We start from the raw sequence: 57,671 nt of genomic DNA on the forward strand, positions 1-57,671 counted from the left end.
CGAGCACCCGGACGCTGAGGTCCTGCTGTCCCAGCCCGGCCTGGGCACGGTCCTCGCTGCCCGGGTGCTCGCCGAGTTCGGGGACGACCCGAAGCGCTACACCGACGCCAAAGCCCGCCGCAACTACGCCGGCACCAGCCCGATCACCCGCGCGTCAGGCCGCAAGACCGTGGTCATGGCCCGCTACGCCCGCAACAACCGGCTCGCCGACGCCCTGCACCAGCAGGCCTTCTGCGCCCTGAACGCCTCGCCCGGCGCCCGTGCCTACTACGACACCGTCCGCGGACGCGGCAAGTCCCACCACGCCGCCCTCCGCCAGCTCGGCAACCGCCTGGTCGGCATCCTCCATGGCTGCCTCAAGACCCATACCCCCTACGACGAGGCAACCGCCTGGCCGCGGAACGTCACGCTCGCACCCGCCGCTTGACATCCAAAAACATGGGATGTCTGACCTGATGCCGCGTCCTGCTTGGCCCCGCGTGTCGCGCCTGCGCGGGAGCACCGCCGGGCGACTCGCGTCAGGGCGCCTACCCCGCCCCCGTGAGCAGCGGGGCCTCCGCGACCAGCGCGTCGGGTGAGCTGTCCTGTCAGCGGATCGGCAGCGTCAGGGAGGGTCCGGGGGAGGCCATGCCGCGGCGCCGTCCTGACGATCCGGTGCCGGCACCGGTGCTGGTGCCCGTGTCCGCGGCGCGGGGCGTGGGGACGGCGACAGGTAGCGGGCCGGTGGCCAGGCCGGCGTAGCGGGTCTCCTTGCGGACCTGGTAGACCCAGCTCTTGCTGACGGTGACGCCCCACCGCGCGAGCAGGGCCACGGCGGCCGTGGCCGAGCCGCCGGACTCGTCGAGGGCGCGGATGATCGCCGCGCGCTTCACCGACGGGTCCGTCGCGTCGAGGCCGGTCAGTGGCGCTGGTCCGGTCCGGGCGTCGAGTCTTCCGGGCGCTGGCTGGCGTATGGCGGGCGCCGCGGCCCTGAGCTCGCCGGGGCCGGGGAGGGAACGGACGGGGCGGGCTGGTCACCTGCCGCCGGGTCGTCCGGGCCGGCGGACGAGCCCGACGTCCCGGCGTCTGCTGTCGAGGTCGGCGGTGGCGATGCCTGCGTCGCCCCCGGCGCTGGCATCGGGGGCGACGCAGGTGCCGGCGTCGGCGGTTGCGCGGGTCGCGGACCCGTGGCCTCGGGTGGTGCCGCCGCGGAGAGGGCGGGCGTCGCTGGCGGGTCTGCCGGCGCCTGGGCAGGCGGGGGCGCGAGCCGCCGGTCGGGATGGATCTGGCGCATGAGCAGCTCGTACGAGCCGAGCAGGGCCAGCGGCGGCCAGCCGGCGATGACGCGGGCGCTCATGGTGGGATCCGCGTGCAGCACGTTCGCGGCCAGGGAGGCACAGGCCCCGGCGGCCAGCAGGCCGGCCGAAAGCCAGGATCGGCGCCGCCCCGCGCGCCGGTCACCGAGCATGGCCATGGACGCCGCCACGATCAGGCCGTCCACGCTGAACGGCAGGACGGTCGCCGTCATGGGGTCCTCGCCGTACTGCAGGGCGACACCGCGCATGTGCCGGTAGGAGACGAAGGCCGCGACCGTGGCGACCGTGGCCACCGCGACGACCGTCGTGATCCGGATCGCCCGTTCGGACCGCGCGCCCACCCGCGGAGGTTCCGTCGTCGCCTGTTCGTCCACCACACCGATCACCCAGTCTCCGGGCCCGGTCCCGGCGGTCTGGATCGTCCGTGCCGGGAACTTCTTGGGGCAAACCATGGCATGAAGTGTGGATTTTGCGAAATCCGGGTCCGTTCGCTCGACACTCTGGTGCCAGCCGCAGTGGCCCGGCGGTGTTGCGGCCGTGTTGCGGCGGTTGTTTCGCGGGGTGCGGTGCGCGACGCGAAGAGCGTCCAGCACCCAAATACGGGATGAATCCTGATTCGGCCGTAGTCTTCTTGTCTACGGGGCATAAGGGTGCACGGGATGTCCGGAGGGCGTAGGCTGCCCGTCCTCCGTGAGGCCGGCGCGCGACCGGGGAGCGAGGATGCCGTGAAGGTCGTGACGATCGCCAGCTACAAGGGCGGTGTCGGCAAGACCACGTTGACCGCGAACCTCGGAGCGGCCATCGCCCGCCTCGGCCGGCGGGTCCTGCTCGTCGACCTGGACCCGCAGACGAACCTGACCTTCAACTTCTACGGCGCCGACCAGTGGCGGGAGGATCTCGCCGACCGGCGCAGGACGGTCAAGGCCTGGTTCGAGTCCTGGCGGCCGGGTACACCGCCGCCGCCGCTGGCCGGGTACGTCACGAGCCCACCCGTCGCCCAGGCGGTGGTGGCCGAGGGCGGGGGCACCCTGGACCTGCTCGCCTCCCATCTCGCGCTCGGCGACATCGAGATGGCGCTCGTCGGCCATCTCGGCGGGGCGCAGGCGCACCGGTCCACCCGCTACTACTTCGAGGTGTACCAGCAGCTCGCGGCGGGGCTCGCCGCGCTGTCCCCGACGGACTACGACCTCGTCCTCATCGACTGCCCGTCGCATTTCGGGGTCATCACCCGGGCCGCGGTGGCCGCCTGCGACTACCTGCTCATCCCGTCACGGCCGGACAACCAGTCGACGCTGGGCGTCGAGCACCTGATGGCGCGGCTGGGGCGCTTCGTCTGGGAGTACAACCGGGTCGCGGAGCTGCAGTCCGGCATCCACCAGGCGGTGAAGCCGCTCGAGCCGCGGCTGCTGGGCGTCGTCCTGACGATGGTGCAGTACTACCGGGGCACGCCGACGAGCTTCCTGCGCCCGCACATCGAACGGGCCGAGGGGCTGGGGATCCCGATCTTCTCGTCGATGCTGCGGGTGAACAACCGCGGGTTCGCCGGCGGCGCGGGAACCCCGCTGCCGGCGGTGCTCTCCCCGGATCTCACCCCGGAGCTGGCCCGCGAGCTGCTCGACCTGGTCGAGGAGTTCCTGCTGCGGATGGGCGCGGCCGGCCGGGGCGCCGCCCGGGTGTGCGACGACGCCGTGCCCGTGACGTCCGGCTGGAAGCGGTGACCGCGCCCGGCGCGGTGTGACGCGTACGCGTCACACCGGCCGTGGCGTGGTCGGGTGGTGCGGTTACCTCGGCTACTTCCTGATCCACAGCCGGTCGGGCAGCAGCGAGCCGAGACCGTACTGGGTGACGCCGCCGACGTCCTCGGCGGCCATCAGGCCCGGGTTGGCCCGGACGGTGAACACGCCCGGCACGAGCGCGATCAGCCGCTGCTGGAACGTCTCGTAGGCGGCCTTGCGGGTGGCCGTGTCGGTGGCGGTGCGGCCCGTCGCGAGCGCCTCGTCGAGCTGCGGGTCGTCGACGCCGGGGAAGTTGCCGCGGGAGTCGCTGCGGAAGGCGGTCCACACCCGCGGGTCCGGGTCGACGAAGCTCGAGGACCACACGAGCATGTCGAAGTCGCCGGCCATGCCCAACTTGGTGGCCTCCGGGAAGTCGACCACGCGGATGTTGACCTTGACGTTCTTGTAGGCGCTGAGCTGCGCCTGGATGTTCTCCGCGGTGTCCTTCATCTCGGACGTGGTGTAGGCGGTGAAGGTGAACTCGACCGGCTTGCCCTCGGCGGCCAGCTCGTCGAACAGCCGTTGCGCGGTCGCCTTGTCGGTCCTGCGCAGTGGGGCGTCGACATAGAGCGGGGAGGAGTCGGAGAAGAGGGTGTCGACGGTCTTCCCGGCGCCGTTGTAGACGGCGAGGTTGAGGGTGTCCATGTCGATCGCGGCGGCGATCGCCTGCCGGGCGCGCAGGTCGTCGAACGGCGCCTTGCGCATGTTCATCGCCAGGAACAGCCCGCCGTTGAGCGGGGTGACGTCCGTGGTGTAGCCCGCGTCGGCGGCCTTGTCGAGGCTGTCCGCGTTCGTCTCGATGACCACGTCGGCCCCGCCGCTGACGAGAGTGTTGTAGCGCTGGCTCGCGTCGTTCGAGGTGCGGACGGTGATGGTGTCGAGGTAGGGCCGCGGCGCGTCGTGGTAGCGGGTGTTGCGGGTGAGCTCGATGCGGTCCTGGCGGGTCCAGCTCTTCAGAGTGTACGGACCGGCCCCGACGGGGTTCCTGTCGAAGGAGTCCTTGCCCTTCGCCAGCGCGGCCGGCGAGGCGATCCAGTTCATGGACGTCGTGAGCATCGCCCGCGGGAAGCTCGGCGTCGGCGCCTTCATCTTCACCGTGAGGGTGGTGGCGTCCACGACCTCGATGGCGGCGACCAGGGAGGCCTCGGACAGGTACGGCGAGGCGTTGGCCGGGTCGCGGTGGCGATCCCAGTTGACCTTGACGGCCTCGGCGTCGAGCGGGGTGCCGTCGGAGAAGAGCAGGCCGGGCCGCAGCTTCAGGGTGAACGTGGCACCCTGGTCGGTCGTGTCGAACGACTCGGCCATCGTGTAGCTGAGCTCGTCGGTCTTCTCGTCGTTGACCATCAGGGTGCCGTACAGGGCGTTACCGACGAACCCGCTGATCTGCCAGGCGTTCGTCATGGTCACCGGGTCCATCGAGCTCGGCTCCCGGATCTGCAGGACCTGCGCCGTGCCGCCCTGCACCGGCGCACCGGTGGGCCCGCTGGCCGTCGGACCCGCGCTGGTGTCGTCGCCACCCCCACAGGCGGCACCCAGGGTGAGCGCCGCGCAACAGGCGATGGCGGTGGTCAGTAATCGTGCCCGCCGAGCCATGAGTCGTCCCCTTGTCCGTGTCGCGGCAGCCCGCGGGTCCGGGCGTGCGCCTGCGTCCGAACAGGCGCAGGCAGGCGCGGACCGGCGCGCCGCCATCTGGTCGAGTTCCCGCAGCCGTCGGTCGACGCCCAGGCGTCCACCGGCCCGCCCGAGCAGCGCCGGTAGGCGCGTTCTCTCATGGTGAGACAGCTGTCTTTCACAGGAAGATAGCGAGCTTCTCGCCACGTTGTCGGTCGTTTGCGTAACTCTGGCCTGGTGTTTTCGCCCGATTACCGGGCTGGCGCGCGGTCGGCGCGCAGTCACGGAACGGGTCGGCACCGTCGCGGCCGCGGGCGCCACGGTGGGCCCCTGCGTGGGCCTGGAGCCACCACGTTGCATACTGACGGCGATGAGCCAGTCATCGGTTCCCAGACGCCACCTGCCGACCAGCCCCTTCAAAGCACCCGTCATCGTGCCGACTCCGGAGTTCGCCGAGGGAGACCGGGTCGTCCACGACGCCTTCGGGCTTGGCCGGGTCACCCGGGTCGAGGGCACCCACGCCGTCCTGGTGGATTTCGGGTCAAGTCAGAAACGCATCGCGAGTCCGTTCGAGGGCATGTCACACCTCTGAGTCTCGGAGGCCCGCTGCGCGCGCAGCCCGCCTCCGAGACACGCGGCCTGGAGGTTTACTCAGGCTGGTCCGGCTGCGCCGCCGGTGCGCCCAGGTGCTCCGCCGCCGCGGCCCGCGCCAGCTCCAGCACGACCTTCGGCGCCAGCCCCCGGGCGGCGGCGACCGCGAGCACGTCCTCGTGCTCGACCGAGGCGTTGACGACCTCGCCGCGCGACGAGGCGACCTTCACCCGGACCTGCCCACCGGCGACGGGCACCCGCAGCTCCCGGCGGGCCAGCGCCGTCTTCGTGACGACGTACTCACGGACCCCGATCGAGGACGTGTGGCGGAACAGCACGTCGCGCACGCGGTCGGTGTCGGCGGGGGCACACAGCGCGCAGACGGTGTGCGCCGGCCGACCCTTCTTCATCAGGATCGGCGTGAGCCAGGCGTCCAGGGCCCCACCCGCGAGCAGCGCCGCCAGCGTCGACGGCCACAGCCGCGGATCCAGATCGTCGACGTTCGCCTCCAGCACGACGTTCTCGCCGTGGCGGGCACCGTGTGCCACCGCCGCGCCAGCCAGGTTCTCCTGACCGACGACGAGGCGGGTCACGTTCGGGTGCTCGGTGAGATCCCGCCGGCCCGCGCCGAGCCCGACCGCGGTCGTGCGCATCAGCGGCATGGCACCGAAGCTCTCCGCGAGGGTGACGGCGAGCGCGACGCCGGTCGGTGTCGCGAGCTCCACGTCGACCGGACCGCCCGCCGCGGGCGCCCCGCTCGCCCGCAGCAGCTCCAGCACGGCCGGCCCCGGCAGCGGGATCGCCCCGTGCGTGGCGTGGACCCGCCCGCCCCCCAGCGAGATCGGGCTGCACACCAGCCGCCCGACACCCAGCGCGTGCAGCCCGACGACGGCGCAGACGACGTCGGCGATGCTGTCGAGCGCACCGACCTCGTGGAAGTGGACCTGCTCGATCGGCCGGCCGTGCACCGCCGCCTCGGCGGCACCCAGGGTGCGGAACACGTCCGCGGCACGCCCGCGCACCCCCGGGGCGAGCGTGGACGACTCCAGCAGTCCCAGAATGTCGCGCAGTCGCCGGGCCGGCTGGTCCGGCGCGCAGCGCACCAGCACCTGGGTCGCCCGCAGCCCGCGGCGCGTAACGGTCCGCGCGGCCAGCTCCACGTCGTCGGCCAGGCCCAGCGCGGCCACGGCGGCGCGCAGGACGTCCAGGGGAGCCCCGGCGTCCACGCAGGCGCCGAGGAGCATGTCCCCGCTGATGCCGCCGGTCGCGTCGAGCCAGCCGACGTTGTCCGCAGAAGTCGTCTCGCCCGCCATGTCCCCATCATCGTGGGCCGCGGCCGGCGGCCGGCGTGCCACCCGCCCGAGCACGTCCCGGTCGGGTCCGGTTCCGGTCAGATGTCGTCCCAGGGCACCGCGGCGTACACCTGGGCCAGTGTGGCGACCGCCGCCGGCGCGGCCGGGAACGTCGTCGTGTCGATCCGCCCCACGGGCGCGAGGCCGCGCCCGTTCGCCACGAAGGCGGCCTGGAAGCGGCCGAGGTCCGCCAGCGGCACCGGTTCCCGCCGGGAGCCCGGCAGCCGCTCGTCGAGCAGCGTCATCGTGACGCCGGTCAGCATCGGGGCCTGCGGCCAGATCACCGTGGCCGGCCCGGCCGTGTCGGCAGCGGTGTCACCGGACGGGTCCCCGGGCACGTCGCCGGTCGTCAGGAAGCCGATGTTGGCGACGGTGGTCTCGCACACCAGCCCGTCCGCGGTGACGAGCAGCGCGTCGTCGAACCCGCGGCGGCGGGCGAGCCGGGCGCTGTGCAGCTGCCCGAAGGTCCCGACATGCTTGAGGTGCGGGAACGGCCGCGGAGAGCACAGGGAGCTCAGCCGCAGCGGGGTGACGGCGGGTTCCGCCGGTGCGCTGACCGAGACCATGACACGGACCGCCCCGGTCGCGTCCGGGAAGACCACCACCCGTACGGTCGCGTCACCGCGGTGCGCCGGACCATGCGTTGCGGTTGCGGTTGCGGTCGTTCCCGGTGTCGGCGTCGTGGCGAGGGCGTGTCGGATCCGGTCGCGCAGCAGGTCCGGGTCCAGGCCGGTTCCGTAGAGCTCCTGGTTCGCCTGGTCCAGGCGGCGAAGGTGCAGCGCGAGGCCGCGGACCCGGCCGGCCCGGACCTGCATGGTCGTGACATGCCCGTCGTTGGTCAGCGCCAGCCGGCGCAGGTCGGCCGGGCCGGCCGGGCGGGCATCGACCTCGACATGCGGCGACGGCGTCTCCACGGCGTCCACCGTAGTGCCGCATCCGCGCCGCGGTGACTGTTTCCGGGTCGGCTGGTCCGGCACATGTGGAGGCCCGATTCGTCCGCCCCGCCGCTGGGCCCGTGATGTTCGCGGGGGAGGATGTTGTTCCGCCAGCGGCGAATTCCGGTAGCGCGTACGGTGTCGTCGCGACGACGATCTCCCGCCACCCTGGCCGGGCGCGGGCGACGACTGCGGGCCGTGAACGAATGGGGGTCTTCGGTGACGTCCGAGACAAGGCACGTTGAGGCGGCGGGCCGGCCCTGGTCGCGCGGCGGGCTGGGCCGGGCGGCCACAGCGGAGACCTCCGCGGTCAGCCTGCTGGACACCCTGAGCGAGGTCGTGTTCCGGACCGACGTGGACGGCCGCTGGACCTACCTGAACCGGGCCTGGACGACGCTGACCGGCTACGAGGTCGGCCCGAGCCTGGGCGCCCGCTTCCTCGACTACGTCCACCCCGACGAGGTGGAGTACGCGGCCACGGTGTTCGCCGACATGGCGCGGGCCGGCACGGACCAGTGTGTGCACGAGGCGCGCTGCCGGACCCGCCACGGTGGCTACCTGCGGGTCCGGATCCGCGCGAGCGTGCTGCGCGGGCCTGCCGGGGAGGTCGTCGGCAACTCGGGGACGATCGTCGACGTCTCCGGGTCGCGCTCGCACGCCCAGGTCGTCGGCGAGCAGGCCACCCTGCTGGAGTCGGTCGGCACCGGGAGCGCCTTCGAGGACCTGCCGACCGGTGTCGCCGTCTACGACCGTGAGCTGCGGGTGCGCCGCTCCTCGATCGCCGTCGACCGGATGGTCGGCGCCGCGCTGCGGGTCGGTGAGCCGCTGGATCGGCTCGTCGAGCGGGTCCGGCCGGCCGACTGGCGCTCGCGGTCCCTCGGCGGTGAATGGGGCCTGGTCCCGGTCGCGCTGCGGACGGGCCGCAGTCAGCTCGGGGACCTGGAGCTCGACGTCGAGGGCGGGTCGGCCCGCTCGGTGCGGGCGACCGTCATCCCGTTCCAACAGGGCGGCGAGGAACTGGCGGCGCTGGTGCTGTCCGACATCACCGACCTGCGCCGCGCCGAGCGGCAGCAGGCCGGGCTCGCCCGGCTCGGCCAGCGGGCACTGGCCGGCGTCGACCTGCCGACCCTGCTGGCAGAGGCGGTCGAGCTGGTCGCCGGGGCACTCGAGGTGGCCGTCTGCGAGGTGATCCAGCGGGACGTGGACGGCCGTGAGCTGGACCGTGAGGTGGACGGCGGGCCCGAACCGGGGCCGGACCGGGACCCTGCCGGCCGGCGGGACGCGACGCCCGCCGACCCCGGGGCGCTCCTGACCGACCTGTCGGCGGCAACCGCGGCGCTGACCGACCCGTCGGCGCCGACGGCACCCACGGCGCTCGGTGTCGGCCCGATCTATCTCACCGGGCCGCTCGCGATCGAGGCGCGGTCGCTGGTCCATCTCGCGTTCGACGTCGACGAGCCGGTGGTGGCGAACAACCTGGACGCCTGCCCGCACCTGCGCAGCGGCTGGTCGGACGCGGGCGGCGCGCAGGCCGCGCTGGCGTCCCGGGTGGGCAGCGCCGGTTCCCCGTACGGGGTGCTCGCCGTGGCCAGCCTGCTGCCGCGCCGGTTCACCGGCGACGAGGCGCGCTTCGTCCAGGCGGTCGCGAACACCCTCGGCGCGGCCATCGACCGGGAACGCTCCGAGCGTCGCGCCCGGGCGCGCTACGAGGCGGCCCAGCGGGGCCGGGCGTGGCTCACGGCCAGCGCCGAGATCACCGCCGGTGCCATGGTGGCCGGCCAGTCGCAGCAGGCGCGCATGTTGCTGGCGTCGCTGGCGCGGGCGGTCACCTCCGCGGACGTCGGTGCGGTCGCGCTGCCCGACGAGGCCGGCAACCTGGTCGCCACCGAGGTGGACTCCGCCGGCCATCGGCATTCCGACCCTGAGACCCTGCACAGCCTCGCGCTGGCGCTGGAGGCGGCCGAGAGCCGGTCCGAGTTCCTCGCCGGTCGTCCGGTCCTCGTCGACGGCCTGGACGATTCCGATGCCTGGAGTGGCCCGATCGCCCTGGCGCCGCTCGCGGAGGCGGCGGCCTCGTCGGATCTGGCGGCGGAGCCGGGGAGCGAGCGGGACGCCGGCTCGGTCCACGGTGGGGTGGACGAGGCGGGCGACCTGCTGGTGGCGGTGCCGATCCCGCCGATTCCGCCGGGGCCGCGGCTGCGCGACGCACTGGTTGTCCCGCTGACCGCCGCCGGCCAGCAGCTGGGTGCGCTGGTGCTGGGCAACGCTCCGGACGGCGTTCCTTTCGCCGCCGACGATCCGGAGCTCGTGGGGGCGTTCGCGAACGACGCCGCGATGGCGATCCACCTGGCCGAGGCGCAGCGCGAGCGGGCCCGGTTCGCGGTGTTCGAGGACCGTGAGCGCATCGCCCGTGACCTGCACGACCTCGTCATCCAGCGGCTTTTCGCCATCGGACTGCACCTGCAGTCGCTCACCCGGGCCGTCGGTGACGTGACGGCCGCGCGGCTCAACGCGGCCATCAACGGTCTTGATTCAAGCATCGAGGACATCCGGCGCACGATCTTCAGGCTTCAGCCGACGCCGGTCGGCGCCTGAGACGAAGGGGGCAGGCCCGGATTCGGGCCTGCCCCCACCTTCCCGGCGCCTGGAGGCCTGCGGTCAGGCGCCGGCCGGGCAGCCGGGGCTGCCCGGCTCATCCGACCCGGTCGCACCGGTGCCGACGAGCTGCCCGAGGAAGAGGCTGTTGTCGTAGAAATGTTCGGTTTCCAGCAGCTTCAGGTCGTCGGAGACCCGGGCGACGCTGACGCCGAACAGCTCGATCCGCTCGCCGGTGGGGGCGTTGCCCTTGTAGGGGCCGGTGAAGCTGCCCCAGTGCCGCCATTTGAAGGAGATGACGGGCGGCGGCGAGTACACCTCGAGGACCTCCCAGAAGAAGCCGCCGGGGAAGGCCGTGTGGAAGACCTCGTGCGAGGACTCGAACGTCTCCTCGCTCGCCTTGTAGTAGGGATTCTCCCCGATCAGGATGTTGTAGCTGCCGCGCTCGGCGAGCTCGGCGCTGCCCGCGGGCGGGCCGCCGTTGAGGCTCACCTTGATCCGGTCGACGACCATGCTGACCCACTGCGCCGGGTCGGCCTTGTGGGACAGCTCCATCTCGAAGACCTGCACGAGGTTCTCGACGATGTCCGCGAGCGAGCCCGGCTCGTGGCGGGTGGTCCGTTCGCCGGGCATCACCTCGCGGGAGAAGTGGTAGTCCGGCGGGGCGCCGTGGCGCCATTGCGTGTCCGCCGCCGCGGCGGCGGCGAGGACCGCCTCGCGGCCCTGTAGATGCAGCGGAGTCGTGCCGGTCGGGCCGTTGTCGGTCACCGTGTCGTCCTCCGGAGGTCTGGCTGTCTGGCTCTGACGGTCTGGCGGGTTCTGGCCGACTGATGCGTCGGCCAGGGAGGGGCTGACGCAGACCTCGATCGGTGTTCCCCAGGTGGTCGTCTCGACGGTCCGATCGGGTGCCGGAATGCGTCATTTGCGACGTAACGGGGTACTTCACGAGTCTGGTCGCGGAACAACCTGCCAGGCCCACACCGTTCGTCCCCGGAGGAACGTCGAAAGTCCCGATGGGACAGGAACATCTGCCGCCGTCGGGGGCCAAAGGGTAGCCCAGGGGTGACCTGAATTATCCCGGCGCGGGCGGCAGGGACGGCACCAGGGCCGCACCCGGGTGGCCCGCGATGTCGCCCGTCCGTGAGCGGAGACGACCGAAACCCGGCCATGCCGCCGCGGCTTGCCTAAGATGTCGGGCGACTGCCACGGTCCCCTCCCGCGGTGACGGACGGGCCCGCTCGGCAGCGGGTCGGATCTTGGGTTCCTCAGGGGTTGTGGGTGAGTTGTGAGCACGGGTAAAGTTCTTCGTTTCGATCATGTCCGTGGCTATGGGTTCATCGCGCCGAGCGACGGCGGCGAGGACGTCTTCCTGCACGCGAACGACCTCCTCGTCGAGAAGAGCCTGGTGGTGCCGGGCGTGGTGATGGAGTTCGACGTCGAGGACAGCGATCGGGGGCGCAAGGCGTCGTCGGCCCGGATCGTGCGGGGCTCGGCCCCCGGCGGGCCGTCGCCGTTGGCGGGTCCGGGGCCGGTGTCCGCGAGGGCGGACGACGGTGGTGACGGGCTGTGTGACGTCCTGCCGGTGGAGGAGTTCACGCAGGAGGTCACCGAGGTGCTGCTGCAGACCGAGCCGCCGCTGACCGGCACGCAGATCCTGCACGTGCGTCGCCAGCTCGCCAGCTTCGCGCGCAAGTACGGCTGGGTCGAGAACTAGCGCGGCCGGGAACCGGGCAGGCGGGGAACCAGGGCCCTCGACCGGCATGGCGTCCGGAGTCCCGGCCGGTGAGCACGCGGTGACCGTGCTGACCGGTGCCCGGGTGATCACTCCCAGTGGGATCCTCGACCCCGGCTGGGTGCGGGTCCGCGGCGGCCTGATCGCCGGTGTCGGGCGGGGGCGGGTCGAGCTCCACCCCGAGATCGCGGCCGGAGCGGCCGCGCCCACCGAGGTCGTCGACCTGGGCGGGGCGTGGCTCGTACCCGGCTTCATCGACATGCACGTGCACGGAGGCGGTGGCCACGACGTCACCGCCTCCCCGGCGGACCTGGCGGCGGCGGTCGCCTTCCACCGCGCCCACGGGACGACCCGAACACTGGTCTCCCTCGTGACGGCGCCGGTGGCGCGCCTCGCCGAGCAGCTCGGCTGGATCGCCGCCCTCGCCGCGGCGGGACCCGGCCCGGGCGGCCATGTCGTGGGCGCGCATCTGGAGGGCCCGTTCCTCGCCGCGGCGCGCCGCGGCGCCCAGCCGGCCGAACACCTGCGCCGGCCCGACCGGGGGGTGTACGCGGAGCTGGCCGCCGCGGCGGCCGGAACGCTGCGGGTTGTCACCGTCGCCCCCGAGCTGCCCGGTGCCGGTGACGTCGTCGCCGCCGCGCTCGCCGACGGCGTGATCGCCGCGGTCGGCCACACCGACGCGACCTACGACCAGGCCACCGGTGCTTTCGCGGCCGGTATGACGCTCACGACGCACCTGTTCAACGGCATGCGGCCGCTGCATCACCGCGAGCCCGGGGCCGCCGGCGCCGCGCTCGACGCCGGGGTCGTCTGCGAGCTCATCAACGACGGTGTGCACGTGCACCCGGCGCTGCTGCGGTTCGTCGCCGCCCAGCCGGACCGGCTCGTGCTGGTCACCGACGCGGTCGACGCGGCCGGGGTGGGCGACGGGGACTATCGGCTCGGCGGCCAGCCGGTCCGGGTCCGCGGCGGCGAGGCCCGGCTGGCCGCCGACGGCGCGCTCGCGGGGAGCACCCTGACGATGGACGCCGCGGTGCGCCGTGCCGTCCGGGCCGGTCTGCCGATCGAGACCGCCGTCGCCGCGGCGGCGACCACTCCGGCCCGGGTCCTGGGCCTGCGGGGCAGCTGCGGGGCGATCGAGCCCGGTCTGGCAGCCGACCTGGTGGTGCTCGACGCTGACCTGGCCGTCACCGGAGTCCTGGCGGGCGGGCGCTGGGCGGGTGCGGGGCCGCCCGGCGCCGGGTGACGTCCGGTCAGGCCTCGTCCCCGCCGTGGAGGCGGCGGGGGTGATCCAGCGGTGGGCGGAACAGCGCCTCCTGGACCAGGCTCGCGCCGAGGCGGCCGTCGCGGGCGTGGATGGTGCCGGTGTACCAGCCGCGGCCGCCCGCGACCGTGCGCGGCACATGATCCATCAGCACCCATTCGTCCAGGCGGATGTGCCGGTGGAACCAGACGGCGTGGTCCAGGCTGGAACCCGACCGGGCCTGCGCGGTGTGGTACGGCGCGAGGCCCGCGACCCCGTCCGACAGGTAGGTCAGGACGACCGCGTGGACCAGCGGGTCGTCGGGCAGCGGGTCGGTGCACCGGGCCCACAGCCGGATCGGGAAGTCCACGCCGGCCGCGAGCGGCTCGGCGCGCGCCTCGAAGGAGATCGGGCGCGCGAGAACGAACTCGTCGAGGCCCTCGGGGGCCGCCAGCGGTGGCATCGGATCGCTGGTGAGGTCCACCCCCGGCTCCGGTGTCTGGAACGACGCCGACATGTTGAAGATCACCTTGCCGCCCTGTACGGCGACGACCCGGCGGGCGGAGAACGACCGGCCGTCGCGGTCGCGGTCGACCCGGAACACGGTCGGTCGGGACGCGTCGCCCAGGCGCAGGTAGTAGCCGTGCAGGGAGTGCGGCACCCGGCCCTCGGCGACGGTGCGCCCGGCGGCGAGCAGCGCCTGGGCCGCGACCTGGCCGCCGTAGAGCGCGTAGCGGTCGTCGAACACCTGCTGGACCCGGAACAGGTCGCGATCGATCTCCTCCAGGTCCAGCAGCCCCAGGAGCGTGGACCCGGCCGGGTCCACGCTCCTGGGGCTGATCTCGCTTGCCGGCCTGTCATCGCTTTCCGACATGCTGTCGGCAGTTGGTCGCATGCTCCGCCCTCGCCCTCCGCCGCGGGTCCGGGTCGCCCCGGACCCCGTACCCGCCCGCGCTCCCGGTCCCGCCGGGCCCCGGCGCGGCGGGACTGCCCTGATCGCGGCGCTGTGCCCGCCGTAGATCCGGGATACTGCATTGCTCGGCCCGGCACCCGGTGGTGTGCCCCAGCACACCTTTCGCCAGCCGTCCCACCAGCGTCCCGTCAGCCGTCCCGGTGGGGGTCGTCGCGGCGGGTGTCGCCGTGCGGGGAGAACCAGGCGTCCGGTGACCAGCCGCCGTCGATGGGCTGCCGTTCGCCCAGGGTGGGCAGGTGATGCCCGGCGGATCCGTCCACGGGCCCGGCCGGGTCGAGGGCGCCCTCCGGGTCCGGGCGCGGGTCCGGTGACGCCGGCGGCGGGGACGACGCCGGCGTGGTGGTGGCGGGGGGCCCGTAGCCGTCCGGATCGAACAGACCGTCCTCCGCGCGGCCGTAGGTGCTGGCGGAGAAGAGGGCCTTCGGGGCACCGGCGCGGGGGTCGGTAGGGGTTGTCCGGGGCGGTCCGAGGTCGGGCCGCACCGGCGCCGCGTCGGGCCGCACGGGAACCCCCAGCCGTCCGGACGCCACCGGAAGCACGGCCGGGAAGACCCCGCGGGGGACGGTCAGGGCGTCCGCAGGCTCGCCCGCCGCCTCCCCGCCGGCCTCGCGCAGGCCGAGGCGTTCGTGCACCGCGCGCAGCGGCCCGGGCGCCCACCAGTTGTAGCGGCCCGCCAGGGCCATGAACGCGGGCACCAGCACGGCGCGGACCACGGTGACGTCGAGCAGCACAGCCAGCGCCAGGCCCACCCCGATCATCTTGATGAGGCTGATGCCGGACGTCGCCACCCCGACCATGACCACGATCAGGGCGAGCGCGGCGCAGGTCAGCAGCGGGCCGGTCGCCGCGAGCCCGCGGGCGACGGCACGGCGGTTGCCGGACCCGCGCAGGTGCTCCTCCCGGATGCGGGCGAGCAGGAAGATCTCGTAGTCCATGCTGAGGCCGAAGGCGATGCAGAACATCAGCACCGGGCTGGTCAGCTCGACCGTCCCGGAGACCTGGAAGTGCCCGACCAGGTTCTGCAGGTGCCCGTTCTGGAAGACGAACACCATCACGCCCATCACCGCGGCCAGGTTGAGCGCGTTGAGCACCAGCGCCTTGAGCGGCAGCAGGATGCTGCCGGTGAACAGGAACAGCAGGACGAACGTGGCCGTCACCACGACGGCGATCGCCCCCGGCAGGCCGCGCAGGACGGTGTCGCGGGTCTCCACCAGATGCGGTGCCAGCCCGCCGATCTCGACCGGGTACGGGGCGGGGATGTCGCGCACCAGGTTCACCGTGCGCTGGGTCGCGCTCGAGATCGGGTCGGGCTCGGTCGGCCACAGCGACAGCCAGGCGCCGCCGTGGGTCCCGACGAACTGCTGGCCGGCCTCGGCGGACACGGCGGCGACGAGCCCGCCGTCGGTGTAGCTGCCGGCCACGGTGTCCACCCGCGCCATCCCGGGCACCCGCGACAGCCGGGCGGCGTACCCGCCGAGCTCGGCGACCACCGCGGGCTCCCGGGCGTCCACCCCGGGCACCACGACGGGGATCTGGCAGGGCAGGCAGACGGTGAAGTCGTCGCGCATGGCGTCGTTCACCAGATGCGAGTCCGCGGTGGTCGGCAGCACGGTGTCGTCGGCGAGGGCGACGCGCAGGTTGCCCAGCGGCAGCGCCAGCAGCACCATCAGCGTGACCGCGGCCCCGCCGAACAGCACCGGATGGGCCATCACCCGCCGTGCCAGCCCCATCCACGCCGCTCCCGGCTCGCGCCGCCACGCCGGGCGCCGGCCCGTCGGGTGCTCGCCCGATGCCCGCTGGCCTGATGCCCGCTGGCCTGATGCCTGCTGGCCTGATGCCTGCTGGTCCGATGTGCGCGGGCGCGCCGGGCGTCGGCGTGGTGACCACCGGCGGCCGCGCTCGACCCGCTCGCCCAGCAGCATGATCGCCGCCGGCAGCACCAGAAGCGCCGCCACCTCCGAGGTGATCACCACCGCGATACCCGCGTAGGCGTAGGAACGCAGGTAGGGCAGCGGGAACAGCAACGCGCCGGTCAGCGACAGCGCGACCGTCAGGCCGGAGAACAGCACGGTGCGACCCGCGGTGCGCAGGCTGGTACGCAGCGCGACGGGAGCCGGCGCACCGCCGGCCCGCTCCTCCCGGAACCGGCGCAGCAGGAAGAGGCAGTAGTCCACGGCGAGGGCGAAGCCGAGCGCCGTCGTGAGGTTGAGCGAGAACACCGAGATGTGTGTGATCTCGGAGAGCAGGCGCAGCAGCGCGAGACTCGCGACGACCGCGGTGCCGCCGACGACGATCGGCAGCAGCGCCGCGGCCACGCCCCCGAACGCGAACAGCAGCACGACGAACACCAGCGGTGCGGTGACCAGCTCGGCCCGTTCGAGGTCGGAGCGGCTCTGCTCGGTGACGTCGCGCATGACCGCCGGTGCGCCACCGAAGCGCACCGTGACTCCCGGGCCGTCGTGGGCGTATCGGTCGTGCAGCGCCTCGATGTGCCGGGCGATGGCGTCCTCGGTGCCGGTGAGCCGGAACAGCACGAGCCCGCTGCGGCCGTCCTCGGAGCGCAGCAGGCCGGCGGTGGGCTCCTGGGACCAGTAGGAGACGATTCCACTGACACCCGGTTCGCGGCGCAGCTCCCCGGTGACGTGCTCGCCGAGGCGGCGTGCGGTGGGTCCGTCGATGGTGCCCGGCGCGGTGACCATGATGGCGACGTTGGGCGGCGCGCCGGGGAACTCGGCGTCGAGCATCGCCTCGGCGCGGGTGGCCGAGTCGCCGGCCGCGTAGAAGCCGCCGGTGGCGAGCCGGTCGAAGACCCCGCCAGCCCAGGGGAGCAGGCAGGCGATGACCAGCCCGGTGATGGTCAGCACCCGGCCCGGGCGATTGATCGCGATCCGGGCCAGCAGCGCGAACAGCCCGCCGCGACCGCCGGCCGGCATGCTGGCCGGCCCCGGCGAGCCACCCGTGCCACCGTGGCGGCCCGAGTTCCCGGAGCTGCCGTAGTTCCCGGCGTTTCCGGCGCTGCCCGCGCTTCCCGCGCTGGGGGTGTTTCCCGCGTTTCCGCGGTTTCCGTTGTTGCGCGGGTTACCCATACCGCCCGCGCTTCCCGCGCCGCCGGTGTTACCGGGGTCACCGGGATGTCCCGGCACGCGGCTCGCCTGCTCGTCGGCGGGAGCGACCGCGCTTGCCCGCACCGTCCGTGCCCGTGCCGGGGGGAGCGCGACTGGCCCTTTCGGGCGGCTTTCCGGTAGTGCCGGCAGAAGGCGGTTGGTGGGCGGTGGCATCGCGAGTGGGGTCAGTGGCGGCGACGACACCATCGCCGACGCGGCCACGGTTCCCGCGTGGGCGGGTGACCGGTGGCTGTCGGGGCGCCCCGTCGAGCCCCTGAACCGCCGCGTGACTTCGACGGGAAATGACATGCCTTCAACGTAGAAGTGCAAAAGATTGGGTGATACCCCCGTAGAGGGGTACCAAAGTCGTGAATACCTCTTTAATGTTCACGCCGATGGCGCCTGTACCCCGATGACGTCGTGAGTCACGCCAGTCGGGTATCCGGAGGAGGGGGAGTTCGTCGTGACAGACAAGTTCGAACGGCACAACAACGGCGGATCGCCATCGCAGCGGGAGAGGTGCCCCCGGCCGCAGTACGGGGCACAGCCACGCGGGGGTGGCCCGGCCGAGTCGGCGGGTCGTCCGGAGGGTTCCGAGGGGGCCTGCGGGCCTGCGGGCCCAGCCGCCGGCGGCGGGCGTTCCGGGGGCGAATCGTCCCGTGGCGGGGCGGGATCGGCGCCGCCACCAGGGCAGGAGCAGGCTGGGGCGGCCGAGACCGGCGGCGGTGCCTCTCCAGCGGCCACCGGCCCGCTGGCGCTGCCCGCGCCGGGCGCGGCCGCGACCAGCCCCCGGCGGGCACCGGTCGGGCGCACCTTCTGCCCCAGGCCGACACATCGGCGGTGATATCCGTCCCGGGACGGCGCGCATTCGGTCCCGGGCTGCACGGGAACTTTCGACCACGCGAATCCGCCGACGGGGTGCGGGCGATCTCCACGCCCGCACCCCGTCGGTATTTTCGGATTTTTCCTGCGCCGCCCGCGCGGGTGCCGGCCGGCACGGCCGGGAAAGCTCGGGTGAGCACCGCCGGAGAAGCCTGTGGCTGGTCCGGCGCCGGTGTTCACGGCAGCAGGCTGGAGCGGCGCGCGACATTCACCGCCGCGGTGCGGTTGTGCACACCGAGCTTGTTCATGATGCTGCGCAGATATGCCTTCACCGTCTCCGGGCTGACCGCGAGCCGGCGCGCCGTCTCGGCGTTGGACATGCCCTCCGCGACGAGCCGCAGGACGTCGAGCTCACGCGGGGACAGCCCGAACGGCTGGGCGCGGGTCGGCGGCGCGGTGTCGGGGAACAGGTCCTCCAACAGGTCGCGCACCGCGATGATCCGCTCCCGCAGCGCCTGGTCGCTGGTCTGGTAGGTCAGCTCCTCCAGCTCGGAGTCCACCCGGCACAGCACCCGCAGCCGGGACGCGCCCGGGGTGGCCGCGGCGCCGTCCGCCCGGGCGGTCGTCGTGCGATCGGCCAGCATGGCCTCGAACCGGCGCGCGACACCGAGCGCGGTCTCCACCGCGGCCGGCGGCACCGGGTTGTCGGCCCGCACCCCGCAGTACAGCACCGCGTGCACGATGCCGCCGGCGCGCACCGGCACGGCGACCACCGAGGAGATGTCCTCACCCAGGACAGCCCAGTCGCGCTGGTCCTCGGTGTAGCGCGGGCGGGTGCCCGCGTCGATCACGACGGGCCGGCCCAGGGCCACCACCCGTCCGCCCACGCCGTGGCCCGGCGGCAGGGACATTCCACGCAACGCGTTCGTGCGGTTCCCGTCGAGCGCGCTGATGGTCAGGTAGCGCGAGCGGGGGTCGACCGATCCGCCATAGGCCAGATCGGCGCCGGTACGGGCGCGCAGCCGGGTGACGGCCCGAGGCAGCATCGCCTCGACCGAGCAGCCATCGGTAGTGCCCGATGTCATCGTCTTCCTCTCGTCCGGGGGTCTCGCGGACTAAGAACGAACAAAACTCCGAAACGGCAAATGGTGCCGCCGTCCCGCCCGATTTCCGCGGTCTGAAGCCGACCGAAGACAAGGCGGGGCAGCGAAACCGGCGTCGTGCCGTGCGGTGTCCACGCAGCCGGGTCGGCGTGGCCCTTTACGGCAGACAAATCTCCTTGCCGGGAATTGAGACTAGCAAGGGGATCTTCGTCCCGGCAATCCGCGCATTGTGCACCGTGGTGCCGAACGCGGGCAGTGAGGGTTGTGATCGGCCGCGGGTGTAGGGAGTGGCCCGGTGGCGCTGACCCGTGGTGACCCGGCGGGTGGGGGTGGCGCCGGAGGTGGTGGCCGGCCGGTGGTGGGTCGGCGCACCGGGCCGCGCCCGGTCGCCGCGGCCGACCGGTGGACCGGGAAGCCGATGATCGGACGTTCGTCCTCCGTTGATATTGATCCGCTCCCCCGTCGGCCGATGGCCGTTCTCGCGGGTCGAGCGGTCGTTGGTTGTGTTTCCGGTGATCGAAGTGTGGGAATGTGCGCCAGTACGGTTGGGTAAAAACCGGTTCGGTGGGTCCAGTGCCGGGGTGGTGCGGACGTTGCCGTCGTCACCCCTGGTCGTGGGTGGGCGCCGGTGGGCGATCGTCGGTGCGATTCGTCGGCCGAGGCGGGCGAGGGTGTACCGGCCTGCCGGTCGGCCGGTCCGTTCCGCTCGGTCACCGCACCACCCCACAGGGCATCCGTGCCGAATGCGTGACCTACGCGGGAGGGCTGGAACAAAAGTGCCGGTTATCGACTGGTCGAAACGGGCGTGAACACTTCGGTGCCATGCCCGTTTTGCCTTTTGTTGAGATGGGGGTGCGCTGCCGCCATGGGTTCACGGACCCCGCGGGGCCCGCGGGGTCCGCGCACCCGAAGGTCTACAACTGGTCGACCGCCGTCACGCGCACGACGGCCGTTCCCGCCTCGTCGGAGGCGGCGAGATCCACCTCGGCGCTGATTCCCCAGTCGTGGTCACCGGCTGGGTCGTCGAAGATCTGGCGAACCGTCCAGCGGTCGGCGGCCGTGGTGACGAGCAGCAGTCCCGGGCCACGCGCGTCCGGCCCCGTGCCGATCTCGTCGTGCTCGGCGTAGTAGCGCTCCAACGCCTCCTGCCAGGCGTCGGCGTCGAAACCGGCGGCGGCGTCGAGCTCGCCGAGCAGGTCGTGGCGGCGCAGCGCGGCCAGCTCCACCCGGCGGAACAGCGCGTTGCGCACCAGCACCCGAAACGCACGGAGGTTCGCCGTGACCGCCGTGGTGCGCTCCACCAGCGCGATCGCCGCGCCGGCGGAGGCGTCGGGGGCGGCGGTCGGATCGCGCAGCGCCTCCCACTCGTCGAGCAGGCTGGAGTCGACCTGGCGCACCAGCTCCCCGAGCCACTCGGTCAGGTCACCGAGCTCCTCGGTGCGGGCCTCCTCGGGCACCGTCTGGCGCAGCGCCTTGAACGCGTCCGCCAGATAGCGCAGCAGCAGCCCCTCGGAGCGGGCCAGACCGTAGAAGTCGACGTACTCCGCGAAGGTCATCGCCCGTTCGAAGATGTCCCGGGCCACCGACTTCGGTGCCAGCTCGTAGTCGTCCACCCACGGGTGCCCGCGCCGGTAGGTGGCCAGCGCGGCGTGCAGCAGCTCGTCCAGGGGCTTCGGCCAGGTGACCTCGTCGAGCAGCTCCATGCGCCGGTCGTAGTCCACGCCCTCGGCCTTCATCGCGGCCACCGCCTCGCCGCGGGCCCGGAACTGCTGGGCCGACAGGACCTGACGCGGGTTGTCCAGCGTCGACTCGAGCAGGCTCAGGACGTCGAGGGCGTAGCCGGGGGAGTCGCGGTCGAGCAGCTCGATCGCGGCCAGCGCGAACGGTGACAGCGGCTGGTTGAGGGCGAAGTCGAGCTGCAGGTCGCCGGTGAGCCGAACCGCGCGGCCGGTCTCGTCCGGTGTGTCGAGCTTCTCCACCACACCGGCGGCCAGCAGCGCCCGGTAGATCGCGATCGCGCGGTGGATGTGCCGGCGCTGCGCCGGGCGCGGCTCGTGGTTGTCGGTGAGCAGATGGCGCATGGCGGTGAACGCGTCACCCGGCCGGCTGATCACGTTGAGCAGCATCGAGTGGCTGACGGCGAACTGGGAGACCAGCGGCTCCGGCTCGGCGGAGACGAGCCGGTCGAAGGTCGGGACGCCCCAGGAGACGAACCCCTCCGGTGGCTTGCGCCGCACGACCTTGCGCCGCTTCTTCGGATCCTCACCGGCCTTCGCCAGCGCCTTCTCGTTCTCCACCACATGCTCGGGTGCCTGCACGACGACGTTGCCGACCGTGTCGAAACCGGCCCGCCCGGCCCGCCCGGCGATCTGGTGGAACTCCCGCGCGGTCAGGATCCGGGTGCGGGTGCCGTCGTACTTCGACAGCGCGGTGAACACCACGGTCCGGATCGGGACGTTGATGCCGACCCCGAGGGTGTCCGTCCCGCAGATGACCTTGAGCAGCCCCGCCTGCGCGAGGAGCTCGACGAGCCGGCGGTACTTCGGCAGCATCCCGGCGTGGTGCACGCCGATGCCGTGCCGGACCAGGCGCGACAGCGTCTTGCCGAACCCGGAGGCGAACCGGAACCCGCCGATCATCTGCGCGATCGCGTCCTTCTCGGCGCGGGTCGACACGTTGATGCTCATCAGCGACTGGGCCCGTTCCAACGCCGAGGCCTGGGTGAAGTGCACGACGTAGACCGGGGCCTGCCGGGTCTCGAGCAGCTCCTCGATCGTCTCGTGCAGCGGCGTGATGACATACCTGTGGAACAGCGGGACGGGCCGCTGCGCCGAGCGCACGACGGCCGTCGGCCGGCCGGTGCGCCGGGTCAGGTCCTCCTCGAACCTGGTGACGTCGCCGAGCGTCGCCGACATGAGCAGGAACTGGGTGTTCGGCAGCTCGATCAGCGGCACCTGCCAGGCCCAGCCCCGGTCGGGGTCGGCGTAGTAGTGGAACTCGTCCATGACGACCTGACCCACGTCCGCCTCCGCGCCGTCGCGCAGGGCGATGTTCGCCAGGATTTCGGCGGTGCAGCAGATGATCGGCGCGGTCTCGTTGACCGAGGCGTCGCCGGTCATCATGCCGACGCTGGCGGCGCCGAACACCGCGCACAGCGCGAAGAACTTCTCCGACACCAGCGCCTTGATCGGCGCCGTGTAGAAGGTGCGCCGGCCCCAGCCGAGCGCGGCGAAGTGCGCGCCGGTCGCCACCAGGCTCTTCCCACTGCCGGTCGGCGTCGCCAGGATGATGTTCGAGCCGCTGACCACCTCGATGAGCGCCTCGGTCTGCGCCGGGTAGAGGGTCAGGCCCTGGTCAGCCACCCAGGCACCGAACGCGTCGAACAGCGCGTCCGCGTCCGCGGGCGTGTCGGCACCGCAACCGGCCGGCAGCCGCGAGGTCAGCGTCGCGGACGCCGCGACCGTCGGTTCGGTGGCGGAGGTGCTGGCGGGCGGGTCGCTCGCGGGCGAGGCGGCGGGCGGGACGGCGACGGGTGGCTGGCTGTGCTGCGTCATGGTGCTCTCGATCGTGCCGTACGGACCGGCTGGCCGGGGCGGCGGCGTGCCTGCCGGCGCCGGGCGGGTCGGCTGTGACGGAGTCGTCACGGTCGTCCCATCTACGGGCGGAGGTCCCCGGCGACCAGGGTCTGTGTTCCGGCGTGTACCGTCCGTTGGTCCCGGCGTGAGATTGCCGCCCCACCTACCGGCGTCCGGCGACAGGCCGCTATGTCCTGTTTGCGGTTAGCGTCTGCGAGGTGGATGAGCTCCCTCTGCTCGTCGGGTCGGGTGACATCGCCCGCGCGCTGGGCGTGACCCGACAGGCTGTCGATCACCGTTTGCGCAGTGATCCGGCGGCGCCCGCGGCCGCGGGGGTCGTGAACCGGACCTCCGCCTGGAACGGGACCCGGATCTGGTGGCGTGAGGACGTCGACCGGTGGCTGAACCTGGAGCCAGACCGGTGGCATCGCCTGCTCGCCTCGACCGCGCGGGGCGGGTGATCGGCGGTGGGCTGACCGTCCGGCCGCCGGTGCGTCCACCCGGCACAAGATAGTCAACGGTGTTGACGTCGCCGTCTGACCATAGATGATCTTGAACTTTCCTTTCCGTCCCGGGCGGGACACCGGCCCCGAGGCCCCGCCCCGCCCGGGACGGACCGATCCACGGTCAGGCTGGCAGCCCCCGGGGTCGCAGCCGGTCGAGTACCGCCGGCAGCTCCTCGACATGCACCACACCGAGCTGGTTCGTCGGCCGGGTGAGCGCCACGTACAGATCGCCGGCTCCCCGCGGGGACTCGGCGAGGATCCGTTCGGGCTCCACCACGATGACGGCGTCGAACTCCAGCCCCTTGGCCTCCCGCACCGTGAGCACCACCACCGGGTCCTCCGCGCTGGAGTCCTCCCCACCGGCTGTGCCTGCCTTGCCTGCGGTGCCCGCACGTGTCGTGCCCGCGTCTGTGGTGCCGGCGTCTGTGGTGCCCGGGTCGCCGGAGGCCGCCGGGCCGGCCGCGGCGGAGCCCACCACCCCGGCCAACTGCTCCCGCCGCGAGGTCGGGACGATCACCGCCAGGCGCCCCCCGCCGCACGCGGCGTGTTCCTCGGCCACCAGCCGGGCCAGCCGCGGCTCCAGATCGCCCTCGGGGACCGCGAGGCGCCAGGGGACGTGCCCGGAACGGCGCACCGATCGCGGCGCGCGCAGCCCCCGCCCCTGCATGGCCAGGACGTCGCCGGCCACCGCCATGATCTCCGCGCCGGTGCGGTAGTTCACCGTGAGCCGCTCCAGCACGAAACGCGTGCCGACGTAGGGGGCGAGCACCCGTGCCCACGAGGACGTCCCGGCCGCGTCGCCGGTCTGGGCGACGTCCCCGACGATCGTCATCGACCGGCTCGGGCAGCGTCGCATCACCATCCGCCAGGCCATCGCGGACAGCTCCTGCGCCTCGTCCACGATGACGTGCCCGAACGTCCAGCCACGGTCGGCGGCGGCGCGTTCGGCGGTGCTGCGGGTGTCGATCTCGGCGTGGCGTTCACCGAACCGGTCGGCGTCGATCAGGTCGGTGGCCATCAGGACCTCGCCGTCGGGGTCCTCGGTGTCGCCGCGGGAGAGGATGTCAAGGACCCCACCGGCGTACTCGGCCCGTTCGCGCCGTTCCAGCTGTTCGGCCACCGCGGCGTCGATCGCCAGCCGGGGGTCGTCGCCGAGCAGCTCGGCGGCCTCGTCGAGCAGCGGGGCGTCCGCCGGGGTCCAGCCGCCGCCCGGCTCGCGGCGCAGGGCCGCCCGCTCGGCGTCGGTCAGGTCCGGCGCGGCACGGCGCAGCGCGTCGTCGTCGGCGAACAGGTCGGTGAGCAGCTCCTGCGGGGTGAGCAGCGGCCACAGGCGGTCGATCGCAGCGGCCAGGCGCGGGTCCGAGCTCAGGTCGCGGCGCAGGTCGGCGAGGTCGGCGGCGTCGAGCACCGGCTGGCTGGCCGCCGCGGTCGCCGCCGCCCGGGCCGCACTTGCCCAGTCGGCGTCGTTGGCCTCGCTGTCGTCGAGGTTGTCGCGGGCGGCGTCGGTGTCCGGCCAGAGCATGAAGTCGTCGACGAAGTCCGGGATGTCGACCTCGTCGATGGACGACTCGTACCGGTCGGCGATCTGGCGGGTCAGCGCGGCGATCACCTCGCGGACGAACACCGGCCGGGCCAGGTTGTGCGGCCGACCGGTGAGCCGGGCCGCGGCACGGGCCGGGACGACGATCGTCTCGTCGAGGCGCGCGATCCCGTCCGCGACGGTGATCTCCAGCGGGATGTCGGGCAGCCGCTGACGGTCGCGCACCGCCGCGGTCAGGACGTCCACCATCGCCGACCGGCCCTTGACCGCCGCGGCGAGCGTGCTCTCGGGCTGGCGGCCGCGGACCCCGGGGAACAGGTCGCCGATCGTCGACAGCAGCACCCCGGTCTCGCCGAGCGAGGGCAGCACGTGCTCGATGTAGCGCAGGAACGCCGGGTTCGGCCCGATGATCAGCACACCGCGGCGGGCGAGGTGCTCGCGGCGAGAGTAGAGCAGGAACGCGGCCCGGTGCAGCGCGACCGTGGTCTTCCCGGTACCCGGGCCGCCGTCCACGACGAGGATTCCGTCCTGGTCGGAGCGGATGATGCGGTCCTGCTCCGACTGGATGGTCGCGACGATGTCCCGCATCCGGCCGGTGCGGTGTGCGGCGAGGGTGTTCAGCAGCGCGGCCTCGCCGACCAGCGTGCCGCGGGCCACCTCCCCGGACGGGGTCTGTGCGGACGCGGGGGACACGGCCACGGTGGCCCAGGCCGCCTCCCTGTCCTCGCCCATCTCTTCGGCTGTGTCCTCGGCGGCGCCCAGGCCGTCGAGGGTGAGCAGGCCCAGGACACCGTCGCCGAGCGCGCCGGTGTCGAGGGTCTCGTCGTCGAGGTGGGTCACCCGGCGCCCGACGGTGCGGATGTGGCGGCGGCGGGCGACGCCCAGCGGCGTCGCTCCGGTGGCCAGGTAGAACGGGCGCGCGGCCGGCGCGCGCCAGTCGATGAGCAGCGGGTCGTAGTCGGCGTCGGGGTCGAGCAGGCCCATCCGGCCGATGTAGCGCCGCTCGCCGTCGGCCAGGTCGAGCCGGCCGAACATCAGCCGGTCGCGAACGGCGTCGACCCGGGTGAGCTGGTCGGCGTGGCGGGCGGCGACCGCGTCGCGGTCGGCCCGGGCGCCGGGCTCGGGATCGTCACGCAGGAGCGCCTCGGCCAGTCCGGCCGCGGCCGTGGCGCGCAGGCCGTCGAGCCGTTCGTGCAGCATGGTCAGGTAGCGTTGTTCCAGGGCCCGCTCGTCATCCGCCTTCTGGTTTACCCGGGTCTCGTTGTGGATCACCCGGGGCTCGTCGCGGGGTTCGAGTGAGTCGGCCGACCTGGCCGGCACCGTTTCCTTTGACAACCCCAGCCCTCTCCGGTTACTATCCCGCGTGGCGCGTTGTTTTTCGTGCGCCCGCGTCCCGGCTCTCAGCTTAGCCCAGGGCCGTTCTTTTCCCACAGCCACGCCGCCGCACAGCCACGCGCGGGCTGATCCACCAGCGGCGGCTCTGCGCGGACCGGCTCTGCGCGTCCCGGACCGGCTCTCAGCGGACGAGGTGGCGCAGCGCGGCGCGGGCGAGCGGAGCATAGGCGCGGATCACCGGCGCCGGTGCGGTGATCCGCACCCATGCCGCCGTCCCGCCGTCCAGGCAGGCGTCCACGCCGTGGTCGAGCTCCAGTCGTACCGGGCCGACTCCCACCCGCCAGCTCCAGGTGCGGTCCGTCTCGTCGACCGCGGTGATGACGAACCGGGCCGCCGGTGGGAGGAGCCCGCGGATCCGGCCGCGCAGCCCGGGGAAGATCCGGACCTCGGTGGCCGGCGCCCCCCGGGCGCCCGGCCAGCCCGGGGAGGGGGCATGCCGCCGGCGCCGGAACCCACCGGTACGGCCGCCCGGCGCCGCACGCCGGCGAGGACGTCCTCCAGCGTGACGGTGTGGATCTGCGGCGCCCAGGTAGGCCAGGCCGCCGGCACGGCATACCGCTCCCAGCACACCTGCGGCGGCGCCGGCCCGGACGCGTCCAGGAAAACCACGCTCACACCTACCCACGGTAGGCCGGGTGCGGCCGAACTTCATCCGTCGCCCGCACCCTACGCATCCACCTGTGGACGCAGCGTCGGTATGGCGGTGGAGGCCAGCCCGGCCGCGTCCGGCGTGGTCAGCAGCCGAAGGCGTCAGCAGCCGAGGGCGTCAGCAGCCGAGGGCGATGGCCGTCACCAGCAGACCGCGGCCGACGACCCACCGCCCGGTGAACCCGGTCAGCTCCTCGCCGGTGGGCAGCGTCGGGCCCGCGACCAGCAGCCTGGCCTGGAACCCGCCCCGCGCGACCAGGCCGTCGCCGCCGACCCCGAAGCCCGGGTCGTCGTCGTGGCCGCCCTCGACGGTGAGGGTCAGGTCGGCGTCGGCGAAACCCAGCCACCGGCGGGCGAGGGGGAACCAGGCCTTGTAGACCGATTCCTTGGCGCTGAACAGCAGCCGGTCCCAGGCGACCGCCGGATGTGCCCGCCCCAGCTCCGCGAGCCGGTCCCGTTCGTCGGGCAGCGAGATCTCCCGCAGCACACCGCCCGGGGTCGCCTCGTTCGGTTCGGCGTCGATACCCACGCTGACCGCCCGGCCCGCGACCGTCCGCGCCACCACCGCGGCCCGGTAGCCGGCGGTGTGGGTGATGCTGCCGACCACCCCGTCGGGCCAGCGTGGTTCGCGGTGCTCACCGGGCAGGATGGGCACCGCGACCTCTCCCAGCGCCCGCAGTGCCCGGTGCGCGCAGATCCGCCCGGTGGTGAACTCGCGGCGCCGCTTGTCGACGGCGCGGGTCAGGACGGCCGCCTCGGCCGGGAACAGCGCCGCGTCCGAGTCGCCCCCGAAGTCGTCGTCGTACTTCTCCACCGCGGCGAGCGCGGGGTCGCCGGGGCCGGCTGAATCCGCCGACGGCCCGGGCGCAGGCAGGACCGCGCCCAGCAGCACGGCCCCCCGGCGATGGCGGCGACGGGGGGAAGGCGCCACTCGCCCGGTCGCTACGGCCTGTGGACGGCATGGGGCACGACTCCTCTGCTGCGCTGTGCCTCACCGGTGGGCTCTCACGTCGCCGGTGGTGGCTTCTGCGACACCTGTGGCTCTTGCGACACCTGCGGGCAACATCATGCCCCTGCTGGGAGAGGGTGAGGGCATGGACGGTTCAGACCTCGTCGCGCGTGACCGTGCGGTCGTCTGGCATCCCTACGGCTCGGTGCGCGACCATGCGCCGCTGTTCGCCGTCGCGTCCGCCCGTGGCGTGCGGCTGACCCTGACCGACGGCCGTGAGCTGCTGGACGGAATGTCGTCGTGGTGGGCGGCGATCCACGGCTACCGCCACCCGGTCCTGGACCAGGCCGTGCGCGACCAGCTGGACCGGATGGCCCACGTGATGTTCGGCGGGCTGACGCACGAGCCGGCGGTGGCCCTGGCCGAGCTGCTCGTCCGGATCACCCCGCCGGGCCTGGACCGGGTCTTCTTCTGCGACTCCGGTTCGGTCTCCGTCGAGGTCGCGATCAAGATGGCGTTGCAGTACCAGGCCGGCCGGGGCCGGCCCGGGCGCACCCGGCTGCTCACGATCCGCCGTGGCTACCACGGCGACACCTCCGGCGCGATGTCGGTGTGTGACCCGGACACGGGCATGCACCACCTGTTCACCGGCCTGCTCGCCCAGCACCTGTTCGCCGCCGCCCCGACCAGCGGCTACAGCGATCCGGTGACCGACAACGACCTCGCCGACGTGGAGCGGCTGCTCGCCGCCCACCGCGGCGAGCTCGCCGCGGTCATCTGCGAACCGGTCGTGCAGGGGGCCGGGGCGATGCGCTTCTACCCGCCCGGCTGGCTCACGCGCGTGCGTGACCTGTGTGACCGCTACCAGGTCCTGCTGATCGCGGACGAGATCGCGACCGGCTTCGGGCGCACCGGCGAGCTGTTCGCCTGCGACCATGCCGGGATCACACCCGACATCATGTGCGTCGGCAAGGCCATGACCGGCGGCTACCTGACCATGGGCGCCACCCTGTGCACCGAGGAGGTCGCCGACGGGGTGTGCGCCTCCGCGGCGGGCGCGTTCATGCATGGCCCGACGTTCATGGGCAATCCGCTGGCGGCGGCCGTCTCCCGGGCGAGCATCGAGCTTCTGCTCTCCTCACCATGGCGGGAGCGGGTGCGGGGGGTGCACGACGCGCTGGCCGACGGCCTCGCCGCGGCCGCCGACCTGCCCGGGGTGGCCGAGGTACGCACCCTCGGCGCGATCGGTGTGATCGAGACCCGTGAACCGGTCGACATGGCGGTAATCCAGCCGCTGCTGGTGGAGCTGGGGGTGTGGGTGCGCCCGTTCGGGCGTCTCGTCTATGCGATGCCACCGTTCGTGATGGAGCCCGCCGAGGTGGCCACGCTGGCGGGGGCCATGGTCGAGGCGGTCGCAGCCACCACGAGCACCACGGGCGTCCCGAGAACCACCCGGTAGGCCCTCGTCCCGGCTTCGGCCGGGTCGGCGACTGTGGTCTTCCTGCTCCCGGGCGGGCGCTCGCCCGGGCCGTCCGCGTCGCCGCGCCAGCCGTCGCCGTTGCGACGACAGCGCAGGTCAGGTGGTTACCGCGGCGGAACCGCCAGGGCCCGGCGCGGTGCCCGGCCGCCGCCCGGCATCCGCACACTGCATATCCGACATCGGGGAACTAGTTGCGGATGCCCGAAGAGCCTTCATACCCTTCGTTCACGGGGTTTCACTGTGTGTAGCGGTCGGCGTGTCGTTGTCGGGTACCGGATGGCCCGGACCCGGGGAAGGGGGCGGCACCATCGCCGGCCTGGTCGACGAATGCCCTGAGTGATCTGGATATCGCCGGCAGGCGGGGTGCCGCGGGCGGTGAACGAGAGGGGCCGGGTGCGGATGCCGTTACGACAGATGTCACGACAGGTGTCAGGGGGGCCGGGGGCCGGGTACGCCCCGGCGGGCCTGCGGGCCGTGGTGAACGCGGCCCGCCGCGGATGGCGTCGTGGCCGCCTGTCCGCGGAGGCCCCGATCGATCCGCCGCGGGTGGGCAGCCCGCTGGAACCGGCGCCATCGCCCGGTGGGCCCACCGGGCACCCGCCCACCGACCCCACCCTGTGGCCGGCCGAGCCACTGCCGCTGGCCGCCGTGGCCCGCCGCCCGGTTCCGGCCGGAGCGTCCGGCCACACAGCACCGGTCACGACCACGCCGGCCACGACCGTGCCATCCGGCGCGGCGCCGGGCGCACTGCCCGGCTCGTCTCCCGGCCCACCGCACAGCGACACGGGGCTGGGCGCATCACTGTTCCTGCGCGCCCGGCCCACCGATCCTCCCCTGGAGCACATCCGCGCCGGCAGCCGCTGCGGGGCACCGGCCCCCTGCCCCAGGCACTGGTGGTGGATGCCCTGTTCGGGCTCAGCGTGGCCCTGCTCGTAGCCGAGGGCGTCATGGGCGCGGGCGCACCGCGGGCCACCGAGCTCGCGACCTTCGCGACCTTCACCGGGCTGGCCGTCCTCACCAGCCTGCTCGGTACCAGTCCGGTCGGTGCCAGCCTGGCCGGCGCCACCGGCTGGGCCGGCGGAGCGCGCGGCGAGGGCAGCATCGAGGCCGGCCGGGACGCCTACCCCGCCATGACCACCACCTGGACGCTGCCGGTAGCCCTGTTGCTACCCCCGCTGTATGCGCTGCTCGCGCACGTGCCGCTGTGGCTGGCGGCCGCGCCCCGGCGCGCCCGACCGGCCCGCCGTGGGCGGACCGGCGGCGACGGCCCTCCCACCCACAACCTGTTCCACGACAGTGCCGCGCTCGGGCTCGCCGGTGCGGCCGCCGCCCTCGCGCACCGTCTGCTCGACCCCGCCATCGACCCCGGGTCCGCCGACCGGCTCGCCGGGTCCGCCCGCGGCGTCACGGCGCTGTTCGCCGCGGTCACCGTCTATCTGGCCGTCGACCGCCTGCTGCGGCCCCGCCGCTGGGCGGCCGGCCGCGACCACATCGCGACAGTGATCGTCCAGCTCTGCGCGGCGCTCGTCCTGGCGGTGATGTGGGCGGCGAGCCCGGTGCTGCTGGTGATCGCGGTGCCACTGGTGCTTCTGCTGCGTCGCGGGCTCGCCCATGCCGAGCTGCTGTCCGCCGCGCGCACCGATGCCAAGACCCGGCTGGCGACCCTGGGCTACTGGCGGCAGGTGGCAACGGCCGAGACGGCCCGAAGCCATGGGCTCGGCCGGCCACTGGGGGTGCTGCTGGTCGACATCGACCATTTCAAACAGGTCAACGACCGGCATGGCCACATCGACGGCGACGTGGTGCTGCTCGCCGTCGCCGACGCGCTGCGCCACGCGACCCGGCCGCAGGACCTCGTCGGGCGTTTCGGCGGGGAGGAGTTCGTCGTGCTGCTGGTCGGCGTCGACCTCGCGGCTGCGGCCGCCATCGCCGAACGTATCCGCGACAGCGTCGCAGCCGTCCGCGTCCACCTCACCCGCGGCGAGCAGAGGGTCACCGTGTCGGTGGGTGTGGCCAGCGGCGCACCGGCCTCCCACGACGACCACGGGGTCGTCACCGACCTGCTCGAACGTGCCGACGCGGCGCTCTACCGTGCCAAGCGGGAAGGGCGCGACCGGGTGTGCCTCGCCGCGGCACCGGTCCCCCGGAAGCCACGGCCCACCACCTGATCTGCGGGCCGGGCGCCGACCGCGCGAGCGGCCAGGCGCCCGGCCCGCAGGCAGAAGCAGGTCAGGCGTGCGGGTCAGAGGTGCGGTGTCAGACGTCGGCGGCTCGGACGGTGTTGCGCAGCAGCAGCATCGTCGTCACCGGCCCGACTCCGCCGGGGACCGGGGTGAGCGCGCCCGCGACCGGAGCCACCGCGTCCGCGTCGACGTCCCCGACCAGGCCGGCGTCGGTCCAGTTGGTACCGACGTCGATGACCACCGCGCCCGGGCGGACATGCCCGCTGCCGACCATCTTCGGCCGCCCCACGGCGGCGACGACGACATCCGCCTCGTGCGCCACCGTCGTCAGGTCCTTCGTACGCGAGTGGCACACCGTGACGGTGGCGTGCTCGGCGAGCAGCAACAGCGCCGCCGGCTTGCCGACCACCGAGCTGCGCCCGATCACGCACACCCGCGCCCCGTCGAGGGGCACCTCGGCCCGGGTGAGGATCTCCAGCACCGCCGCCGCGGTCGCCGGCGCGAACGCGGGCAGGCCCAACGCGAGACGCCCCAGGCTCAGCGGGTTCATCCCGTCGACGTCCTTGCCGACCGGGATCCGCGCACCGACATCGGCGGCCGTCAGGTCACCCGGCAGGGGAGTCTGCACGATCATCCCGTGCACCGAGGAGTCGGCCGCGAGCTCGTCGACGGTGGCGATGAGCTCGTCGGGATCACCGGACAGCTCATGCACCACACAGCCGACCCCGAGCTTGGCGGCGCCGCGCTCGATCACCCGCACATAGGACCGCGCCGCCTCGTCGACGGTCGGCAACACGACCGCCAGGGTCGGGGTGACCCCGGTCGCGACCAGCCGTTCGACGTCGTCGACCACAGTGCGTCCGATGTCGGCGGCCATCGACCGCCCGTCCAGCAACCTCATGACCCGATCCGTTCTCCCACGGCGCGCACCACGCTGTCCGCGCCGGCCAGTGACGACAGGTACTTGTCCAGCTCGGCCGCGGTCGCGTCGCGGGTGGCGGCGTCGGTCATCGACGCCAGGTTGATCCGGACGTTGATCGCGGCCGAGTCGAGCGCCGCGCGGGCACTCGCGGCCGCCACGGCGACGTCGGACAGGACGTTCACGTTCGCCCCGTCGAGAATCAGCTGGCACAGGCCGACCACCTCGGCCGCGGCCGCGGCCGTGCGCAGCGGGACGTCCGCCGCACCGATCAGCGCCTGCTGGATCGCCGCGGTGCGGGCCGCCTTGTCCTCGGGGGTGTCCTTGGGCAGCCGGTAGGCGTCGGTGACGGCGGTGAAGGCCACGGCGTCCGCGTCGGCGAGCCTCAGCGCGTCGAGACGCAGCCCGGTGGCCTGGTCACGGGCGGAGATCATGGTCGGCTCGTGCTCGGCGTAGCGCGGCTTGCCGATGGTGAGGTTGGCGACCATGCTCACCAGGGAGGCACCGATGGCTACCTGCAGCGCTGCCGCGGCGCCACCACCGGGCGCGGGCGCCGCGGAGGCGAGTGCCTCGAGGAACCCGTCGAGCGTTTCGTTCGCCATCGTTTCCGACTCCCCGCCTCGATCCGTCTCGCCATCCGTACCCGCCCCGGCGGTGAACCGCCCCGCCATTGCCGGGCCCGGTGCGTTGCCCGCACAGCGCCGTGCGGCGTCGGCGGTACCCGGAACCACAGGGAACCGAACCCCGCGCCGCGCTCGACGACGCCCGGACCCCCGCCCCTGCCAGGGCCTGCGCGGAGGTCCGACCAGCCGCCACCAGCAGGTGACGGAAATGACGTCGGCCGGAGTGCACCGTAGCAAGTGGATCGACGTGCTGGGTGCGAGGAGGGCCGGCACACGCCGGTCCGGCACGATTTTGTGAGGTTCGCCGCGTCTGCGGGCAGATCGTGGTGCGGTACCGGGAGGCGGTACTCAGCCGGGCGCGGGCAGCGAGCAGAGGATCAGGTCCAGGCCGTCGTTGAACTGGGCGAGCGTGTCGGCCCGTAGGAACGGGACGGCGGCGGCGAGGTCCGGCAGCTGGTGCGCCGGGGGATTGAACGTCGCCGTCGGCGTGCCGGGCCGACGGTCGCGGGCGACGGCGGCGGCCACCGCGCGCGCCTCGGACAGCACGTGCCCCAGGCAGTAGAACAGCAGCGTCTGGTAGACCGAGGTGGCCGCCTCCGCGCTCAGCCCCAGCCCACGCAGCAGGCCGATCGCGTGGTTCGCCCGCTCCCAGTACGCCCGCCCGCCCGGGGGCCGGCGCAGGATCACGGCGGCCATCGTCGGGTGCCGCAGCAGGCAACGGCGCAGCTGGTGCAGGCTCTCCCGCAGGTCCGCCCGCGCGTCGCCGGTGGACGGCAGTGGCTCGTCGCCGGCGATCAGGATGTCCGCGAGCGCGTCGAGCAGCTCGTTCTTCGTCCGGAAATGACGGTAGAAGGCGGTCGGGTCGACCTCGAGGCGGGAGCCCAGGGCCCGCATGCTGAACGCGTCGGCCCCGCCGATCCGGACGATCTCCATCGCCGCGTCGAGCAGGAGCTCCCGGGACAGGGTGCCACGGGGAGTGCGGTGGGGTGGCACGGGCGCGCCGGTGCGCGGCGCGTCCTCCTGCGAATCCGGTGCTGTCACACGGCTGATCCTAACGACGCCAGCACTGTGGTCAACAACGTTGACAGCCCCGGCCGCTCCTGTTGATCAAGACTCGTCTCTGGACGCCGTTGGGCTCGACCGTAAAAGGACTGAATGCCCGAAAAATGGGATGCGTGCCTTGGCGGCGGTTGCGACCATGGGCTCATGATCTGGTCGGTCACTGACGACGCAGGCGATTTCCTGGCCGAGGCAGGCGATTTTCTCCGAACCGCGGCGGCGGAGAACACCGTTGTGCTCACGGTCGCGGCGGACGTCCGTGCGCGGGGTGCTGGCGCCTTCGGCGGAGCCGAGACCCTGTTCGGCTGGTACAGATCCATCGGTGGTCCGGTCAGCGGCGTCTTTCTCCACACCCAGGGCAACCCACTGCATCTGGGCGTCATGCCGGTCGAGGCGATCGGTCCGCTGGCCGACAGCCCTGCGCTGGCCGAGCGGAAGGTTTCCAGTGTCAACACCGACGAGCGGGCTGCGGCGGCCGTCGTCGCCGCGTGGCGCGACCGGGCCGGGACATCGCTTCGAGTCCAGGACCGTGAGCGTCTCTACCGGTTGGGAACGCTGACCCCACTCGAGCGGCAACCTCCCGGCCGGGCGCGACCGGCGACCGCCGCGGACCGGGATCTCCTTGTGGTCTGGCATCAGGCGTTCAACGACGAGGCAGGCCGGGGCGGCGATCCTTCGGCGCGGGTCGATGACCGGCTCAGCTATGGCGGTCTGTACCTGTGGCACGTCGACGACACGCCCGTATGCATGGTCGGCCACAGCCGCGTCGTCGGTGGCATGGCGCGGATCGGACCTGTCTACAGCCCGGCCGAGCATCGGCGGCGCGGCTACGCCGGGGCGCTGACCGTCATGGCCAGCCAGGCGACCCGCGATGGGGGAGCCACGACGACTGTTCTGTTCACCGACCTGGCGAACCCGACCAGCAACCGTCTCTACCAGCGGCTCGGATACGTCCCTGTCGCGGACAGGGTGCTCCTGGGCCTGGATCCGCCTACCGCCTGAAACGCACCGGACCCGGGCGCCCCGTGGAGGTGGACCGGGTCCGGTGGGGGAGTGGGGAGCCCAGCGGACCCGGTACGACCACTCCCCATCAAGATAGTCAACAGTGTTGACGCGCCGTGCTCTGCGATTTTGATCTTGAATCGCCGTTAAAGCAAGACAAACGTTAAAGCAAGACAAAACGGAACAAAAACATCCCTCTCCAAAAAGAGATTCCTGCCTGAGTCGGAAATGGTCACTGGTGGGTGTGTTCCGATACGGGCCGAGCCGGCAGAGGCCGCGGGCCACGCCGTTGCCGGTGACGTCCGGCCCGATCCCGTCCACCAGATACTTGACATAACGTGCCTGGAGGCGATCAAGGAAGTAGGTAGATAGATCGGCAAGCCAGCGCTCGCTACGCCCCTACGGCAGTTCTCGTGGGCATCTGGGTGGCGGGAGGCGCAACGGGCGCCCAGACTGCCTCCCCCGAGGCCCGGAACGCCCAGCCGTGTGCCAGACCCGGCTGCCGGGGATGCCGCGCCCGGCGGGCGGTGCGGTGGCGAGGGGTTGAGTCGGGCCCGCCCACGTCGGTTCCCAGGGCAGGCTGCCGGTGTGGTCGGCCCAGACGGCCTGCAGGCCGGGTACGGCCGGCCCGTCGGGGTGGCGGTACAGCGAGTTCGCGCCGAGCAGGAGCTGGTCGCTGGCGAACGGAGTGATCTCGCGGAGCTCGACAGTCAGCAGGGGTGCGAGCGTGAGGCGTTGGCCGTCGTGCAGGCGCTCGTGGCGGCGGACCCGCTCCCCGAGCAGGTCGAGGACGCTTGTGGCCTGGTCGTCACGCAGGCCACTCACGACGAGCTCGGGGTGGCTGTCGAAGGCGAACAGCCCGATCGTGTAGGCGTAGGCCGGTTCGTCGGGCCCGTCGTCGAGCACCGGCTGTACGGCCCACCCGCGGGTGCGCAGAATCTGATCGAGTAGCGCATCCTGGCTGGCGATCCAGGCGGCGGTGGCGGCGGGGTCGTTGTCCGCCGCGCAGGTCTCGCCGTCGCAGGAACCGTCGTCGCGTGGTGGGTGACGGGCAGCCATCGGTTCACCTCGGTCCGTGTGGGGGGGTGGGTGAACCGTATGCGGGTGGGATCAGGCGTTTTCGGCGGCGAACCGGCTCCGTGACCATTGATCTTGGTGGGGTCACAGCGGTTGACGTTTCGGACACTGCCGTGGGTGCCGGCCGCCGCGGCTGTGGCGCTTGTTCAGGCGGATTCGGGTGACCCGGTGGCTTCGAGGTCGAGGGCGAGGCTGTTCATGCAGTAGCGCTGGCCGGTGGGGGCCGGCCCGTCGTCGAAGACGTGGCCGAGGTGGGAGTCGCAGCGTGCGCAGCGGACCTCGGTGCGGACCATGCCGTGGCTGGTGTCGTCGACGAGGGTGACGGCGTCGGGTGAGACGGGCTGGGAGAAGCTGGGCCAGCCGGAGCCGGAGTCGTACTTGGTGGTGGAGGTGAACAGCGGTGCGCCGCAGGCTCCGCACTGGTAGGTGCCGTCGGCCTTGTTGTAGGTGTAGGCGCCGCTGAAGGGGGCTTCGGTGGCGGCCTGGCGCAGGATGGCGTAGCGCTCGGGGCCGAGCAGCTCACGCCATTCGCTGTCGGAGCGGACGACTTTGCTGCTGGTCGGGTTGTCGCTCACGGGTTGGGTCCTCTCCTGTGCGGGCGGCGCGCGTTCGGTTCCGCGTGTCCGGTCGGGGCACCGGGGGCCGGCGGGCTGGGTGCGGCCATGTCGTCGTGTGGTCGGCGGTCTCGGGTTCGTGCTGGTCGGTTCGTCGTGGTCAACGCGGCGGCTGGCCGGTTTGTTCTTTGCTGCGCCGGTGGTCGCGTTCGGTGGCGAGGGTGGTGGTGGCGAGGGCTGCCCCGCTGCCGGCGGCGAGGGTCATCACGGCGCCGTAGGCGGCTGGGAGCTGGTGGTGGGCGGTGGCGTGGGCGAGGACGGCCGTGTCCGCGGTGTCGCTGAGCAGGCCGGCGACGAGCCAGGGCCGGGTATGTCCGCCGGTGGTGTGGGCGTGGAGCAGGCCGAGGCCGAGGGCGAGGTCGCGGATGCCGGCGAGGCGTGCGATCCAGGCAATTTTCTCAGCTGTGACACGGTCGACGCCGGCGAGGCGGATGATCGGTACGGGTCTGGTGAGGGCGGTGAGTCCGACGGCGGAGCGTGCGAGGCTGTTCAGCAGGATCTGGGCCCGGTTCGTCACCCGGCGTGTATCCTTTGCAGTCGAGGGAACACGTAGTGTGATCACGATCTCGTTACCTGGCCTTCTGGGGTGGGAACGACTTCGCTTGTTCGTACGTTGGACTCGATTGAGGTCAACATGCCACGACGCTCTGAGGAGTCATATGGGCGAGCGCATTCTGCGGGGCAGCCGTCTCGGTGCAGTGTCCTACGAGACTGACCGCAGCACGGAGCTTGCCCCGCGGCAGACAGCGTCGTACGACTGCCCCAACGGGCACCAGTTCGCCATGCCGTTCGCCGCCGAGGCCGAAGTGCCGTCGGTGTGGGAGTGCAGGGTGTGCGGGTCGCCTTCGGTGATTGTGGACGGTGAGCGGCCGGAGCCGAAGAAGAGCAAGCCGCCGCGGACGCACTGGGACATGTTGATGGAGCGTCGTACGACGGACGATCTGGAAGAGGTGCTGGCCGAGCGGCTGGCGGTGCTGCGGGGCACTGGCGAGGATCGCCGGTCGGCCTGAGTAAGGCTGCCTTCGGTGCCGGGCGCGGCGCCGTTGGGCTTGGTTGGCGAAGGGGTGACAGCGTTTGACGCTGTCACCCCTTCGCCATGTCTGTGGCCTGATGGTGCCCCGGTGTGACGGCTGGTCCCCCGGTGGTGGGGGGTCGGGTTCCCGGAGTATTGCGGGCCCCCGGCCCTGATCCGGGTCAGGACCGGCCGGCGGGGGTGCTGGTTGCGGACGGCCCGGTTTCGGTGGTGCTGTCTGTGGGTGCGGTGGTGCTCGTCGCGGGGGCGGGGTCGCCGGGGGGTGCTGGTGCGGGGATGGCGGTGGTGGAGGGCCCGTGTGGGGTGCGTGTGGTGGCGGGGCCGCGGCGGCGGGAGGACAGTGCCCACCAGCCGACGCGCCAGAATCCTTCGGCGACGATCGAGCGGTTCATCTTGGAGGCGCCGCGTTCGCGTTCGACGAAGTCGATGGGGACCTCGATGACGCGGAAGCCGGACTGCCAGGCGCGCCAGGCGAGGTCGACCTGGAAGCAGTAGCCCTGGGAGGCGACGAGGGTGAGGTCGCGGGCGCGTAGTACGTCGGCGCGGTAGGCGCGGAATCCTGCGGTGGCGTCGCGGAGGGGGACGCCGAGGGCCGCGCGGACGTAGGCGTTGGCGCCGCGGGAGAGGATCAGCCGGCTGCGTGGCCAGTTGTGGACGGTGCCGCCGGGGATCCAGCGGGATCCGATGGCGAGGTCGGCGCCGGTGAGGGCGTCGAGCAGGCGCGGTAGCTGTTCGGGCTGGTGGGAGCCGTCGGCGTCCATTTCGACGATGACGTCGTAGCCGTGTTGGAGCGCCCAGGTGAAGCCGGCGATGTAGGCGGAGCCGAGGCCGGATTTGCCGGCGCGGTGCAGGACGTGGATGTGGCTGTCGGCGGCGGCGAGTTCGTCGGCGATGTCGCCGGTGCCGTCGGGGCTGGCGTCGTCGATGACGAGCAGGTCGACCGCGGGGTTCGCCGTGCGCAGGCGGCGGGCGGTGTCCGGCAGGTTGTCCCGTTCGTTGTAGGTCGGGACGCAGACGACGACGCGGGTGGCTTCCACGCCTCTCCTTTTCTGGTCGGTTCCGGTTGGGGTGGTGTCGTGGTCGTGCGGGGTGGTGCGGGGGCTGCGGCGGGTGTGGAGCAGAGCGCCGAGCATGGCGATCACCGCAAGGGCGGTGAGGGCCATCTCCGGGACGATACCGAGCCGGGTGGCGAGGGTGTGTGTGGTGCGTAGCGGAAGCTGCGCGGTCAGTACGCCCGGTTCGTACAGGCCTGTCTGGGACAGGATGGTGCCGTCGGGGGCGATGATGGCGCTTTGGCCGCTGGTGGAGACCTGGACGGTGGCGCGGCCGTGTTCGACGGCGCGGAGGCGGCTCATCGCGAGCTGCTGTTCGCTTTCGCCCTTGCGGCCGAAGGAGGCGTTGTTGGTCTGGATGACGAGGAGTTCGGCGCCGCGGTTGACGTTGTCGCGGACGAGTCCGTCGTAGGCGACTTCGAAGCAGATGACGTCGCCGATGGTGGTGCCGGCGACGGGCAGGGCGCCGGTGCCGGTGCCGGCGATGAAGTCGTTGGGCATCTCGTCGGCGAAGCGGGTGATGAGTTTTTCCAGGAGGGCCCGGCCGGGGAGGTATTCGGCGAACGGGACGGGGTGGCGTTTCACGTACATGTCGCCGGTGGGGCCGTTGGTGGTCCAGATGAGTCCGGCGTTGCGGACGTGCCGGTCGCCGGGGCCGTCGAGGACGGCGCCGACGAGCAGTGGGGCGCGGGCGACGGTGGCGGCGTGGGTGAGGGCGGTGGCGGCGTCTGGGTCGGTGAGGGGGTCGAGGTCGGAGGAGTTCTCGGGCCACAGGACGAGGTCGGGTTGGGGGTGGTGCCGGCGCGGACGGCGGCGGCGAGGTTCTCGGTGCCTTGGACGTGGTTGGTGGTGACCTGCATGGCTCGGCCGAGGGCGTGGTAGCCGCCTGCTTCGGGGACGTCGCCCTGGATGGCGGCGACCTGCAGGGTGCCGTGTTGGGCCGCGGTGGGCAGGGGGATGGCGAGTCCGGCGAGGGTGAGGGCGCCGGCTGTGGCGGCGGTCGCGGTGAGGGCGAGGGTGGGTCGGCGTGTGCCGTGCGGGGGTGTGGGGTGGCTGGGTGCGGGGCGAGGAGGCCGTCGCCGGCCCCACGCCGGGGCCTGGGTGTGGAGGTGGATGGCGGTGGTGGCGAGCAGGGCGGCGGTGGTGGCGACGGCGAAGGTGACCAGGGGGGCGCCGCCGAGGGCGGCGAGGCCGGTGTAGGGGCTGTCGGGCTGGCTGAAGGCGAGCCGGCCCCAGGGGAAGCCTCCGAAGGGTGCGCGGCCGCGGAGGGCTTCCTGGGCGACCCAGGCGGCGCCGGTCCACAGCGGGGCGGCGGGTAGCCGCCAGGCGAGGGTGGTCGCGGGGGCGATGACGGCGAGGATGGCGGCTTCGGCGGTGGACAGGACGATCCAGCCGTCGGCGCCGACGAAGGAGACGAAGCGCAGCAGGGGTAGCAGGAAGCCGAGGGAGAACAGCAGGCCGAGTCCGTAGGAGGCGCGTAGGCGGCGGCCGCGGACGGTGAGGGTGAGGACGGCGACGGCGACGGGGGCCAGGGGCCACCAGCCGATGGGGGGAAGGCGGTGTAGAGCAGCAGGCCGGCGAGGGTGGCCAGGGCGGGCCGGGTGAGGCGGCGCGCGGTGCCGCTGGTGGGCTGCTGGGGTTTCTGGGTGGTCGCCGGGGGTGTGGGGGGCGCGCCTGCCGTGGCCGGGTCGTGCGGGGGTGGTGTGGCGGGCGCGTGGGTCACCGGTCCAGTGTCCGGTACGCGGGCGGGGTCGGGTAGCCCGGGCTGTGTGCCGTCTGTCGTGGGTGGTCGGCTGTGGGTCTGGTGGTGGGTGGTGTAAAGGGTTCGGTGTCCTCCCCTGTCCGCGGTGGTTCGCCGTGCGGACCACATTGGGACTACCTGGAGGTTTTCGGGTCGGGGTGGGGTGCTTCCGTGGGTGGGACGTGTGTGGTCGAATCTCGCGGTGCCCCGCTGTCGGGGTGCACCGCGCGTGTCTGGTCTGGTGCCGCGGGGGGTGGGGTTCCGGACCGTTCGTTAGACAACGGTGCTGGCGTGGCCGGGTGCGGTGTGCGCGGTGCCGGTCCGAAGGACGGTCCGGATCCCGGCTGCCTGGATGCTGCGAGCTGGTGGGGTTCCCTGCTGTTCCCGCCTCGGTGGGCGGGTCAGAGCTGGTCGTGGATGATCTGCCCGCGCAGGACGGTGCGCAGGCAGGTCGGGCGGGTGTGGGCGGCCCAGGCCAGTGGGTCGGTGCCGGGCGGTGGTGGCTTGAGGTCCCAGACGGCGAAGGTCGCGGGGGCGCCGGTGGTGAGCTGGCCGGAGCCGTCGGTGTCGGCGCGGGCGGCCTGCCAGCCGCCGCGGGTGGCGGCGGTGAACGCCGCGGCGGGGCTGATCCTGGATGTGACGGTGTGGTGGTGGGTGGCGGCGTGCACGGCGCCCCACGGGTCGAGCGGGGTCACGGGGCTGTCGGAGGACAGGGCGAGGGTGACACCGGCGGCGGTGAAGGCGGCGAACGGGTTCATCAGTGCGGCTCGGGTGGCGCCGAGGCGGGTGGTGTAGAGCCCGCCGGGGCCGCCGTAGCGGGCGTCGAAGGCGGGTTGGACGCTGGCGACGAGGCCGAGGCGGGCCATGGCGTGGATCTGGTCGGGGTGGGCGAGTTCGGCGTGTTCGACGCGATGGCCGGCGGCGGCGATGGTCGCGGTGCCGAGCTGGTCGGCGGCGGCGCGTAGTCCGGCCAGGACGAGGTCGAGGGCGGCGTCGCCGATGGCGTGGAAGCCGGTCTGCAGACCGGCGTGGGTGGCGTCGCGGACGATGTCGCGGATGTCGTCGGCGTCGCGGTGGCGTTGGCCGCTGTGGGCGGGCTGGTCGTGGTACGGGCTGCGCAGGGCGGCGGTGTGGGAGCCGAGGGAGCCGTCGACGAACAGGTCGCCGCCGTAGCCGACGGGTCCCAGGCCGGGTTCGGCGGTGAGGGTGAGGGCGGTGGGCAGGTCACCGGCCCAGTAGCCGTGGATGGCGGGGCCGGTTTCGTCGCGGGCGAGGGTGAGCAGGTCGGCGAGGTCGTCGGCGCTGGAGACCTCGGGGCCGGCCATCTCGTGCAGGGCGGCGATGCCCAGGGCGGCGGCGTGCCTGCGGACCCGGCGGGCGGCGTCGAGGCGGGTGGTGCGGGGCAGGTCGTGGTAGGCGGTGGTGCGGGCGCGGTGGTGGGCCTCGTCGCGGCACAGTCCGTCGCCGAGCCAGCCCGGTGCCTGGTCGGCGCCGGAGCGGTGGGCCAGGGTCGGGGAGATGACGGCGGTGTGGCCGTCGGCGCGGGCGAGGTAGACGTCGACGGGTCCGGCTGCGCGGGCGATTTCGGTGGCGGTGGGTGGGCGTTGCTGTGGCCAGCGGGTCTCGTCCCAGCCGGTGCCCAGCAGTGGCCGGCCGGGTCGTCGCCGGGCCGCGTGGGTGAGCTGGTCGAGGGCGTCGGTGAGGGTGGGGGCGTCGGTGAGGTCGACGCCGTCGAGGGCGAGCCCGGTGGCGGTGGTGTGGATGTGGGCGTCGACGAACGCGGGGGTGATGGTGGCGCCGTGCAGGTCGATGGTGGTGTCGACGGCGCCGGGTGGGTGCTCGTCGGAGGTGCCGATCCAGGTGATGGTGGCGTTGTCGACGAGGAGTGCGGTGCGCTGGGCGTGGGGGCTGTGGGGGGCGAGCAGGTGGGCGTGCCGGTAGAGCACACGTGTGGGTGTGTGGTGTGGCTGGCGGTGGGTGGGGTGTGTGCTCACCGTGCCCAGGGTGGCCTAGCCCGGCCCGTCACAGGTTCGGGGGGCGCCCTTCGTAGGGGGTGGAGAGCACGACCATGGTGCGGGTCGACACGTTGGCCGCGGCGCGGATCTCCTGCAGGAGCGCTTCGAGGGCGGCGGGGTCGGAGACGCGGACCTTGAGCAGGTAGCTCTCCTCCCCCGCGACGCTGTAGCAGGCCTCGATGGCGGGCAGGTGGGTGAGCCGGTCGGGTGCGTCGTCGGGCTGGCTGGGGTCGATCTCCTTGATGGAGACGAACGCGGTGAGTGCCAGGCCGACCTGGGATGGGTCGACGAGGGCGACGTAGGACGTGATGACGCCGCGCTGCTCCAGGCGACGGACCCGCTGGTGCACGGCGGACACCGACAGGCCGGTGGCGCGACCGAGGTCGGTGAAGCTCATCCGGCCGTCGCGGCACAGCAGCTGCACGATCTGACGGTCTAGATCCTCCAACACGTTCCGGAGGTTATGCACAGAACGGCCGGTCGTGACGGGAGTTTCTGGTCCCGTCGGGACTTTGCGTGGCGGGTGGGCGTGTTCTGGTGGAGGTTCCGGTGACGGATGGTGATCTTCTCGGTGCGTGGTGTGGATGATGGTCGGGTGCCGGTGCGGTGGGGGGTCGGGGTCCGGTGCGGGTCCGGTGCGGGTGGGAGGGGTGGTGGTGGGGGTGGCCGTTGGCTGGTTGGGGCTGGTGGGGTTGGGCTGTCGGCAGGGCATGCCAGTCTGACAAGATGACCATCGTGGAGGTTCCGGTGGGTGAATTCGGGGTGTCCGGCGGTGGTGAGCGGCTGCTGCTCGCGGACACCCCGTCGTTGTATTTCCGTGCCTTTCACGGGGTGCCGCGGTCGGTGCGGGCGCCGGACGGGATGGTGGTGAACGCGGTGCGGGGGCTGCTGGATGTGCTGGCCCGGCAGATCGTCGACCTGCGGCCGCGGCGGCTGGTGTGCTGTTTCGACGCGGACTGGCGTCCGGCGTTTCGGGTGGCGCTGATCGCGTCGTACAAGGCGCATCGGGTGGCCGATCCGGTGCCGGCTCCGGTCGCGGTGTCCCCGGTGGCGGATGCCGGTGGTCTGGGCCTGGGGGGCCCGCAGGCCGGTGGTGTGGTGGTGGAGGAGGTGCCCGACGAGCTGGAGGCGCAGCTGCCGGTGATCGATGCGGTGCTCGCGGCGTTCGGGATCGCGCGGGCGGAGGCGGCGGGGTTCGAGGCCGACGATGTGATCGCGACGTTGGCGACCCGGCACAGTGTGGGCCGGGTGGGTCCGGTGGACATCCTGACCGGGGACCGGGACCTGTTCCAGCTGGTGTGTGACGACGTCGGGGTGGCGGTGCGGTACGCGGTGGAGAAGTTCGCGTTGGTGGATGAGGCGTCGGTCAGCGCCCGGTATGGGATCCCGGGCCGGGCGTACGCGGATTTCGCGGTGCTGCGGGGTGATCCCAGCGACGGGCTGCCCGGGGTGGCGGGGATCGGTGCGAAGACGGCCGCGGCGCTGCTGGTTCGGTTCGGGTCGCTGTCCGCGGCGCTGGCGGCGTTGGACGCGGGGGTGGTCGAGGGTTTCCCGGCCCGGGCGGCGGCGCGGCTGCAGGCGGCGCGGGACTACCTGGCGGCGGCGGTCGAGGTGGTGGCGGTGGTGCGGGATGTGCCGCTGGGGGCGGTGTCGGGGGTGTTGCCGACGGCGCCGGTGGATCCGGTGGCGTTGGCGGAGCTGACCGCGCGGTACGGCCTGGCCGGGTCGGTGGGGCGCCTGACGGCGGCGCTGGCGGCGGTCGCCCCCGCCTAGCCATCTGACGGGTGCCTGACGGGCACCTGACGGCCGTCGGATGCCGGATGGGGGGCGCGACCGCGTCGGGCGGGTGGTGTGGGGAGTGTCACGGTGAGCGCCGCGTGGGTGCCGCTGGGGACATCCGGGATCGCCCGTGCTCACGCGGAGGGGGTCTGCGGGGATCTGTTCCGGTCCGGCAGGGTGGATGTGTTGCTGCGGACCGTGACGTGAGGGCGGTGTGGGTGGATCGGTGCGGGCCGCCGGCACGGCCGAACCGGCGGTGACGGTAGGTTGCCCCTCATCTGACAGCGTGGGTGTACACGCAGGTGACCGACGGGTTCGTTCGTCGACGGTCCGGGGTCGCCTACTGTTGCGCACCGAAGGCCCCGCGTGGGCGTCGGGTGCGGGTGAGGGTGGAGGTGACCTGGTGGGGCTGCGCGAGCGGCTCGCGGGCAGGCGTGTGTTCATGACCGGGGTGACCGGGTTCGTCGGTGAGGCGCTGCTGGAGCGGCTGCTTTCGGACTTCCCGGACACCCGGATCGTGGCTCTCGTCCGGCCCCGGGGTAGCCATTCGGGTGCGGCCCGGCTGGCGCGGATGACCCGTAAGCCGGCGTTCGCCGGGCTGCGGGAGCGGCTGGGCCGGGAGGGGCTGGCCGCGCTGCTCGCCGAGCGGGTGCAGGTCATCGAGGGTGACCTGGCCGACATGGGGGCGTTGCCCACCGACCTGGATGTGGTGATCCACTGCGCCGGGGAGGTGTCGTTCGACCCGCCGATCGACGAGGGGTTCGCGACCAACCTGGGTGGGGTGCAGGAGCTGCTGCGGGCGGTGCATGCCAGTGGTGCGCGTCCGCATGTGGTGCATGTGTCGACGGCGTATGTGGCCGGGTTGCGGTCGGGGCACATCGCCGAGGGCCGGCTGTCGCACGAGGTGGACTGGCGGGCGGAGCAGTCCTCGGCTGAGCGGGCGCGGCAGGCGGCGGAGGACGCGTCGCGGTCACCGGAGGTCTCGGCGCGGCTGCGGGAGCAGGCAGCTGGCGAGCATGGTCGGGCCGGGGCGCAGACGGTGTCGGTGGCCGCGGAGGCGGCGCGGCGGGACTGGGTGGCGCGGCGGATGGTCGCCGCCGGTGCCGAGCGGGCGCAGGTGCTGGGGTGGACGGACGCCTACACGTTCACCAAGGCGCTGGCGGAGCGGTATCTGGAGGAGTCGCACGGCGATCTGCCGTTGACGATTGTGCGTCCCTCGATCATCGAGAGTGCGGTCGCGCGGCCGTTCCCCGGGTGGATCGAGGGGTTCAAGATGGCCGAGCCGCTGATTCTCGCGTTCGGCCGTGGGGAGCTGCCGGACTTCCCGGCGTCCCCGGACGCGGTGGTCGACATCATTCCGGTGGATCTGGTCGTCAACGCGTTGCTGGCGGCGGCGGCGTCCCCGCCGCCGGTGGACACCCCGGCCTACTACACGGTGTGTTCGGGGTTCCGTAACCCGTTGCTGTTCCGGGATCTGTACGAGTACGTGCGGGGCTATTTCCTGGCCCATCCGCTGCCGAAGCGGGGCCGGGGTGCGATCGCGGTGCCGGAGTGGCCGTTCGCCGGTTCGGTGGCGGTGGAGGCGAAGCTGCGCCGCGGGGAGAAGGCGGTGGAGTGGGCGAACCGGGCGTTGGGGCATGCGCCGCGGTCGGAGCGGGTGCGCCGGTGGGCGGTGGATCTGGAACGGTCCGAGAGCCGGGTGGCGTTCCTGCGTCGCTATTCGGATGTGTACCGGGCGTACACGAGCGCGGAGCTGGTCTACGTCGACGATGCGACCGCGGCGCTGCACGCGGCGATGGAGCCGGCGGACCAGGAGGAGTTCGGGTTCGATCCGGCCTGCTACGACTGGCGGCACTATCTGCAGGATGTGCACTGCCCGGCGGTGACGGCGGTGCTGCGCCGGCCGCGGGATCCCGCCCCGGCGCGGCGTGGGGCGGGGAACCTGTCCGCCGGCGACGGGGTGCTGGCGGTGTTCGACCTGGACGGGACGCTGGTGTCCTCGACGGTGGTGGAGTCCTACCTGTGGCTGCGGCTGGCCGATGCGGGGCCGGCGGAACGGGCGCGGGAGATCGCGTCGTTGGCGCGGGCGTTGCCGGGGTATCTGCGGGCGGAGCGTCGGGACCGGGGGCATCTGATCCGTTCGGTGTACGGCCGGTACGCGGGGGTGGACCCGGCGGAGCTGGCGGAGGTGGTGGCGCAGGCCGGGGCGGATGTGCTGCTGCGGCGGGTGAAGCCGGCGGCGGTGCGCCGGGTGCGTGAGCATCGGGCGGCGGGGCATCGCACGGTGCTGCTGACGGGGGCGGTGGCGCCGCTGGTGGCGCCGCTGGCGCCGTTGTTCGACGAGATCGTCGCGACTGATCTGGCGGTCGGGGCGGACGGCCTGTACACGGGCCGGTTGTTGGCGTCGCCGCTGGTCGGGGATTCCCGGGCGGCGTTCCTGGATCACTACGCGCGCCGCCGGGGGGCGGATCTGGAGTCGTCATGGGCGTACGCGGACAGCCTGTCGGACCTGCCGATGCTGCGCACGGTGGGTAATCCGGTGGTGGTCAATCCGGATGTGGCGTTGCACAAGGTGGCCCGGGCGTCGGGGTGGCCGATCGAGGAGTGGCCGTCGACGCCCGGTGAGTCGCGGCTGCTGGTCGGTAGCCGGGTGGAGCGGGGCCTGTTCGCGGCGGCGGCGGTCGCCCAGGGCCGTGGCCGTGGTGCCGGTGGCGCGGGGCGTGCCGGTGGTCGCGGTGACGGTGGGAACGGTGGGGATGCCACGGTGGTTCGGGTGGGAGTGGGTGAGGGTCGGTGACCCGCGGTCTGGAGCTGTACCGGTCGTTGCCGCGGTATGCGGCGGCGCGGGTGGTGTCGGGGCGGCTGCCGCGGCTGTCGTCGATGGCGGCGACGTCCGCCGCGCCGCTGCGGCTGGTGGACCGGGGGGATCCGGCGTTGCCGGGGCCGGGCTGGGTGACGGTGCGCCCCCGGCTGGCGGGGATCTGCGGGTCGGATCTGGCGACGGTGACGGGGCAGAGCTCGTTCTACTTCTCGCCGCTGGTGTCGATGCCGTTCACGCCGGGCCATGAGATCGTGGGTGATCTGCAGGAGGCGGTGACGCTGGCGGACGGGCGGCGGTTGGCGGCCGGGTCGCGGGTGGTGATCGACCCGGTGCTGGGCTGTGCGGCGCGGGGTCTGGAGCTGTGTCCGTCGTGTGCGGCGGGCCGGTCGTCACGCTGCGACTCGATCACGGTGGGTCATCTGTCGCCGGGGTTGCAGACGGGGTACTGCGCGGATACCGGTGGCGGGTGGAGCCGGGCGATGGTGGCTCATCACAGCCAGCTGCATCCGGTGCCGGACACGCTGGTGGACGAGCGGGCGGTGCTGGTGGAGCCGCTGGCGACGGCGGTGCACACGGCCGGGCGGGCGCGGATCGCGACCGGGGACCGGGTGCTGATCGTGGGCGCGGGGGCGGTGGGTCTGCTGACGCTGCTGGCGGTGCGGGCCTATACCAAGGCCGAGCATGTGACGCTGGTGGCGAAGCATCGCCGGCAGGTGGAGCTGGCCCGTCGGTTCGGCGCAGACGAGGTGCTGGCACCGGACGACGCGGTCGGTGGGGTGCGCCGGGCGAACCGGGCGTTGCGGCTGACTCCGCAGCTGGGTGGGGATTTCCTGCTCGGTGGGGTGGATGTGGCGATCGACTGCGCGGGCAGCGCGTCGTCGTTGTCGACGGCGTTGCGGGTGACCCGTGCGGGGGGCCGTGTGGTGCTGTCGGGGGTGCCGTCGGGGTCGGTGGATCTGACCCCGCTGTGGTACCGGGAGCTGGAGCTGGTCGGCACGTACGCGTCGTCGGGCGGTGCGCGCCGCGGCGACCCCGACCTCGATCTAGATGCGGGCATGGCCGCCGGTGCGGCGGATGCGGAGGGCGGGTTCGACGACGGGTCGGATTTCGGGCGGGCGTTGGCGTTGGCCGCGACCGCGCCGCTCGACGGGGTGGTGTCGGCGGTGTATCCGCTGGCACGGTGGCGGGAGGCGTTGGATCACGCGTTGTCGGCGGGGAGGCTGGGTGCGGTGAAGATCGTGTTCGATCCGGCGGCGTCGGCGTGATCGGGGTGAGACGCGCCGGCGGGTGCGGGGGCAGGTGCCGGGGTGCCGCGGGACGTGGCACGGTCGGGCTAGTCGAGATTTTCGAGATTGTCGTCCCAGGCGGCGGGTTCCGTCGCGGGCCGGGCGGGTGCGGGGGCACCACGTCCGGTCGGGGTGACACACAGACGAGGGGAACGTGCAGGTGAGACCGGGGTTCGTGCTCGAGGTCGACGAGCGCACACCTCCGCTGCTGGTGCACCAGGGTGAGGGGCTGACGCTGGAGCGGTTCCCCCTGGGTACCCGGGTGGTGTATCCGCCGGAGTCCCTTCCGGGGGTGGGCGATGTGGACGCGGCGATCGCGGACGCGTTGGAGCATCCGTACAACTGTGAGCCGTTGCGGGAGCTGCTGCGGCCGGGGATGCGGCTGACGATCGCGTTCGACGACCTGTCGATTCCGCTGCCGCGGATGCGCCGTCCGGATGTGCGTCAGCGGATCATCGAGCAGGTGCTGACGCTCGCGGCGGCGGCCGGGGTCGACGACGTGCAGCTGATCGCGGCGAACGCGTTGCATCGGCGGATGACGGCGGCGGAGATCGAGCACATCGTCGGGGAGCGGGTGTTCCGGTCGTTCTGGCCGGACAACCTGTACAACCACGACGCCGAGGACCGGGACAACCTCCTGCACATCGGGGTGACCGATCACGGTGAGGATGTGGAGATCAACCGGCGGGCCGCGGAGAGCGACCTGCTGGTGTACGTGAACGTCAACCTGGTCGCGATGGACGGTGGGCACAAGTCGGTGCCGATCGGGCTGGCGTCGTACAACAGCATCCGCCACCATCACAACTCGCACACGATGGTGCGTTCACGGTCGTTCATGGACCACACCCGTTCGGAGATGCATTCGTCGGCGTGGCGGATGGGTCGGCTGCTGGCGAACCATCTGAAGATCTTCCATGTCGAGACGACGCTGAACAACGCCTGTTTCCCGGACAAGTACAGCTTCCTGACCCGCCGGGAGTGGGAGTGGTCGGTGCGGGACCAGGCGATGGCGTACGGGATGAGCCGGGGGCTGTCGGTGATGCCGTCCCGGCCGCGGCGCAGGCTTTTCCATGACCTGCTCGCCGACTACCAGGTGACGGGGGTGTTCGCCGGGGAGACGGAGACCACCCACGACCAGACGATCGCCAGTGTGCACCGTCAGCAGCTCGTCGAGGTGGACGGGCAGTCCGACGTGCTGGTGGTGGGCCTGCCGTATGTGGGCCCGTACAACGTGAACTCGGTGATGAACCCGATCCTGGCGACCTGCATGGGGCTGGGATATTTCTTCAACATGTACCGGGGTAAGCCGCTGGTGCGGCACCAGGGTGCGATGATTCTCTACCACCCGGTGACGCCGGAGTTCTCCCAGCTGCACCATCCGTCGTATGTGGACTTCTTCACCGAGGTGCTCGCCGAGTCCACCGACCCGGCGACGATCGAGGCGAAGTTCGAGAAGCAGTACGCGACGGACCCGTGGTACATCCACCTGTACCGCACCTCGCACGCCTATCACGGCGTCCACCCGTTCTACATGTGGTACTGGGCGGCGCACGGCATGGACCACCTGGGTGATGTGGTGTGGGTCGGGGGGGACCGGGCGGCGTGCGCGCGGATGGGTTTCCGTGCGGCGTCGACGCTCGCGGACGCGCTGGAGATGGTGTCGGGCACGGTGGGCCGTGACCCGTCGATCACCTACCTGCACACCCCGCCGCACACGATGGCGGACGTGCGATGAGCCCGGCGGGCCGCTTCGGTGGGCCGCCGCGGCCGGGGCTTTCCGCGGCGGAGGCCGTGCGGGGGTTCCGCTGGGGTAACCGGTCGCTGGTGCCGGCCTCGGCGCAGGCGCACCGCCTGCCGACGCCGGCGCGGGAGTTCCCGACCGCGTGGGCGCGCAGCACCCCGGCGCGGGTGGCACGTACCGCGTTCCTGGAAGGGGCGATGAACCCGCTGCTGCACGCGGCGCTGACCCCGACGGTGGCCGGGGCGGAGGTGTTCGACGAGGTCGGTGACGGCCCGGTGATCGTGGTGTCGAACCACTCCAGTCATCTGGACGCCCCGCTGCTGCTGTGTGCGCTGCCGCGGAAGGTGCGGGAGCGTACCGCGGTGACGGCGGCGGCGGACTACTTCTTCGAAAGCACCTGGCGGGGCCTGTCGACGGCGTTCGCGTTCGGGACGGTGCCGATCGAGCGCCGGGGCGGGGTGCCGTCGACGTTGCCGCTGGATCTGCTCCGTGACGGGTGGAACCTGGTGGTGTTCCCCGAGGGCACCCGGTCGCAGGACGGGGCGCGGGGCCGGTTCCGCCTCGGTGCGGGGTATCTGGCGGCGACCGCGGGGGTGCCGGTGGTGCCGGCGGCGTTGCGGGGCGCGTACGCGGCGATGCCGCGTGGGCGGGCTTGGCCGCTGCCGGGCCGCCCGCGGGTGTCGGTGCGGTTCGGGTCGCCGATCCGGGCCGGGGATGGTGAGGATGTGCGGGCGTTCACCGCCCGGCTGTCGGCGGAGGTGGACCGGCTCGGGGTGGAGGACTCCACCAGCTGGTGGGCGTCGTTGCGGGCGTCCGGTGCTGGCGAGGGCACGTCGACGTCGTCGGCTCCGGGTTCGGTGGCGGTGCCGCCGGCGCGGGCCGGTCGGGGTGAGGCCCCGGTGGCGCGGTGGCGGCGGGTGTGGGAGGCCACCGAGCCGCCGGCGCCGGTGCGGTCGCGGTCGCCGTGGGAACGCTGATCACACCAGCCCGGTGATGTGACTCTCGTCACATCAAGATCGTCTTGTGGATAAACCTGTTCATGGTGCGGTGGGTAGTCGGGGTGGGCCTGGGGATGACCTGTGGGTCAGGGCCTTCCCCGCCCCCGCGCCCGAAGTCAAGGCGTTGCATCACGCTGTGTCACAGGTATGACTGGATACATGGCTCTGCTGCACCGCTCCGACCGCCCCGAGCGTCGTCCCGTCGACCGGCCCGTACCGGCCGCGCGCCCCGCCGCGCACATCGGTGGGCGTCCCACCGCCGCCGGTCATCCCACAGCGCTACCGGCCCGTCCGGGCCCGGACACCGCGGGAGATCGCGATCTGCGGGTCCGCTCACGTCGAACTCAGGGCGCGGTCCTGGCGGTCCGCCGGCCCGCCGGCACCACGACCGGGCCAGCCGCCGGCACCGGTGACGGTGCGGCCCCACCCGCTGGTCCTACCGGGCGGGCGTTGCCGCCGAGCGTGGCGCGGGTCGCCGCGCGGACCCGGCTGTCCGCCGAGCTGCTCGCCGCGATCCTGGAGGTCGAGGACCGCACCCGCGCCACCCTCGACGACATGGAACGCGCCGACGCGCTGGCCGAGCGGCTGCTCGCCCGCCGCCGCGACCGGCTGGCCGCGGCCGGGGTGACCGCCAGCCCCGCGGGCCGGCTCTCCGCCTGAGGGGCCGGCTCGTCAGCGCTCGGCGGGGTCGATGAGCGCGTTCGGCAGGGCGACGGCTCGAAGACGCCGATCCGACGGGGCACGTCCACTGTCATCACTGCCCCCGCCCGCAGGTTTCTACAAAGCGTAGAAGATGTGGGTGGCTGTCGCCGGTGTTCTCCCGGGCCCGACGGTCCGGAAACGGCGGACCCGGCGGCGCCTCAGGCGGAGGCTTCGGCCGGGCCGGTGTAGGGGATGAGTGGCAGCAGCCCGGGCCCGGCGACGGAGACGATCTCGTTGACCCGGCGACTGAGCATCCGCGAGGGATGCACGTCGAGGATCGCGACGATGTCACCGAGCAGCCGGGAGGCCTGCGGCGGGTCGTCCGGTGCCAGGGCGCTGGCCAGGCAGGCCAGCGCCCAGCCGCGTTCGATCGTGCCGGAGCTGGTCAGGTCGACCGCGATCCGGGCCAGGTCGGCGGCGCTGTCACCGCCCATGCGGGCGACCACGTCGGCGACGGCGCAGGCCTCCCGGACCTCGTCGAACGCCGGCCAGCCCGGATGGCGCAGGCCCTGCACGCAGGGCCGGGTGGCGAGGCGGTCCAGCGCGATCAGCGCGGTGTCGCTGTCGCCGAGGGTCGCCGCGGCCGCCGCCTCGATCGCGGCCGCCCACCCGCACAGGTAGGGGTGCCCAGCCGCGGCGGCGCGCCGGGCGGCACCGGCGGCGGCGTCGTAACGGCCGGTGACGAACGCGACGAGCGCGTCGAGGGTGGCCGCCGTCCCGGTCAGCAGCGGATCGTCGAGCTGGGCGGCGAACTGGTCGGTGAGGGTCGCGAACCGCCGCGCCGAGGGGTCGTCACCCGACTCGACGGCGAGCACCCCCAGGTAGAAGGACAGGAAACCGGCGATGCTGGTGAGCTCACGGTGGGTGGCCGGGGACAGTCGCCGGCCCAGCGCGGCCTGCGCGCGGCGCCAGTCGGAGATGACCGGGCGCAGCAGCAGGGTGGGCGGGGTGGTCAGCAGGGTGGTGGCGTAGCGGTGCAGCCGGTCGTCGAACTCCGCCATCGTCAGCGGGTCCGGGTCGGCGTAGGCGATCTCCCGGGAGAGCATCGCGGCGGCACGGGACGCCGCGGCCAGCCCGTGCCGGTCGCAGTGGACGGACTCGGGCAGTTCGACCCGACTCATCCCACGTCCTTCCCGCCCCCGGCCCGCGCAGGGGCTGGTGGGGCCGTTACGTCCCCGGCGGGGCCGGGGCAGTGCCGGTGCTACGTCCTGCGACGGTCCGTGGCGTGGCGCCGACCGGTTGATCCGAGCCACCGGCGATCCGACCGGTTCGGTGCGTTGCATGACCATTGCGGCGCTGCGTCACCATTGTGGCAACGATCGGTGACCATCGCACGCTACCGCGTCCGGGGTCGCAGCGCGCAGTGGATATGTGATGTCGTGGTGGCCTGGCACCATCGCGCTCCTGCTGCCAGGCTTGGCTCCTGCTGTACGTCGATTGTTGTCCACGTCCTGGTGTGGAGTACAGGTTTCAGCGGGAATGTGGTGTGTTACGGCGTTACGAGGGGCGTCCCTCTTCGCGTCGTGCGCCCGCGGAACGCGAGATCCACCGATGAGCAGGTGCTCACTAACTCTTGGCGGCGGGGTGAACGGTCGCCTAGTGTTGGCCTGCCTCGAACCGCGGAGGTGGCCGGTCGGCGTCGGGCCTTGCAACGGGCGCCTCGCGATCCCAGGAGGCAGCAATGATCACCCAGAAGCTCGCGGCGGCGTTAGCCCGGCACTGGGAGGACGGATTCAACCAGTACGACGTCGACATCGTGATGGAGCCGATCGGCACCGACATCGTGTTCAGCTCGCCGTTCGTCCAGCGGCGAACGGGTGACCCGCAGAAGGTGACCGTCGAGGGCTACGACGCCTTCCGCGACTACATCGACGACTCGATGCGCCGCCTGCCCGGCATCCGGTACAGCATCGAATCATCCCTGGTGAGCACCCAGACGGTCGTGTTCGTCTACGGCTTCACCTTCGCCGACGGCACGTCCGCCAGCGGCGTCGACTACCTGCGTCTCGACGAGGCCGGCAAGATCGTCGAATGGCGGTGTCACTACCCGCAGGCCTTCGTCGACGCCCGCCTGTAACGGCCGAGGGCACCGGCGGGAGCACCTGGGAACAGCACGTCGTGGGAACAGCGCGTCGGAGGTGGGCGGATGTCGGTGCCGCGTCCTGCGCGGCTGGGAGACCATGCCCGTCCACGTCGGGACGTCGGCGTGCACGGCCCGGTAGGCACGGGATGCGCCGCGGCGTAGGGTCACCGGCATGAGACTGCGACGATGTTGATGCTCCGGTCGCTCCCGGGCTGAGGCGGGCCTCGCCCGCCGGTTGTACGCGTACGCGGCGTGCGAGGACGCCGTACTGCTCTACCCGCTGTACGCGCTGCTTTTCACCGAACACGGGCTGTCGCCGGCCGCGGTGTCGTCGCTGTTCGCGCTGTGGTCGCTGACAGCGTTTCTCACCGAGGTCCCTTCCGGCGTGCTCGCCGACCTGGTGTCCCGCCGGCTTCTGCTGGTCGTGTCGCCGCTGCTGTCCGCGGCGGCGTTCGCCCTGTGGACGCTGGCACCGGGCTACGGCACCTTCGCCGCCGGCTTCGTGCTCTGGGGTGTCGGCGGCTCATTGCGGTCGGGTACCTGGCAGGCCCACATCCATGCCGAACTGGCCGTCCTCGGCCGCGCCGACGCCTACCCGCGGCTGATCGGACGGGCCGAGGCGGTCGGCACCGTCTCGGCGCTGGCATGCGCCCTCGCCGCCGGCCCCGTGCTGGCCGCGGGCGGATTCACCGCGGTCGGACTCGCCAGCGTCGCCATGCCACTGATGGCCGCCGTCGTCGCCCTCGCCCTGCCTGACACGCGCGTGCGCCCACTCCCAGCACGGGATCACACGGCACCCGATGACGCCGGTGAGGGTGTGGACGAGCCGGGAGCGCGCCAGGTTCTGCGTGAAGGGGTCGCCGCACTGCGCGGGGCGGCACCGGCGCGGGCGGCCGTCGTGGCGGTCGCCGGTCTCGCCGCGGTGCTCTCCCTCGACGAGTACCTGCCGCTGCTCATCGCCGACACGGGTCTCGCGCTCACCGCGGTCCCCCTCGGCTACGGGCTGATCCTGGCCGGCGGCGCCGTCGGAGGCTGGCTCGCCGACCGCGGCACCGAACACCCCGGCCGGGTCCTGGCCGGCGGCGGCTGCGCGCTCGCCCTCGGCGCGTTCAGCGCCACACCGGCCGGGCTGGTCGGGGTGGCGGTGGCCTTCGGTGTGCTGCGGTGGGCCGCCGTGCAGGCCGATACCCGCCTGCAGCGCGAGACCGCCGACTCCTCCCGGGCCACGGTCAGCTCACTGGCCGGCTCGGCCGCGGAGGTCACCTCGCTGGCATCGTTCGGGTTGTGGGCCCTCGGGTCGGCCTGGGCCGGGCCGGCGGTGCTGTTCGGCTGCGCCGCGCTACCCATCGTCGTGCTCGCCGTGACCTGGCGCCGCTGAGACAGGAGCAGAAGATCGACCCGGTCGGCCCGCCGCCGCAGCCACCCGTCCCTGAAACCGCCGTCCCGATCCGACGAGGAGTCGCTGTGTCCCCGATCCAGAACAGCCCGCGGGAGCCTGTGGGGCTTCCGCGCTATGCGGGCCTGGGAACGTTCGCGAAACTGCCCCGGCTCGACGAGGTGAGCCGTGCCGACGTCGCTGTCCTGGGAGTTCCTTTCGACTCGGGGGTGAGCTATCGCCCCGGTGCCCGGTTCGGCCCGAATCACATCCGGGAGAGTTCACGGCTGCTGCGGCCGTACAACCCGGAGCTCGGTGTCGCGCCGTTCCAGACACTGCAGGTCGCCGACGCGGGTGACGTCGCGGCCGGGCCGTACGACCTGCCCGCCGCGCTCACCGCGATCGAGCGCCGCGCGCGGGACCTGCTCGACGGCGGCTCCCGGCTGCTGACCATCGGCGGCGACCACACCATCTCGCTGCCGCTGCTGCGCGCGGTCGCCGCCGTGCACGGGCCGGTCGCCGTCGCCCACTTCGACGCCCACCTCGACACCTGGGAAGGCTCCTACGGCAGCGTCTTCAACCACGCCACACCGTTCCGCCGCGCCGTCGAGGAAGGGCTGATCGACATGGAGGCGAGCATCCACATGGGGGTCCGCGGTCCCCTGCCCGCCGACACCGACCTCACCGACGACGCCCGGCTCGGCTTCACCGTCATCACCGCCGCCGAGATCGAGCTGGACGGCGTCCGCGCCGCCGCGGAGCGCCTGCGGGCCCGGATCGGTGGCCGGCCGGTGTACGTGTCCGTGGACATCGATGTCCTCGACCCGGCCCACGCACCCGGCACCGGCACCCCCGAGGCGGGCGGCCTGACCAGCCGGGAGCTGCTGATCCTGCTCCGCGAGCTCGCCTCGGTGGACGTCGTGTCCGGTGACATCGTCGAGGTGGCACCCGCCTACGACCACGCCCAGATCACCGGGATCGCCGCGGCGCACACGGCGTACGAGATCGTGTCGACCATGGCTGTCGCCCCGCACCCGGCGCAATCCCGACCCACCGACGCCGTGCCCACCGACGCCGTGCCCGTGCCCGCCGCGACGGCATAGGCGGACCTCGGAAGGCTCAGCGCACGGTCACAGGCCGACCCGCCCGGACGGGTTGTCCGCGTCGAACAGCCGCCCGGCCCGGACATACGACTCCAACGACGCCGCCGACCGCCACCGGCCCTGCCGCATGATCGACCGGTCGTTCACCCCGGCGCGGGCCGCGGCCGTCGCGAACCCCGACCGCAGCGAATGACCGGCGAAGTCGGCCGGGTCCAGCCCGGCGGCGGCCACCCGCCGCTGCACGATCCGCGCCACCGACCCCGGGTACAGCCGCACCGTGCCGACCTGCCCGTGCCGGTTGATCCCCCGAAACGCCGGCCCGTCGGCCAGTGGGGTGCCCGCCGCCGCGGCCGCCGCGACCCAACCACGCCACGCCCGCACCGGGCACGTCGGCCGGTACGACCCGTACGCCAGGCCGACCTGCGCCCCGGCGGCCTCCTGGTCGGTCTTGGACCGGCGCACCGTCACGACCAGCCCGTCGTCGGTCTCCACCACGTCGGCGGTGTCCAGGCCGACCAGCTCGCTGCGGCGCAGGCAACCGGCGAACCCCACCAGCAGCAGAGCCCGGTCCCGCACATCGGCGAGGTGGGTGTCGTCCAGCCCGGCGACCACCCGCGACAGCAGCGACGTGTCCAACGCCGCCTTCCGGCTCGGACGCACCCCGCGAGAACGGCGGATACCGTTCCACACCGCCGACACCTCCGCCGCCGCGGTCGGGTTCGTCACCCGGGCCAGCTGGTGGGCGACCGAGATCGCCGCGAGCCGGCGGCGGATCGTCGACGGGGCGTAGCCGTCGTCGGCGAGCGCGGCGATGTAACCGGCGACGGTGACAGCGGTGGCGGGGACGGCGACCAGCGCCACCGGCTGGCCGGCGCACCAGGCCCGGAAATGACGCAGGTCCGCGTCGTAGGCCCGCCACGTCGCCGCCGACCGCGATGCCCGGGCATAGTCCCCGACCCGCTCGGCCAACGGCTCCGCGAGCTCCCCCCCGAGCTGCCCGCCGGGCACCATCGCACCGCCGGCGCCCACCACCTCGCCTTCCAGCACCTCATCCGCGAGCGTCTCGGACGTGCCGGACGGGTCACCCAGGTCGGTCGGTGCTGGAGGGTCGGCCATGGTGACAGCAGGGGAGGGAGTCACCAACGCGCCGTCGCGACCGTCGCCGTCACGACGGTCGTCGACACCCTGCCCGACCACCACCAGCTCCCTCCCGCCCCACCGCGCCGCGCCGTGCCCCTGCT

General features: G+C 73.0%; 44 protein-coding genes and 1 pseudogene. 21 read left to right on the top strand and 24 right to left on the bottom strand.

Annotated elements, in window-relative coordinates; translation table 11 throughout:
• The coding region (locus FREUN1FDRAFT_RS09995; protein WP_006539899.1) for an IS110 family transposase at positions 1-427 on the top strand (427 nt) is incomplete at its 5' end.
• Between the two features lie 160 nt (positions 428-587).
• Here FREUN1FDRAFT_RS09995 and FREUN1FDRAFT_RS45055 read toward each other — a convergent pair.
• Both FREUN1FDRAFT_RS45055 and FREUN1FDRAFT_RS47655 read right to left on the bottom strand, forming a co-directional pair.
• Entirely contained in the window at positions 588-872 is a 285-nt protein-coding gene (locus FREUN1FDRAFT_RS45055; protein ID WP_006539900.1) for a hypothetical protein, read from the bottom strand.
• Between the two features lie 26 nt (positions 873-898).
• A complete protein-coding gene (locus FREUN1FDRAFT_RS47655) occupies positions 899-1,681 on the bottom strand; it encodes a DUF2637 domain-containing protein (protein WP_304412142.1) in 783 nt (260 codons plus the stop codon).
• A gap of 339 nt (positions 1,682-2,020) precedes the next feature.
• Between FREUN1FDRAFT_RS47655 and FREUN1FDRAFT_RS10010 the strand changes: the two genes are divergently transcribed.
• Entirely contained in the window at positions 2,021-3,013 is a 993-nt protein-coding gene (locus FREUN1FDRAFT_RS10010; RefSeq protein ID WP_006539902.1) for a ParA family protein, read from the top strand.
• Positions 3,014-3,085: 72 nt separating this feature from the next.
• Here FREUN1FDRAFT_RS10010 and FREUN1FDRAFT_RS10015 read toward each other — a convergent pair whose 3' ends face one another.
• Complete coding sequence (locus FREUN1FDRAFT_RS10015) at positions 3,086-4,663, bottom strand: ABC transporter substrate-binding protein (RefSeq protein ID WP_006539904.1); 1,578 nt, start codon at positions 4,661-4,663, stop codon at positions 3,086-3,088.
• A gap of 388 nt (positions 4,664-5,051) precedes the next feature.
• On the opposite strand from FREUN1FDRAFT_RS10015, the gene FREUN1FDRAFT_RS10020 reads away from it, so the two are divergent.
• Complete coding sequence (locus FREUN1FDRAFT_RS10020) at positions 5,052-5,273, top strand: hypothetical protein (protein ID WP_035951180.1); 222 nt, start codon at positions 5,052-5,054, stop codon at positions 5,271-5,273.
• Positions 5,274-5,328: 55 nt separating this feature from the next.
• Here the strand turns inward: FREUN1FDRAFT_RS10020 and larC are convergent, their stop codons facing one another.
• Together larC and FREUN1FDRAFT_RS10030 are read right to left on the bottom strand one after the other, a co-directional pair.
• Positions 5,329-6,585, bottom strand: a complete 1,257-nt coding sequence (gene larC, locus FREUN1FDRAFT_RS10025; protein ID WP_035951191.1) for a nickel pincer cofactor biosynthesis protein LarC — start codon at positions 6,583-6,585, stop codon at positions 5,329-5,331.
• A 77-nt stretch (positions 6,586-6,662) separates the two neighbouring features.
• Positions 6,663-7,538: an aminotransferase class IV gene (locus FREUN1FDRAFT_RS10030; RefSeq protein WP_006539907.1), complete on the bottom strand. Its 876-nt coding sequence runs from the start codon at positions 7,536-7,538 to the stop codon at positions 6,663-6,665.
• A 240-nt stretch (positions 7,539-7,778) separates the two neighbouring features.
• Here FREUN1FDRAFT_RS10030 and FREUN1FDRAFT_RS10035 point away from each other — a divergent pair, with 240 nt between their 5' ends.
• Complete coding sequence (locus tag FREUN1FDRAFT_RS10035; protein WP_006539908.1) at positions 7,779-10,154, top strand: PAS domain-containing protein; 2,376 nt, start codon at positions 7,779-7,781, stop codon at positions 10,152-10,154.
• Between the two features lie 63 nt (positions 10,155-10,217).
• Here the strand turns inward: FREUN1FDRAFT_RS10035 and FREUN1FDRAFT_RS10040 are convergent, their stop codons facing one another.
• Positions 10,218-10,922 (bottom strand): hypothetical protein, encoded by a 705-nt coding sequence (locus FREUN1FDRAFT_RS10040; RefSeq protein ID WP_006539909.1) that lies wholly within the window; start codon positions 10,920-10,922, stop codon positions 10,218-10,220.
• Between the two features lie 517 nt (positions 10,923-11,439).
• Here FREUN1FDRAFT_RS10040 and FREUN1FDRAFT_RS10045 point away from each other — a divergent pair.
• The gene (locus FREUN1FDRAFT_RS10045; RefSeq protein ID WP_006539910.1) at positions 11,440-11,868 is read left to right on the top strand and encodes a cold-shock protein; all 429 of its coding nucleotides are present in this window, start codon (positions 11,440-11,442) and stop codon (positions 11,866-11,868) included.
• Between the two features lie 46 nt (positions 11,869-11,914).
• On the top strand, positions 11,915-13,132 hold the full coding sequence (gene nagA, locus FREUN1FDRAFT_RS10050) for an N-acetylglucosamine-6-phosphate deacetylase (RefSeq protein WP_006539911.1): 1,218 nt from the start codon (positions 11,915-11,917) through the stop codon (positions 13,130-13,132).
• Positions 13,133-13,139: 7 nt separating this feature from the next.
• Here the strand turns inward: nagA and FREUN1FDRAFT_RS10055 are convergent, their stop codons facing one another.
• The 4 genes from FREUN1FDRAFT_RS10055 to FREUN1FDRAFT_RS10070 form a co-directional block, all read right to left on the bottom strand.
• A complete protein-coding gene (locus tag FREUN1FDRAFT_RS10055; protein ID WP_006539912.1) occupies positions 13,140-14,024 on the bottom strand; it encodes an acyl-CoA thioesterase II in 885 nt (294 codons plus the stop codon).
• A gap of 206 nt (positions 14,025-14,230) precedes the next feature.
• Positions 14,231-17,290: an MMPL family transporter gene (locus FREUN1FDRAFT_RS10060; RefSeq protein ID WP_232295131.1), complete on the bottom strand. Its 3,060-nt coding sequence runs from the start codon at positions 17,288-17,290 to the stop codon at positions 14,231-14,233.
• Between the two features lie 974 nt (positions 17,291-18,264).
• Positions 18,265-19,113, bottom strand: coding sequence for a LuxR C-terminal-related transcriptional regulator (locus tag FREUN1FDRAFT_RS10065; RefSeq protein ID WP_006539916.1), 849 nt, complete (start codon positions 19,111-19,113; stop codon positions 18,265-18,267).
• Between the two features lie 932 nt (positions 19,114-20,045).
• Complete coding sequence (locus FREUN1FDRAFT_RS10070; protein ID WP_006539917.1) at positions 20,046-22,685, bottom strand: RNA helicase; 2,640 nt, start codon at positions 22,683-22,685, stop codon at positions 20,046-20,048.
• 239 nt (positions 22,686-22,924) lie between these two features.
• On the opposite strand from FREUN1FDRAFT_RS10070, the gene FREUN1FDRAFT_RS10075 reads away from it, so the two are divergent.
• Positions 22,925-23,167, top strand: a complete 243-nt coding sequence (locus FREUN1FDRAFT_RS10075; RefSeq protein WP_006539918.1) for a hypothetical protein — start codon at positions 22,925-22,927, stop codon at positions 23,165-23,167.
• Positions 23,168-23,333: 166 nt separating this feature from the next.
• Here the strand turns inward: FREUN1FDRAFT_RS10075 and FREUN1FDRAFT_RS10080 are convergent, their stop codons facing one another.
• The 3 genes from FREUN1FDRAFT_RS10080 to FREUN1FDRAFT_RS10090 form a co-directional block, all read right to left on the bottom strand.
• Positions 23,334-26,072, bottom strand: a complete 2,739-nt coding sequence (locus FREUN1FDRAFT_RS10080) for an AAA family ATPase (RefSeq protein WP_369809782.1) — start codon at positions 26,070-26,072, stop codon at positions 23,334-23,336.
• A gap of 196 nt (positions 26,073-26,268) precedes the next feature.
• On the bottom strand, positions 26,269-26,715 hold the full coding sequence (locus tag FREUN1FDRAFT_RS39640) for a hypothetical protein (protein WP_050795802.1): 447 nt from the start codon (positions 26,713-26,715) through the stop codon (positions 26,269-26,271).
• Between the two features lie 198 nt (positions 26,716-26,913).
• A complete protein-coding gene (locus tag FREUN1FDRAFT_RS10090) occupies positions 26,914-27,726 on the bottom strand; it encodes a 4'-phosphopantetheinyl transferase (RefSeq protein ID WP_035951183.1) in 813 nt (270 codons plus the stop codon).
• A 163-nt stretch (positions 27,727-27,889) separates the two neighbouring features.
• Here FREUN1FDRAFT_RS10090 and bioA point away from each other — a divergent pair, with 163 nt between their 5' ends.
• From bioA to FREUN1FDRAFT_RS10105, 3 genes are all read left to right on the top strand, one after another.
• Positions 27,890-29,203 (top strand): adenosylmethionine--8-amino-7-oxononanoate transaminase, encoded by a 1,314-nt coding sequence (bioA, locus tag FREUN1FDRAFT_RS10095; protein ID WP_006539922.1) that lies wholly within the window; start codon positions 27,890-27,892, stop codon positions 29,201-29,203.
• A 447-nt stretch (positions 29,204-29,650) separates the two neighbouring features.
• On the top strand, positions 29,651-30,160 hold the full coding sequence (locus FREUN1FDRAFT_RS46105; RefSeq protein ID WP_157474583.1) for a hypothetical protein: 510 nt from the start codon (positions 29,651-29,653) through the stop codon (positions 30,158-30,160).
• On the top strand, positions 30,121-31,392 hold the full coding sequence (locus FREUN1FDRAFT_RS10105) for a GGDEF domain-containing protein (protein ID WP_232295132.1): 1,272 nt from the start codon (positions 30,121-30,123) through the stop codon (positions 31,390-31,392). The genes FREUN1FDRAFT_RS46105 and FREUN1FDRAFT_RS10105 overlap by 40 nt, the downstream gene beginning before the upstream one ends.
• An 88-nt stretch (positions 31,393-31,480) precedes the next feature.
• On the opposite strand, the gene FREUN1FDRAFT_RS10110 is transcribed toward FREUN1FDRAFT_RS10105, so the two are convergent.
• From FREUN1FDRAFT_RS10110 to FREUN1FDRAFT_RS10120, 3 genes are all read right to left on the bottom strand, one after another.
• Positions 31,481-32,308, bottom strand: a complete 828-nt coding sequence (locus FREUN1FDRAFT_RS10110; protein WP_006539924.1) for a bifunctional 5,10-methylenetetrahydrofolate dehydrogenase/5,10-methenyltetrahydrofolate cyclohydrolase — start codon at positions 32,306-32,308, stop codon at positions 31,481-31,483.
• Positions 32,305-32,928 carry a cyclodeaminase/cyclohydrolase family protein gene (locus FREUN1FDRAFT_RS10115; RefSeq protein WP_006539925.1) on the bottom strand — a complete coding sequence of 208 codons (624 nt, stop codon included), beginning with the start codon at positions 32,926-32,928 and terminating at the stop codon, positions 32,305-32,307. Before FREUN1FDRAFT_RS10115 ends, FREUN1FDRAFT_RS10110 begins: the two co-directional genes overlap by 4 nt.
• A 369-nt stretch (positions 32,929-33,297) precedes the next feature.
• Positions 33,298-33,990: a TetR/AcrR family transcriptional regulator gene (locus tag FREUN1FDRAFT_RS10120; RefSeq protein ID WP_006539926.1), complete on the bottom strand. Its 693-nt coding sequence runs from the start codon at positions 33,988-33,990 to the stop codon at positions 33,298-33,300.
• A 165-nt stretch (positions 33,991-34,155) separates the two neighbouring features.
• Between FREUN1FDRAFT_RS10120 and FREUN1FDRAFT_RS10125 the strand changes: the two genes are divergently transcribed.
• A complete protein-coding gene (locus FREUN1FDRAFT_RS10125) occupies positions 34,156-35,010 on the top strand; it encodes a GNAT family N-acetyltransferase (RefSeq protein WP_035951186.1) in 855 nt (284 codons plus the stop codon).
• 399 nt (positions 35,011-35,409) lie between these two features.
• Here the strand turns inward: FREUN1FDRAFT_RS10125 and FREUN1FDRAFT_RS10130 are convergent, their stop codons facing one another.
• The 3 genes from FREUN1FDRAFT_RS10130 to FREUN1FDRAFT_RS10140 all read right to left on the bottom strand — a co-directional run bounded on the left by FREUN1FDRAFT_RS10130 (position 35,410) and on the right by FREUN1FDRAFT_RS10140 (position 37,218).
• A complete protein-coding gene (locus FREUN1FDRAFT_RS10130) occupies positions 35,410-36,069 on the bottom strand; it encodes a DUF4262 domain-containing protein (RefSeq protein ID WP_006539928.1) in 660 nt (219 codons plus the stop codon).
• A gap of 164 nt (positions 36,070-36,233) precedes the next feature.
• Complete coding sequence (gene msrB, locus FREUN1FDRAFT_RS10135; RefSeq protein ID WP_006539929.1) at positions 36,234-36,662, bottom strand: peptide-methionine (R)-S-oxide reductase MsrB; 429 nt, start codon at positions 36,660-36,662, stop codon at positions 36,234-36,236.
• Positions 36,663-36,801: 139 nt separating this feature from the next.
• Positions 36,802-37,218, bottom strand: coding sequence for a hypothetical protein (locus FREUN1FDRAFT_RS10140; RefSeq protein ID WP_006539930.1), 417 nt, complete (start codon positions 37,216-37,218; stop codon positions 36,802-36,804).
• 142 nt (positions 37,219-37,360) lie between these two features.
• On the opposite strand from FREUN1FDRAFT_RS10140, the gene FREUN1FDRAFT_RS10145 reads away from it, so the two are divergent.
• The gene (locus FREUN1FDRAFT_RS10145) at positions 37,361-37,711 is read left to right on the top strand and encodes an RNA polymerase-binding protein RbpA (protein ID WP_006539931.1); all 351 of its coding nucleotides are present in this window, start codon (positions 37,361-37,363) and stop codon (positions 37,709-37,711) included.
• A gap of 184 nt (positions 37,712-37,895) precedes the next feature.
• Here the strand turns inward: FREUN1FDRAFT_RS10145 and lnt are convergent.
• From lnt to FREUN1FDRAFT_RS10165, 3 genes and pseudogenes are all read right to left on the bottom strand, one after another.
• A pseudogene (gene lnt, locus FREUN1FDRAFT_RS39645) lies at positions 37,896-40,509 on the bottom strand (apolipoprotein N-acyltransferase).
• 419 nt (positions 40,510-40,928) lie between these two features.
• Complete coding sequence (locus FREUN1FDRAFT_RS10160) at positions 40,929-42,521, bottom strand: amidohydrolase (RefSeq protein ID WP_157474585.1); 1,593 nt, start codon at positions 42,519-42,521, stop codon at positions 40,929-40,931.
• 28 nt (positions 42,522-42,549) lie between these two features.
• Positions 42,550-42,993 carry an Lrp/AsnC family transcriptional regulator gene (locus FREUN1FDRAFT_RS10165; RefSeq protein WP_035951201.1) on the bottom strand — a complete coding sequence of 148 codons (444 nt, stop codon included), beginning with the start codon at positions 42,991-42,993 and terminating at the stop codon, positions 42,550-42,552.
• A 275-nt stretch (positions 42,994-43,268) separates the two neighbouring features.
• Here FREUN1FDRAFT_RS10165 and FREUN1FDRAFT_RS10170 point away from each other — a divergent pair, with 275 nt between their 5' ends.
• From FREUN1FDRAFT_RS10170 to FREUN1FDRAFT_RS47965, 6 genes are all read left to right on the top strand, one after another.
• Positions 43,269-44,315: a 5'-3' exonuclease gene (locus FREUN1FDRAFT_RS10170; RefSeq protein WP_050795803.1), complete on the top strand. Its 1,047-nt coding sequence runs from the start codon at positions 43,269-43,271 to the stop codon at positions 44,313-44,315.
• A 409-nt stretch (positions 44,316-44,724) separates the two neighbouring features.
• A complete protein-coding gene (locus FREUN1FDRAFT_RS10175; RefSeq protein ID WP_006539938.1) occupies positions 44,725-47,118 on the top strand; it encodes an HAD-IB family hydrolase in 2,394 nt (797 codons plus the stop codon).
• The gene (locus tag FREUN1FDRAFT_RS10180; protein ID WP_006539939.1) at positions 47,115-48,407 is read left to right on the top strand and encodes a zinc-binding dehydrogenase; all 1,293 of its coding nucleotides are present in this window, start codon (positions 47,115-47,117) and stop codon (positions 48,405-48,407) included. The genes FREUN1FDRAFT_RS10175 and FREUN1FDRAFT_RS10180 overlap by 4 nt, the downstream gene beginning before the upstream one ends.
• A 175-nt stretch (positions 48,408-48,582) precedes the next feature.
• A complete protein-coding gene (locus FREUN1FDRAFT_RS10185) occupies positions 48,583-50,163 on the top strand; it encodes a lactate racemase domain-containing protein (RefSeq protein ID WP_006539940.1) in 1,581 nt (526 codons plus the stop codon).
• Complete coding sequence (locus FREUN1FDRAFT_RS10190) at positions 50,160-51,146, top strand: lysophospholipid acyltransferase family protein (RefSeq protein WP_006539941.1); 987 nt, start codon at positions 50,160-50,162, stop codon at positions 51,144-51,146. Before FREUN1FDRAFT_RS10185 ends, FREUN1FDRAFT_RS10190 begins: the two co-directional genes overlap by 4 nt.
• A gap of 180 nt (positions 51,147-51,326) precedes the next feature.
• A complete protein-coding gene (locus FREUN1FDRAFT_RS47965) occupies positions 51,327-51,827 on the top strand; it encodes a hypothetical protein (RefSeq protein ID WP_369809783.1) in 501 nt (166 codons plus the stop codon).
• 200 nt (positions 51,828-52,027) lie between these two features.
• Here FREUN1FDRAFT_RS47965 and FREUN1FDRAFT_RS10200 read toward each other — a convergent pair whose 3' ends face one another.
• Positions 52,028-52,990, bottom strand: coding sequence for a hypothetical protein (locus FREUN1FDRAFT_RS10200; RefSeq protein ID WP_006539943.1), 963 nt, complete (start codon positions 52,988-52,990; stop codon positions 52,028-52,030).
• 560 nt (positions 52,991-53,550) lie between these two features.
• On the opposite strand from FREUN1FDRAFT_RS10200, the gene FREUN1FDRAFT_RS10205 reads away from it, so the two are divergent.
• The 3 genes from FREUN1FDRAFT_RS10205 (at position 53,551) to speB (ending at position 56,430) form a co-directional block, all read left to right on the top strand.
• The gene (locus FREUN1FDRAFT_RS10205) at positions 53,551-53,946 is read left to right on the top strand and encodes a nuclear transport factor 2 family protein (protein WP_006539944.1); all 396 of its coding nucleotides are present in this window, start codon (positions 53,551-53,553) and stop codon (positions 53,944-53,946) included.
• Between the two features lie 241 nt (positions 53,947-54,187).
• Entirely contained in the window at positions 54,188-55,330 is a 1,143-nt protein-coding gene (locus tag FREUN1FDRAFT_RS10210) for an MFS transporter (protein ID WP_006539945.1), read from the top strand.
• Between the two features lie 86 nt (positions 55,331-55,416).
• Complete coding sequence (speB, locus tag FREUN1FDRAFT_RS10215) at positions 55,417-56,430, top strand: agmatinase (RefSeq protein WP_006539946.1); 1,014 nt, start codon at positions 55,417-55,419, stop codon at positions 56,428-56,430.
• Positions 56,431-56,457: 27 nt separating this feature from the next.
• On the opposite strand, the gene FREUN1FDRAFT_RS10220 is transcribed toward speB, so the two are convergent.
• A complete protein-coding gene (locus tag FREUN1FDRAFT_RS10220; RefSeq protein WP_232295136.1) occupies positions 56,458-57,441 on the bottom strand; it encodes a tyrosine-type recombinase/integrase in 984 nt (327 codons plus the stop codon).
• Positions 57,442-57,671 lie beyond the last annotated feature (230 nt).

The sequence above is a fragment of the Parafrankia sp. EUN1f genome (assembly GCF_000177675.1).
Taxonomy (GTDB): Bacteria; Actinomycetota; Actinomycetes; order Frankiales; family Frankiaceae; genus Parafrankia.

Coding starts and splice junctions, on each gene's coding strand:
- FREUN1FDRAFT_RS10130 (WP_006539928.1), bottom strand. CDS start 36,069: ATGGCTGCCCGTCACCCACCACGCGACGACGGTTCCTGCGACGGCGAG.
- FREUN1FDRAFT_RS47965 (WP_369809783.1), top strand. CDS start 51,327: ATGGCTCTGCTGCACCGCTCCGACCGCCCCGAGCGTCGTCCCGTCGAC.
- FREUN1FDRAFT_RS10020 (WP_035951180.1), top strand. CDS start 5,052: ATGAGCCAGTCATCGGTTCCCAGACGCCACCTGCCGACCAGCCCCTTC.
- nagA (WP_006539911.1), top strand. CDS start 11,915: ATGGCGTCCGGAGTCCCGGCCGGTGAGCACGCGGTGACCGTGCTGACC.
- FREUN1FDRAFT_RS10205 (WP_006539944.1), top strand. CDS start 53,551: ATGATCACCCAGAAGCTCGCGGCGGCGTTAGCCCGGCACTGGGAGGAC.
- FREUN1FDRAFT_RS10015 (WP_006539904.1), bottom strand. CDS start 4,663: ATGGCTCGGCGGGCACGATTACTGACCACCGCCATCGCCTGTTGCGCG.
- FREUN1FDRAFT_RS10220 (WP_232295136.1), bottom strand. CDS start 57,441: ATGGTGCCCGGCGGGCAGCTCGGGGGGGAGCTCGCGGAGCCGTTGGCC.
- FREUN1FDRAFT_RS10055 (WP_006539912.1), bottom strand. CDS start 14,024: ATGCGACCAACTGCCGACAGCATGTCGGAAAGCGATGACAGGCCGGCA.
- FREUN1FDRAFT_RS10110 (WP_006539924.1), bottom strand. CDS start 32,308: ATGAGGTTGCTGGACGGGCGGTCGATGGCCGCCGACATCGGACGCACT.
- FREUN1FDRAFT_RS10070 (WP_006539917.1), bottom strand. CDS start 22,685: ATGACGCAGCACAGCCAGCCACCCGTCGCCGTCCCGCCCGCCGCCTCG.
- FREUN1FDRAFT_RS10125 (WP_035951186.1), top strand. CDS start 34,156: ATGATCTGGTCGGTCACTGACGACGCAGGCGATTTCCTGGCCGAGGCA.
- FREUN1FDRAFT_RS10170 (WP_050795803.1), top strand. CDS start 43,269: ATGACCATCGTGGAGGTTCCGGTGGGTGAATTCGGGGTGTCCGGCGGT.
- FREUN1FDRAFT_RS10190 (WP_006539941.1), top strand. CDS start 50,160: ATGAGCCCGGCGGGCCGCTTCGGTGGGCCGCCGCGGCCGGGGCTTTCC.
- bioA (WP_006539922.1), top strand. CDS start 27,890: ATGGACGGTTCAGACCTCGTCGCGCGTGACCGTGCGGTCGTCTGGCAT.
- FREUN1FDRAFT_RS10145 (WP_006539931.1), top strand. CDS start 37,361: ATGGGCGAGCGCATTCTGCGGGGCAGCCGTCTCGGTGCAGTGTCCTAC.
- larC (WP_035951191.1), bottom strand. CDS start 6,585: ATGGCGGGCGAGACGACTTCTGCGGACAACGTCGGCTGGCTCGACGCG.
- FREUN1FDRAFT_RS10115 (WP_006539925.1), bottom strand. CDS start 32,928: ATGGCGAACGAAACGCTCGACGGGTTCCTCGAGGCACTCGCCTCCGCG.
- FREUN1FDRAFT_RS10200 (WP_006539943.1), bottom strand. CDS start 52,990: ATGAGTCGGGTCGAACTGCCCGAGTCCGTCCACTGCGACCGGCACGGG.
- FREUN1FDRAFT_RS10065 (WP_006539916.1), bottom strand. CDS start 19,113: ATGACATCGGGCACTACCGATGGCTGCTCGGTCGAGGCGATGCTGCCT.